Genomic DNA, 57,671 nt, shown 5'->3' on the forward strand with positions numbered 1-57,671 from the left:
CGAGAGACCCGCGCCGAAAATCGCATCGATGATGAGCCCGGCGCCGCGCACCGCATCGCCCGTCATGGGATGGATGGCGCCGTTCCAGCGGCGCGCCATTTCGGCGGCGTCCCCTGTCAGCTTTTCCCGCTCGCCCAGCAGGTAGAGAGTGACGGACCAGCCCGCCTCGCTCAAATGCCGGGCGGCGACAAACCCGTCCCCGCCATTATTGCCCGGCCCGCAAAGCACGGCGACGCTCGCGCGCTTGAAGCGCGCGGTAACCGCTTCGGCGACGGCGCGGCCGGCATTCTCCATCAGCGTGAGGCCCGGCGTTCCCTGCGCGATCGCCCAGCGGTCCGCCCGGCTCATTTCATCGACTGTCAAAAGCTCATGCATGGCTTCGTCTTTGCCTAGAAAAACGGCGGAAGGAAGGCGGCCCAGAAGGCTGCTTAGTTCACCTTCGTGTCCGCCTCCCGGCCCTGTTCGACAAGCGAGAGCGTGCCGCCCGCCGTCTCGAATACGGTAACGGAGCAATTGTCCGGTTTGAAGCAAATCACTCGCGGGTCTTCCACCGCATGGCCGAGCGCCACGTTGATGGCGATGAAATGGCTGAAGATGACGGTATCGCTTTCAAGCTCGAGCAGCGCATCGACCACGCTTTGCCGCCAGGCGAGCAATTTCGAATCATAAGCCGTGTGCTTGCCGTCACCGGCTGCCACCGCATCCGCCCAGGTGCCGGCCATGATCGAGCGCAGCCACTCGCCCCGCGCGCGCAGATCCTCCACCGGCGAGGGCACTTCGGCGACGCGCGGTTCGATTTGCGGCTGAAGACCCCAGCGCCCGGACAGCGGCTCGGCAGTTTCCCGGCAGCGGCGCAGCGGGCTGGAAAGCACGGGAAGCGGCGCATCGATGCGCTTTTCGATCTCATCGGCGGCAGCTTCCGCCTGCGTGCGGCCCAGATCGTCGAGCCCCGGATCGGCATCCGCGTCCCAGCCTGCTGCCGCTTTGCCGTGCCGGATCATGTAAATTCGTGGCATCCGCCTCTCCCTTGTCTTCCGCCGCCGCGCAGGCAGCCCTTTGCTTTTCTGTACCTATTTGTGCCAGCCCGATTTGTGCTAGTCGACACAATGACGTGAACTGGCTAGCCTTTTACCGGGTTTCACCATCAAGAGGCACGGCCATGTCCGATACTTCTCAAACGCCCGATCCTTCTTCCGGCCCCGCGGCGGGACCGGTGGAAGATGCTGACGGCGTCAAGCTGGTATATATCCTCAATTTCCTTGCTTTTGTGATCGGTATTTCGGCAATTGCCGGCGTCATCGTCGCTTACTTGAAACGCGGTGAGGCAGGCGCGGTTTCGGCGACTCACTACACGTTCCAGATTCGCACCTTCTGGATCGGCCTTCTCATTGCACTTGTCGGCGGGCTGACCTCCGTCATTCTGATCGGCTGGCTGGTGCTGCTCTTCCTCATTGTCTGGCTGCTGGTGCGCAACATCAAAGGCTTTATGGCCATAAGCGACAACCGGCCCATCGCCGAGCCGGAAACCTGGCTCTGGTAAAAGGGCCCGGCACCCACAAAGCAAAACGCCCCGCTTGAGCGGGGCGTTTTCGTTTCACGGCGGCTTGCTTACGCCAGCTTGAAATAATGAATGCCGTCATCGCCGGTGGAAACCGTGCCGGGGCGTCCGAGGCTTTCCTCGTTCATCAGGCTGAGCATCTCCGCCGGGTCCGTTACATGGGCAACGAAGCGGGCATCGTCCGCATCGAGACGGCCCATGATGATGGCGAATTGCGGGCCTTCATGACCGTGCATGACCGAGAAGGTTTCGATCTTGGCCGGGCCGGAGGGATTTTCCTCCATGCGCGGATGCGGGCCGTTATCGATATCCTTCTGATAATCGGCCGGGTTCTCACGCTGCCATTTGCCTTCCTTCGGCGCCGTCGAATAAAGGCCGATGGAATGTTTCGTCACGTACCAGCCATTCGCCGTGCACAGGCCCTTGGAGCCGGGTTTGGCGCGCAGCTTGTCCATCATCGTGGCGATGGAGTGGAGCACGTAATCGTTCCCCGCCCCGCCGAAATAAGGCAGGCCGCCCGTCACGGTGAGATCGCGTGGATCGTCCTCGGCAATGCCAAGCTCATCGCGGCCGATCTGCACGGCGGAGGGAAAGCAGGAATAAAGGTCCATGTAATCGATCTCATCGATCGACCAGCCGGACATGGCGAACGCCTTCCGGCCCATGGTGCGGATGGCGGGCGAGGAATAGAAATTCTCGCGCTCGGTCAGATACCAGATGTCATTGGCATCGCCGCAGCCATGCAAGTAGACCCATTTATCTTCCGGCACGCCGAGCTCGCGGGCTTTTTCCACCGACATCATGACGACGGCGGCAGCCTGATCGACCTGCATGATGGCATTCATATACTTCGTATAAGGATAGCCGACATAGCGGTTCTGCTCGCTGGGGGTTGCGATCTCTTCAGGCGTGCGCTCGATGGGGAACCAGGCCTGCGGGTGGCTGGCTGCAACCTTGGTGAAAGGCGCCATGAGCTTGCCGATTTCAAGCTGATGTTCTTTCACGCTCCGGCCCTTCTGGCCGCGAATGGCGTTTTCAAAGAGCGGATAGCAGTTCACCGGAAAATGCAGCTTGTGCTTCTTTTCCACTTCCGTGACGCCGATGCGCTCATTGCCGATATCGATGCGCTTGCCTTCCGGGTCATCGCCCCAGTCGAGCATCTTGCCCTGGCCGATGGCGCGCATCATGGTGCCGAAACATTCCGAGCCCGCGATCATGACGACGGACTGATCGCCCTCGGCGATCCGCTCGGCGGTGTAATTGACGAGATATTGCGGCGTGTTACCCCCGGTCGGCCCGTAGCAGGTATTGGCCGGCTGGACGCCGAGCCTGTTGGCCAGCGACTGGGCGACATTGCCATAGCGCCCGAAAGGCAGGCGCGCGGCATCGGGCGAATCCGTGATGAAGCGCACGCAGGTGATGGTGTCGAGCTTGCCGAAGAGCTGATCGCCGAGCCCCGTGTCCTGCGCGGCGCGCCTCACGGCATCTTCCATCAGACCGAGCGGCGATTTCGCCTTCTCGACATCTTTTTCCTTTTGCGTGATCTGGCCGCAGCCGACGAGAACGGGGGTACGCGGGTCCACCATGCTTGTGCTCTCCCTGGAGATTCTAAGGGTCCGCAATACGGACTCATCTGTTTTGCGCGACACCTTAACGGCTGGCGCGGGCCTGTCCAGATGGGGGCGAAGGACGCCGCGTCCGCCTTACTTTGCGAAAGACGGCGCCCGGCTCGCGCGCCATCAACCCGGCTCACATGCGCGTCAGCCCCCCTTTCCAAAGGTTGCGGCTGGTGTACATGGTTAACGCGTCATTAACCATATTTGCGAAAGCGACAGGAGCCCCCCTCGATGTCCTCTCCTACCCCCTCCGGGCCCGCTACCTCCCCCGAGCCCATCCGCATCACCGTTTACCGCTGGGCCGGCAAATGGGGTCCCTTCAAGATTAAGATCCCCTGCGGCGAATGCGCCGTCACCGTCGATATCGCCAAAGACACGATCGGGAAGGAACTGGCGGGCGTACCCGTCGAGCTCGATGTGCGCGAATGGCTGAGCGAATGGTGGAAGCCGCTGCGTCTCGGCGCCTGGCATGCGCCTATCACCGTGGTCGAAAAGGAAGTGGTGGCCGAAGGCGAAGCGCTGAACCGCGGCGTGCTCGCCGAGAAAGTCATGGCCGAGGCGACGAAACGCTTTGCCGTCACCGGCACGCGGCTTTTCGGCAAGGACAATTGCCCCCATTGCGAGCGGGCGAAAACCTATCTGAAGGATGCCGGCATCGCCTTCACCTATCACGATGTCGTCGCCAATCCCGGCGCCATGTATGAAATGTTCGCGCGGGTAAAGCCCATTGTCGGGCCGAAGACGCCGATCACCACGCCGCAGGTCTGGATCGACGGAGCCTATATTGGCGGCGCCGACCAAGTAGCCCGGCATCTGGGCATTGCGGAGGAGAAGAAACCCCGCAAGCGGCGCGGCTTTCTCGGCCTTCCCTTCTGGGCCGGACGGCGGGCGGCGGCTTAGGCCCCGCTCGGCCTCACAATCCTCATCCGGGGCCTCATCCTGGGCCCCATCCGGGGCAAGACCTGCGTCTTATTGTACAGTTTTCATTTTGCTCACGCCTGCGTTATCCTGCCCGCCAAGCCAGATGGCTCAGGAACCTCAAGCAAAGCGGGCCAAACCGATGAGCAAAGCGCTGCATGGTCTTGTCGATATACCGGTACGCAATGTCCGCCACGACCTGGCGGACAGCCTGAAGAGCTATTGGTATGGCGGCGATCCCGGCATCACCGCCTTTTACAATACGCTTTCCATCATCTTCCCCCATGCCGAGAAGATGGTGATCGACAGTGTCAAATATTACGAAAACGACATTGCCGATCCCGACATCAAGGCGGAAGTGAAAGGCCTTGTCGGCCAGGAAGCGGTGCATATGCGCGAGCACCATTCCTACAACAAGGAAATGGAAGCGCTGGGCGTCGATGTGGATGCCTGTGAAAAGCCTTTCGTGGCTTACATGGACAAGCTGCGCGAGAAGCGCTCGCCGCTGATGCGTCTCGCCATGACCTGCGCCATCGAGCATTACACCGCGATGATGGCCGGGCGGCTTCTGGAAGAGCCGGAATATCTCAAAGCCAACGCCCCGGACGAACAGTTCGACATGTGGATGTGGCACGCCGCCGAAGAGACCGAGCACAAGGGCGTCGCCTTCGACGTTTATCTTGCCGTCGCTTCCGGCCCCAGCGCCTATTTCCGCCGCATCCACGCGATGAACCTCGCCACCGTGCTCTTTTCCTGGTTCATGGTCCGCTGCATTTACATGCTCTTGAAAAAAGACGGCAAGCAGCGCTCGCTGAAAGCCTGGTGGAACGTCTTCGATCTCATGTGGATCAAGCCCGGCGTCTTGCGCAAATGCGCCGGCCGCTTCGCCGCCTTCTATCTGCCCGGCTTCCATCCCTGGAAGCACGACAACCGGGCGGACCTTGAACGCTGGCGCCAGAGCCAGACGCTGACGGCGGCTTAAAACTTCTATTCTTCGTCATCCCGCGACTTGATCGCGGGATCCATTGGCGTTTCAGCACATCATGAAAAGCGATACACGCTGCAGCAGCGCCTCTTGCTCTTTCATTGGCCTTTGCAAGCTGTCCGGCGAGTGGACCCCGCGGTCAAGCCGCGGGGCGACAAAGGGGCGGCATCGTTATTAAGCCACCTTCCGCTTCACCTCTTTCAGCCGGGCAATAGCCTCTTCCAGCGCGGCGGGCTGCTTGCAGAAGCAGAAGCGGATCAGCGTCTGCGGGACATTGGGCGAGCCCGGCGCATAAAAGGCGCTGATGGGGATGGCGGCGACTTTTGTCCGGGTCGTCAGTTCACGGCAGAAATCGAGATCCGAGCCGTCATAGCCGAGCGAACGGATATCCGTGGTCACGAAATAGGTGCCCTCCGCCGGTGTGACCGCAAAACCCGCCTCGGCAAGCCCCTTGCTCAGAAGATCGCGCTTGCGTTCCAAATCTTCAGCCAAATGCCGGTAATAGGCATCGTCCTGCCCAAGCCCCCAGGCCACCGCATACTGGAAAGCCGGCGGCACGGTGAAGGTGATGAACTGATGCGCCTTGGCGATGACGCCCATCAGGTTTTCCGGCGCGGTGATGTAGCCGATCTTCCAGCCGGTCAGCGAGAATGTCTTGCCCGCCGAGCCGATCTTCACGCAGCGCTCGCGCATGCCCGGCAGGCTCATCAGCGGAATATGCTCATGGCCGCTATAGATGAGATGCTCATAGACCTCATCACAGATGACATAGATGTCATGCTTGCGCGCCAGCGCGGCAATCGCCTCAAGCTCGGACTTCGAGAAGACATGGCCGGTCGGGTTCATCGGCGAGTTGAAGACGAGGAGCTTGGTCTTTGACGAGAACGCCCGCGCCAGCGCTTCTTCATCGAGTTTCCAGTCCGGCGCACGCAACTGCACATTGACGGGGGTTGCCCCTGCCGCCTCGATGATGGGCCGGTAGCTGTCATAGGCCGGTTCGATCAGTATCGCTTCATCACCCGGATTGAGAAGGCCCATCAGCGCGGCTGCCAGCGCCTCCGTCGCGCCCGCCGTCACCAGCACTTCGCGCTGCCAATCCACATTCAGATCGTAAAAGCGGTTGTCATGGGCGCCGACAGCCTCACGCAGTTCCGGCACACCCATCATTGGGGGATATTGGTTCGGGCCCTTCTCGATGGCCTCCATCGCCCGGCGGCGCAGATCCTCCGGCCCCTCATCGTCGGGCGCCCCCTGGCCCAGATTGATCGCCCCATGCTCCCCGGCCAATTGGGACATAACGGCAAAAATCGTTGTGCCTTGCGCCTCGAAAAGCCTGTTTACTGCGCGCATCGACGCTTGCTCCCTTTCATCGCTGCCGGTTTTGACGCCCCGGCCCGGGCGGGCGGAAAGTGGCTGAGAGAGTGGCAAAGCCTGCGGGCGCCAACAAGTCTGGCGATATGCCTATATATTGATCATTTTGCCCATTATTTGATCTTACCGCCTGGCGTAATTTTGGGCAGCACGCCGCATCCAAAAGCTATCCTTTTGATTTTGTTAATATTTTCGCTCGATTAAGGGTTGGCACGAGGTCTGCTATTCAATGAGCGCGGCGGGCACTCGCCCCCAACAGAAAGATGGATAGAGATGAAAAAAATTGAGGCGATCATCAAGCCCTTCAAGCTCGATGAAGTGAAAGAAGCGCTTCAGGAGGTTGGTCTGCAGGGCATTACCGTGACCGAGGCCAAAGGCTTCGGCCGGCAGAAGGGCCACACCGAGCTTTACCGGGGCGCAGAATATGTGGTGGATTTTCTGCCCAAAGTAAAAGTTGAGGTGGTGCTGAACGACGACATGGTGGATAAAGCCGTGGAAGCCATTCAGCAGGCAGCACGCACAGGCCGTATCGGCGACGGGAAAATCTTCATCTCCAATGTTGAAGAAGCCCTTCGTATCCGCACGGGCGAAACCGGGGCGGAAGCCATCTGAGGCGCTTCGGGCAAAATGCCCGTTTACCGGCTCCCCCCCAATAGGCAGGGTGGTACCCAACGGACATCCCCCACCCAAGTTTGAAGTCAATTAACCGAAGACAGCAGGGAAAGAGAACATGGCCGACGGCAAAGCTGTTCAGCAACTGATTAAAGAAAAAGACGTGAAGTATGTGGACCTGCGGTTCACGGACCCGCGCGGGAAAATGCAGCACGTGACCTTCGACATATCGCTGTGCGATGACGAGTTTTTTGCCGAAGGCACGATGTTCGACGGCTCCTCGATCGCCGGCTGGAAGGCGATCAACGAGTCGGACATGCTCCTGCTGCCGGACTGTTCGACGGCGACGATCGATCCGTTCTATGCGCAGACCACGCTGGCGATCTTCTGCGACATTCTCGACCCCTCGACGGGCACGCCTTATGACCGCGATCCGCGCGGCACGGCCCGGCGCGCCGAGGCTTATCTGAAAGAGACCGGTATCGGCGACACGATCGTGTTCGGCCCGGAAGCCGAATTCTTCATCTTCGACGATGTGCGCTTCTCGACCGATCCTTACAATACCGGCTTCATTCTCGACAGCGTCGAACTGCCGACCAACACGGGCACCGATTACGAGATCGGCAACCTGGGTCACCGTCCGCGCACGAAGGGCGGCTACTTCCCGGTCAACCCGATCGACAGCGGCCAGGACCTGCGGTCGGAAATGCTGTCCGTGATGGCCGAAATGGGCGTCGTCGTTGAAAAGCACCACCACGAAGTGGCCGCCGCTCAGCACGAGCTTGGCATGAAGTTCTCTACGCTGACGACCATTGCCGACCACCTGCAGATCTACAAATACGTGATCCACAACGTCGCGCACGCTTTCGGCAAGTCCGCCACGTTCATGCCCAAGCCCGTTTACGGCGACAACGGCACGGGCATGCACTGCCACCAGTCGATCTGGAAAGACGGCAAGCCGCTTTTCGCCGGCAACAAATATGCCGACCTGTCGGATACCTGCCTGCACTATATCGGCGGCATCCTGAAGCACGCCCGCGCGCTGAACGCTTTCACCAACCCCTCGACCAACTCCTACAAGCGTCTGGTCCCAGGTTATGAAGCGCCCGTGCTGCTGGCTTACTCGGCCCGCAACCGCTCGGCCTCCTGCCGTATTCCGTACGGCAATTCGCCGAAAGCCAAGCGTATCGAAATCCGCTTCCCCGATCCCACGGCCAACCCCTATCTCGCTTTCTCGGCGATGCTGATGGCCGGTCTCGACGGCATCGAGAACAAGATCGATCCGGGCGCACCGATGGACAAAGACCTTTATGCGCTTCCCCCGGAAGAGCTGAAGGACATTCCGACCGTTGCGCGCAGCCTGCGTGAGGCCATCGAGTCGCTGAATGCCGACCGCGCCTTCCTGACGAAGGGCGATGTGTTCACCGACGATCAGATCGATGCTTATGTCGATCTGAAGATGGAAGAGGTGGAACGTTACGAAATGACGCCGCACCCGGTTGAGTTCGACATGTACTATTCCTGCTAATACGTTTTCCGCAGGACGAAGATCGAGGCCGGAGCTTTGCTCCGGCCTTTTTCTTTTCCATATCATCCGTATAGAAACAATATGGCGAGAAGACTATATTCCGCGATAGGTCAGCATTGCTAACTCATTGATTTTGCACGATAATTATTGACAGAAGGCAGCGCCCTTCCTACATTCGAAGGGCGTCAACGAACCTAAGGAGGTTTATAAAGTTGGCTCCACCGACGTTCATTGGCGGTGACAATTGAATAGAGAAGTGGCTTTTGTAGACAGCTGGACCGGTGACGTTCCGCGGCAGCGAAGCAAAGGAGTTTAGGCCAGATAGCGCGAGAGAGACCTTAAGCTTCCCCCTGCCGGGAAATAGTTGGTTACAGCCTATCCTGCAAAGAAATAGCCCGGCTTATAAGTCAGGGCGGGTGCCAGATGGCACAACCAGACAGCAACCCCGTGCAGGGATGAAATCCTGCTTGACGGGGTTGCTTGATATGTCCCCTTCCCCTTTGGCCGACGCCCTCGGCAAAACGTTTCTTGCCCGCCTATCCGCGCGGCCCGGTTATTCAACCCGTCTGAAAAGCCCTGGATAGAGCGTCACAAGCCCTTGCTCATCCACCTCAATGTCCCGCGTGAAATCGCTGTCGAGAGAGGCATAGCGGTAAAGGGCATTTTTCTTCAGGCATGTATAACGCTGCGGGTCCGGCAGGACTTCCATCCCGGGAAAGGAGATATAGGCCGTCACGATATCTGCCGTCTCGCCCTCCTCCAGCCGCAGCCGGCGAATGGGCAGGGTATTGGTGAAAGGGGAAACGGCGAGATCTATGTCCACCGCATCGGAAAGGCCGTTCAACGTCTCGCCGGTTTCGTCCCGCCAATGGCCATGGCCGTCGCTTTCCAGCGTATGCTTGCAGCCCGTATCGACCACGGTGAGGTCCAGCCTTTGAAACCGCCAGGCTGCATCGCACCGGAGGGTATAATGCAGCCCGAATGCATCGCCGCCTGCGACGCCGATCACAACCGAGCGGGCAAGATAGCCATCCGCCAGTTCTTCCAGAACCAAGTGCTCGTGTCCTTGGCCCGACCAGCTTTCCCATCTGATACTGTCACGCCACATGACCGCGCTCCCATCTATCCGGCCTTGCGCAGTTTCGTTGCCGTCATTTCCTCGTTGCGCTGGTAATTGCGGAAGGCGGAGAAGACCCCCATGGCCGTGTCAGGATCAAGCCCGCGGCCCATGCGGATAAGCTGCAGGCAGAACCAGCCTTGCTGGCCCCAGCCATTCAGCGCCTTGATGAGGTTGATCGGGCTGTGCGGCCCCAAGAGCCAGGGGCCGATCTTCAAGGTTTTCTCGAAAGCCGGTGTTTCACTGATTTCCCCCGAAAGCAGTTTTGCCGGCACGTTGGGATCGACGCAGAGCGGGCGGCCGAGCCCCACCACATCCACCTCGCCGCTTTCCAGGGCCGCGTTCATGCCCGCCGCGCTGCGGAAGCCGCCCGTCACCATGAGCGGCATGGACGTGGCCTTACGAATGTCTTTTGCGTATTCCAGGAAATAGGCCTCGCGGGCGAGCGTGCTTTCGCGGCGTTTTTCCGCCTTCTCGGGCGAAAGCGTCATGTCGTCGGCGCCGACCATGCGCGGCTGCTCGTAAGTGCCGCCGGAAATCTCCAATAGGTCCACCGTCTCCTCGTTCAGCCAGCGGGCGACTTTAAGAGATTCTTCATGCGAAAAGCCGCCGCGCTGGAAATCGGCGGAATTGAGTTTGACGGAAATGGGGAAATATTCGCCCACCGCATTACGCACGGCACGCACGACTTCAAGAAGAAGCCGCGCCCGGTTCTCCAAACTGCCGCCCCATTCGTCGGTGCGGGTGTTCACGTCGGGCGACAGGAACTCGCTGAGCAAATAACCATGGGCGGCGTGAATTTGCACGCCGGTAAAGCCGGTATCCCTGGCAATGCGGGCCGCATGCGCGAAGCGGGACACCACATCCCAGATTTCCTCGCTGCTCAAAGCGCGCGGCTTGCCGAACTGGCCGCCCGGCATATTGAGCCCCTTGTCGGAGGGACCAGCCGGCGTGGTATTGACGAGCGCAGGGGTCTGGCGTCCGGCATGGGAGATTTGCATCCACAGATGATTGCCGCCTGCCGTGCCTGCCTGCGCATATTTTTTGAGCGCGGCGATCGCCTCGTTGGATTGGGGGCCGTCGATCGCCACATTGCCCGGCCGCTCCATATAGCGCCGATCCACCTGCACATTGCCGGTCAGCAGCATTCCCGCCCCGCCCAGCGCCCAGCGCCGGTAAAGGGTTGCCAATTCCGGCGTGGCGCGGTTCATCTCATCGGCCAGGCCCTCGGTCATTGCCGCCTTGACCAAGCGGTTTTTGAGCACCGCCCCGCATGGCAGCGTCAATGGCGTCTCGATCATGCCCATCCATCTCACCCCTTTTTATGCCGGCGCCGCCAGCATGAAATCCCCATTGCCGGCAACCTACCCTGGACACATGGCGGACGCCAGGGTACCGCTTCCAGAATCCTGCGAGAATCGACTAAGGTGGACGGGTATTCGCACATGGCACTTGGAGCCTTGTGCGGCTAAGGCGCCCCGCCGCTTCTTCTTTCAACCTTTCCTACAGGCTGCAGCAAGGTTCGCGTTTATGGCCCCTTCCAAACCTTCCACCCCGCGCAAAACGGATACGCCCGATCTGTTCACCGGCACCGCCAAGGCAGCCAGCGCAAAGGCGGCGGCGAAAAAGAAGACGGCCGCAAAAACCGCCGGCGCGAAACCTTCCGGCAAGGGCGATGCCTATTCCGCCAAGGACATCGAGGTTCTGGAAGGGCTGGAACCGGTGCGCCGGCGCCCGGGCATGTATATCGGCGGCACGGACGAGCGCGCGCTGCATCACCTTTTCGCCGAGGTGCTGGACAATGCCATGGACGAGGCCGTGGCCGGCCATGCCACCCGCATCGAGGTGGAGCTTTTGGAAGACGGCTCGCTGAAAGTCTCGGACAATGGCCGCGGCATTCCCATCGACCCGCACCCCAAGTTCAAGGACAAGTCGGCGCTCGAAGTCATCATGACGACGCTGCATGCCGGCGGCAAATTCGGCGGGGATGCCTATGAGACGAGCGGCGGCCTGCACGGGGTCGGCGTTTCGGTGGTAAACGCGCTGTCCGAATGGCTGGAAGTGGAAGTTGCCAAGGATCAGCAGCTTTATGCCCAGCGTTTCGAGCGCGGCCAGCCCAAGGGCAAATTACAAAAGAAGGGCGCGGTGAAAAACCGGCGCGGCACCACCGTCACCTTCCACCCGGACAAGGAAATTTTCAGCAAGGAGGCCGCCTTCCGCCCCGAGCGGCTTTACCGCATGGCGCGCTCGAAAGCCTATCTCTTCGGCGGGGTGGAAATCCGCTGGAAGTGCCCGGCGGAGATGCTGCCGCCCAAAAGCAGCGCGCCCGCCGAGGCGACGCTGCGCTTTCCCAACGGGCTCAGCGACTTTCTGGCCAGCCAGACGGAAGGCTATACGACCGTCACGAGCGAGGCTTTTACCGGCAAGGTCTCCAAGAAGGGCCAGAACGGCACGGTGGAATGGGCCGTGACCTGGTTCGGCGATGCGGACGGTTTCACGAATTCCTATTGCAACACGATCCCGACGCCCGAAGGCGGCACCCATGAGGCGGGCCTGCGCGCGGCGCTGACCAAGGGGCTGAAAGCCTATGCCGAACTTGCGGGCAACAAGAAGGCGGGCGGGCTGACCGCCGATGACGTGCTCACCTCCGCCGGGGCAATGCTCTCGGTTTTCATCCGCGAGCCGGAATTCGTCGGCCAAACCAAGGAAAAGCTGTCCACCGGCGAGGCGGCGCGCCTTGTTGAAAACGCCATCCGCGACCATTTCGACCATTGGCTGACCGCCCAGCCCCAGCAGGCCAACAAGCTGCTCGACTGGGTGCTCGACCGGATGGACGAGCGGCTGAAGCGCAAGCAGGAAAAAGACATCGGCCGCAAGACCGCGACCCGCAAGCTGCGCCTGCCGGGCAAGCTGGCTGACTGCGCGCAGTCCGGTGCGGCCGGCTCGGAGCTTTTCATCGTGGAAGGCGACAGCGCCGGCGGCTCGGCCAAACAGGCCCGCGACCGCAAGAGCCAAGCGGTACTGCCCCTGCGCGGCAAGATCCTCAATGTCGCCAATGCCACGGCTGGCAAGCTGGCGCAGAACCAACAGCTTGCCGATCTCATTCAGGCGCTCGGCGTGCGGCCCGGCAGCCATTACCGCGACGAAGACCTGCGCTATGAAAAGATCATCATCATGACGGACGCGGATGTGGACGGGGCGCATATCGCCTCGCTCCTCATCACCTTCTTTTACCAGCAAATGCCGCAGCTTATCCGCGAGGGGCATCTGTTCCTGGCCGTGCCCCCGCTTTACAAGCTCGCCCAGGGCGGCAAGACGCTTTATGCGCGGGACGATGCGCATAAGGACACGCTGGTCGCCAAGGAGTTCAATTCCCGCGCCAAGATCGAGGTGAGCCGGTTCAAAGGGCTCGGCGAAATGCTGCCCGCCCAGCTGAAAGAAACCACCATGCGCCGGGACACCCGCACCCTCCTCCAAGTCGTGTTGCCGGAGGACGAGCGCGAAGAAACGCAGCGCGCCGTGACCCATTTGATGGGCAACAAACCGGAGCTGCGCTTCCAGTTCATCCAGGAACACGCCGAATTCGCGACCAATCTGGACATTTGACGCCGCCCGCGCCGGGCGGCCGTCCAGCTTCCTTTAGAGCCCCGCACCAAGCCCCCATTCAGGGCACAGAGAATACGCAGTGGGCCTAATTGGCCACAGCCGCCAACTTAGGGAAACCGGCGCTGAGGGCGCTGTTGACAAGTTGTCGATATCTTCTATGGTCGCGGCAAATCCACGAGCCGTCCCCTTTTAGGCTGACGGCAGCTCACCCGGTAAAATCCGGATTTTCCGGCCGGTGAAGCGGAACCCAAAACCAAGCGTGCATGAAGTTTGATGAACTAGGGCTAGGCCCTAAAGTCCTACAGGCAGTTACCGAGGCGGGGTACGAAACCCCCACGCCCATTCAGGCCGAAGCCATTCCAAAGGCTTTGCAGGCCCGGGACATTCTGGGCATTGCCCAGACGGGAACGGGCAAGACCGCCTCTTTCACGCTTCCCATGATCGACATTCTGTCGCGCGGCCGGGCGCGGGCCCGTATGCCCCGCTCGCTCATTCTCGAGCCGACGCGCGAGCTTGCCGCACAGGTCTCCGAAAATTTCGAGACCTATGGCAAGTACCACAAACTTTCCATGGCGCTGCTCATCGGCGGTGTGTCCTTCGCGGACCAGGAAAAGAAACTGGACCGCGGCGTCGACGTTCTGATCGCCACGCCCGGCCGCCTGCTCGACCATTTCGAGCGCGGCAAGGTGCTGTTGAACGGTGTGCAGATTTTCGTGGTGGATGAAGCCGACCGCATGATGGATATGGGGTTCATTCCCGATCTGGAGCGGATCTGCAAACTCCTGCCCTTTACCCGCCAGACGCTTTTCTTCTCGGCCACCATGCCGCCGGAGATCCAACGCCTGACGGATACGTTCCTGCACAATCCCGTCAAGATCGAAGTGGCCCGCACCTCCTCGACGGCCGCAGCCATTACCCAGCGCGTGGTCTATACGTCGAAAGAAGACAAGCGCGATACGCTGCGCCGGATCATCAACGCGCAGGACCCGATCAAGAACGCGATCATTTTCTGCAACCGCAAGCGCGACGTTGCCGTGCTCGACCGGTCCATGAAAAAGCACGGCTTTGCCGCCGGGGCGCTGCATGGCGATCTCGATCAGCATGTGCGTATGCAAACGCTGGATAAATTCCGCAGCGGCGAGCTGACTTATCTCATCGCCAGCGACGTGGCGGCCCGCGGCCTCGACATCCCCGATGTCAGCCATGTTTTCAATTTCGACGTGCCGACCCATGCGGAAGACTATGTGCACCGGATCGGGCGCACGGGACGCGCGGGACGCAGCGGCCAGGCCTTCACGCTGGCGATGCCGGAAGAGCAGAAATATATCGCCGCGATCGAAAGCCTCATCCAGAGCGATATCGAGCGGGCGAGCGAGTTCGAGCCGGAAGATGTGGAAACGCTGCTGAAAGAAGGCGGCAAGCGCCGCGGCGGGCGCACCCGCGGAGGCAAGAAACCGGCTCCCGCCAAACCGGACGCTAAACCGGCTGCCAAAGCCGAAGCCAAACCGGTCGAAGAAAAAGCTGCCGCAGCACCGGAAGACGCGCCGCAAGCGGAAAAGAAAACCCGCACACGCAAGCCCAGGCAAGCTGCCAAGAAAGACGCGGCCCCCAAAGAGGAAGCCGCTCCTGAAGCTGCCAAAGACAGCCAGCCGGAAAAAGACGCCGCATCGCGCAAGAGCAAAGATGCGGAAAGCGGCCAGTCCCGGGGACGGCGCGGCGGCGGGCGCGGCTCCGACAAACAGGGAAACAAGGAAGTCGGTCTGGGCGATCACACGCCGGCCTTCCTGCTGCGCCCCGTGCGGAAAGCCGTCAACGCCTGACGGCGCCCCATTTCTCTTGAAATTCCAAAGAAGGCGCTCATCCGGGCGCCTTTTTGCATTTTGGGCTCTTCCCGCGGTTGCACGAGCCAGCCGCAGCGCGGAATGGAGTGGTCATTCTAGCCGTCTCATAGTAAAGTATCCTTACTATATAGGGAGGAGTTCAACGTGCGCTTATCAACACGGACAGGTTTGAAAAGCCTGCTCAGCGCCGGCACTTTATGCGCCGGTTTCATTTTCACCGGCTCTGCCGCGCTGGCCGAGGTGCCGGATGCCGTAGCTGCCCGGCTCGGCCAGGACCTGACGCCCATGGGCTCGGAAAAAGCGGGCAATGCGGAAGGCACCATTCCCGCCTGGACCGGGGGGCTGACCACGCCGCCGCCTAGCCTTGGCTATGAAGTGGGCATGCACCACGTCAATCCTTTCGCCAGCGAAAAGGAACTCTTCCGCATTACCCGCGAGAATATGGACCAATATGCCGGCAAGCTGACGGGTGCGCATAAGGCGCTGCTGAAGGATTACGGCGACACTTACTTCATGAAAGTGTTCCCGACGCACCGCACCTGCGCGCTGCCCGAACACGTTTATCAGGCGAACCGGCGCAATGCGAAAGTGGGTCTTCTGGCGGAGGGCGGCAACGGGGTGAGCCAGGCGATCATGGGCAAGCCCTTCCCCATTCCCAACAGCGCGCTCGAGATCATCTGGAACCATATGCTCGGGTTCATCAACCACAAGGCAACGCGGCAGTTCGCGGCGGCCATTCCGACCCAAGGCGGGGATTACACGATCTACACCGTGCAGGATGAAGCCATCGTCGCCTGGAACGATCCGACGAAAAAATCCGCCGAAGAGCTCGGCAATATCTGGGCGAAATATATCGCCCACACGGTGGCCCCTGCCCGGCGCGCGGGCAACGTCACGCTTGTGCATGAAACGATCAACATGGCCAAACAAGGCCGCCTTGCCTGGCAATACAGCCCCGGCACCCGCCGCGTGCGCCGCGCCCCCGACATCGCCTATGACAATCCGGGCACGAACTCGGACGGCATGACGACCGTGGACAGTTTCGGCGGCTATAACGGCTCGCCCGACCGCTATAACTGGACGGTGATCGGCAAGCAGGAAGCCTATGTGCCCTACAACAATTACGATCTGGGATCGGACAAGCTGAAATACGAAGACATTCTCAACCAGCGCCATATCAACCAGGAGCATTCGCGCTACGAATTACACCGGGTCTGGGTGATCGAGGCAAATTTGAAAGAAGGTATGCGCCACGTCTATCAGCGCCGCCGCTTCTACTTGCAGGAAGATACCTGGAACATCGTCGCCGCCGAACTATACGACACGCGCGGTGAGCTTTGGCGCGTGCAGGAGCATTTCCCCATCACCGCCTATGAGGTGCCGCTCTGCGCGGGCATTGCCGCCACCTATTACGACCTCACCAATGGGCGCTATCTGGCGGGCGGCCTGATCAACGAGGAACCGGCGATCAACTTCTTTGCCAACGAGCTGGATGAAAACCGCTATACGCCGTCGGCCATCCGCCGGATCGGCATTAGGTAGGCTTTCACTGCCGGGCACTCCTCCGACACTCCCGGCAAACAAAAAGGGCGGCCTCCGGGCCGCCCTTTTTTCTTTTTACCGAAAAGGCTTAGCGCTTGATCTGACTTGCCAGGAACTTGCGCGTTTTTTCCGTGTAAGGCGGGCGCATCATCTCGACGATGAACTTGGCTTTTGCCTGCGTGTAAACCGACTTGGCATGGCTGAAGGTGCGGAACCCGTCGATGCCGTGATAGGAGCCCATGCCTGCCGGGCCGACGCCGCCGAAAGGCAGGTCTTCCTGAGCCACATGCATGATCACATCGTTCAGCGTCACACCGCCCGCCGTGGTGCGGGTGAGCACTTCCTTGTGCTCGTTCTCGTCCGGGCTGAAATGATAAAGCCCGAGCGGACGGGGATGAGCGTTGATGTAATCGATCGCCTCGTCGACTTTCTTATATCCCTTCACCGGCAAGAGCGGGCCGAAGATCTCTTCCTGCATGATCTTCATATCGTCGGTCGGATTGATGACCAGCGTGGGCGGGATCTTGTTGTAAGGCTGCTGAGTAAAGTCTTCATTCGCCGGATTGATCTCGACGATGCGCGCGCCCTTCGTCTTCGCATCATCAAGGTAAGAGGTGATGCGGTCGTAATGGCGTTGGTTGATCACCGACGTGTAATCCGGGTTGTCCTTCAGCGTCGGATACATTTTCGAGACGGCGGATGTTGCCTGGGTGATGAACTGCTCAACCTTGTTCTCCGGCACCAGCACATAGTCGGGCGCAAGGCAGATCTGGCCCGCATTCATCATCTTGCCGGCCATGACCTTGGCGGCGGCGTCATCCATCGGCGCCTTGTCGGAAATAATGACCGGCGATTTGCCGCCGAGTTCCAGCGTCACCGGCACGAGATTTTCCGCCGCCGCGCGCATGACGTGATAGGCGATGGAGGTGGCGCCGGTGAAGATCAGATGATCGAAAGGCTGGCGCGAGAACGCCTCCCCGACCGCCGGGCCGCCGGTGACGACCGCGACTTCGGTTTCGTCATAAGCCTCGCGGAACATCCGGCTCATCAGCTCCGAGGTGGCCGGCGTGAATTCCGACGGCTTGATCACGGCGCGGTTGCCCGCTGCGAAAATACCGGCAAGCGGCGCCATCGTCAGGTTGACCGGGAAGTTCCAAGGCGAAATGACGCCGATCACGCCGAGCGGCTGATATTCCACCCGCGCTTTTGCCCCGAACAGGCCGAGCGGGAACTGCACCTTGCGCTTTTCCGGCTTCATCCATTGTTCCAGATGCGCCTTGGCGTGTTTCAGCGGCCCGATGGAGCCCATTACGTCCGTCAGCAAGGTCTGCTCATGGCTGCGATGGCCGAAATCGGCGGCAAGGGCCTCTACGATTTCCTTTTGATAATCGACCAGCAGCCCGATGGACCGGTCGAGCCAGTCTTTCCGGCGCTTGACGCTGGGGGGGCCTTCGGCCAAATGCGCCGCCTTTTGACGGTCCACGATCTGGCGGATCGAGGCGGCAATGGACGCGCTATCGCCATCCGGCAAGTTCGATTCGGCAACGCTCATGAATTTCCTCCGCTGCAGCTTTTCCCACCCCGCTTGCTGAGCCGATAAGTCCGGGCGCGGGTATGAAAGGTTTGTTTAAGGATTACGCAAATCCTACGCGCAAACTATAGCAATTAAAGCCTTTTTCGCCAGTTTTTCGGCTTGGCCGCCCCGGATGCGGGGAGGAACGCAGGGGCCGCGGCGGCTGGCCGGAGCTTTCTCAAACCGCCCGACTTAACGGAGACGTAACGCTCTTGGGCTAACTTTGACCATACGCGGGGTCCGGCGATCTGCAAATCCGGGCCATAAATCAAGTTTTGGTGGATGGGGTAGGACCGTGGAGAGGCAGAAAGACGAACGTCAGATGGTCGAGAAATTCGGCACGCAGGCCTTCGATTTTCTGCGCGGCCACAAGATCACGCCCACGCCCCGCCATTATGAAATAGCCTATGCGCATATGTCGGGCGCCAACCCGGCATTGAGCGAGGCGCTTACCCTGGCTCTGAAAGAGGGCGCGCAATGCGACGATGCACTGCTCGAGGAAATCGGCGCGCAGTTCCTGCACAATCCTGAGTCTCTGGCCGATACGACCAACGACACCAGCGCCCAGCTTCAAAACGAGATGGAGCGCGTCTCCAAATTGATCGAGACGGCGACCAACGACACGAGCCGCTTCGGCGACAGCATGCAAGGCGTCAGCCGGAACCTTTCGGCCAATACCAAGCCGGAAGATCTGGCCATCGTGATCGAGACGATCGTTTCCGCTTCCCGCCAGATGGAATCGCGCTCGCGCGAGCTGGAAGGCGAGTTGCAGGCATCCCAGGAAGAGATCAGCGAATTGCGCAAACGCCTTGAAAGCGCGCGCAACGAAGCCTTCACCGATCCGCTGACCGGCATCGCAAACCGCAAGGCATTCGACGAAGAGCTGCACAAAGCCTCGCGCGAGGCCATGGAAACCGGCACCAGCTTCTGCCTGCTGCTCGGCGATATCGATCATTTCAAACGCTTCAACGACACCTATGGCCACCAGACCGGCGACCAGGTGCTCAAGCTCGTTGCCGGCTGCATGATGGCCAATGTGAAAGGCCGCGATACGGCGGCCCGTTATGGCGGCGAGGAATTTGCCGTCATTCTGCCCAAGACCGCGCTGCGCGATGCGCAGACCCTGGCCAATTCCATCCGCGAGATGGTGCAGTCGCGCGAGCTCGTCAAACGCTCGACCGGCGAACAGCTTGGCCGCATCACCATGTCGATCGGGGCGGCGGAATTCCGTTTCGGTGAACCGTTGAACGAACTCGTCGAGCGCGCCGACACATGCCTTTATGCCGCCAAAGATAGCGGGCGCAATTGCGTCATCGCCGAAACCTCCCTGCCCGCGCAGAAAGCCGCCGCAAGCTAAGTTCCCGGCGCGCCTAAACAAGCGGCAATTGACGCTGCGTTTCCCGCGCTTTCTCACGCTCCGGTTTTGCGGGGCTTTACGCCCCCTTTCCCATGGATATGCTGACCGGCAACAAAGCCGGCCCGGCACTTTTGCGCGCGGCCTGGCGCTCATGGGAAAACGCGGAAGGTCTTATGGAAACGGTACTTTATGAAGTCGCAGGCGGCGTGGCGAAACTCACGCTGAACCGCCCCGATGTGCTCAATAGTCTCAACACATAGCTGATCAGCGATATCCGCGCGGCCATTGCCGCCGCAAATGAGGACAAGGATGCCGGCGCCATTTTGATGACCGGCGCCGGGCGCGGCTTTTGCGCCGGTGCGGATCTGGCCAGCGGCGGCCCGCGCAAGGAAGGCGCGAGCACGGGCGAGAATGTCGCTTACGGCATGGAGATCGCCTTCAACCCGATGGTGCGGGAAATCGCCGGCTCTGCGAAACCCGTCATTGCCGCCGTGAACGGTGTCGCGGCAGGCGGCGGCGTCGGCCTGGCGCTGTCCGCCGATATCGTGATCGCGGGCAAGTCCGCCTCCTTCGTGCAGGTTTTCGGGCCGCAGCTGGCGCTCATTCCGGATATGGGCTGCACCTGGTATCTGCCCAATCTCGTCGGCCGGGCGCGGGCCCGCGGGCTGGCGCTGCTTGGCGAAAAATTGCCGGCCGAACGCGCCGCCGAATGGGGCCTCATCTGGCAATGCGTGGAAGACGACGCGCTGATGGAAGAAGCGATGAAAATCGCCGCCAAACTGGCCGGCGGGCCTTCCAATGCCTTCGGGGAAATCAAGCGCGCGCTCGACAATGCGCTGACGAGCGATCTGAGCACGCAGCTCGATTACGAGCGCGACACGCAAGGCATGCTGGGCGACCACCCGAACTTTGCCGAAGGCGTCACATCCTTTTTGCAAAAGCGCAAACCGAATTTCCAGTGATAGGCTGCTCGACAACCCCATTCTTATAATCGCCACCAAAACAGGGAGAGAGAGATGGATTTCAACAGGGTAAGGCTCGATATCGAGGGCACGACGGGCATTCTCGTGCTCAACCATCCGGAAGTCATGAACGCGGTTTCCGATGAAATGCTCGAAGGGCTGATGGATGCCATGGACGCGGTGGAAGACCCGGCCAATGGCCTGCGCTGCCTGATCATGACGGGCGAAGGGCGCGGCTTTTGCTCCGGCGCCAACCTGCAAGGGCGCGGCGATAATAAAGGCGGCGCGCCGGATGCAGGCTCGCGCCTTGAAACCGCTTACCACCCCTTCCTGCGCCGCTTGCGCAATCTGGAAATGCCGTTCCTGACGGCGGTGAACGGGCCGGCTGCCGGTGTCGGCATGAGCTTCGCGCTGATGGGCGATCTCGTGCTCTGCGCCAAGTCCGCTTATTTCCTGCAGGCTTTCCGCCGCATCGGGCTGGTGCCGGATGGCGGCTCGACCTGGCTTCTGCCGCGCCTTGTCGGCAATGCCCGCGCGAAAGAGCTTTCGCTGCTGGCCGAAAAACTGCCCGCCGACAAAGCCCTCGACTGGGGCCTCGTCAACCGGGTCTATGAAGATGGCGACCTTCTCGGCGAAGCGAAGAAGCTGGCCGGCGAGCTTGCCGCCGGACCTACCGTCTCGCTTTCCATGATCCGCGAGCTTTACTGGGAGAGCACGGATAATACGTATGAAGAGCAGCTCAATCTCGAGCGCCAGAAACAGCGTATTGCCGGGCGCACGGACGATTTCAAGGAAGGCGTGAAGGCCTTTCTGGAAAAACGCCCGGCAAAATTCCAGGGCAAATAAAAAGAGGCGGGCTTGGGCCCGCCTTTTCTTTACCTCACATCATTGCCTCACGCGCGCGCTATTTCTTGGCGGCTGCTTTGCGCTTCTTCTTGGGCTTTGCCTTCTTGCCGCGCACCGCCGCCTCGATTGCATTTCGGGCCCAATGCGTCAGCTCTTCAGGCTCGTCATAAAGGCGCTCGGGCACTTCCCAATAGGACATGGTGATGGTTTTGCCCGATGGCGGGGCATAAACGAAGGCTTCCGTTCCTTCCGCCTCGAAATCCGGCCGGTTGATCTCATCCGCCTTGAAATAGAGAACTTCACCGGCGATCAGCCCGAACATGAGATCGCCGTAATAAACGCCCGCTCCGCCGAACATATTGCGGATGCGCACTTGTCCGAGCGGGGCAAGCTGTTCCAGCACGAAGGCTTTATACTCCGTGCTGACGGCCATGTTATTGAAGCGCGTCTTCGGGCACGGGCTGAATGGTGACGCTTTCACCGCAGCCGCAGGCATCGATGGCGTTCGGGTTGTTGAACTGGAACGTACTCGAAAGCTTGCCCACTTCGTAATCCATTTCCGTGCCGAGCAGGAAGAGAATGGCTTTAGGATCGATCAGCACACGCACGCCTTTATCTTCGACCACTTCGTCCATCGGGCCGATTTCCTCGGCATATTCCATCGTATAGGCCATACCGGCGCAGCCGCCTTTTTCCACGCCGATGCGCACCCCGACAATCTTCTTGTCGGAATTTTCAATGATCTCCTTGACGCGGGCAGCTGCCGCATCGGTCAAAGTAATCGCTTTCGGGCGCTCTCGCTTGGCCATGGATTTCTCCGTTATGCGAGGACTACATACTTAAATTGGTGGGTTTGCCCCGGAATGACAAGGCCCCATTATAACAAGGCAAACCTCAATACATGTTAAGGGCGACGCGTGCCTCATCCGACATGCGGCTCGGGTCCCAAGGCGGATCGAAGACGAGGTTGACCTGCACATCGCCCACCCCGTCGACGGAGCGCACGGCATCTTCCACCCAGCCCGGCATTTCACCGGCCACGGGACAGCCCGGCGCGGTCAGCGTCATATCCACCAGCACATCCCGGTCATCGGAAATGTCGATCTTGTAGATGAGCCCCAGCTCGTAAATATCCACCGGAATTTCAGGGTCATAAACGGTCTTGAGCGCGCCGATAAGATCGTCCGTCAGCCGCTCGATTTCCTCGGGCGGCAAGGCGGAGCCGGGCGCGGCGGGCGCATTTTCCACCGGCTCGGGCGCGGTTTCGGTTTTGCTTTCAAGGTCCATTTCGTCAGCCATCATCTTACCCGTTACCCGAAGAACCCGGCCGCATGATGGAGCGCATCCACCAGCCGGTCGATATCTTCTTTCGTATTATACATCGCAATCGAGGCGCGCGAGGTCGCCGGCACGTCAAATCTGTCCATCAGCGGCTGGGCGCAGTGATGACCCGCCCGCACGGCAACGCCGGAGCGGTCGATGATCATGCTGATGTCATGGGGATGCGTGCCCTCGATCACGAAGGAAAGAATGCTTCCCTTATTCGCGGACGTACCGATCAGCCGGAGCTTCTCCACTTCCTGTATCCGTTCCGTCGCATAAGCCAGAAGCGCGCTTTCATGAGCCAGAATATTTTCCCGGCCGAGCCCGTCCACATAATCGAGCGCCGCGCCGAGGCCGATGGCCTGCACGATAGGCGGCGTGCCCGCCTCGAAACGGTGCGGCGGGTCGGCATAGGTGACCCGGTCCATGGAGACCTCACGGATCATTTCACCGCCGCCCCGGTAGGGGCGCATCTTCTCCAGATGCTCGCGCTTGGCATAAAGCGCGCCGATGCCGCTCGGCCCGTAAATCTTGTGACCCGTCAGCGCAAAGAAATCGCAATCGAGGTCTTGCACATCGATGGGCAGATGCACCGCCGACTGCGAGCCGTCCACCATTACCGGAATGCCGCGCTCATGCGCCATTTTCACGATGCGCTTCATCGGTGTGATGGTGCCGAGCGCATTCGACATATGGGTGAGCGCCAGTAGTTTCACTTTCGGCCCGAGCAGCTTATCGAGCGCGTCGAGATCGAGATCGCCTTCATCCGTCACCGGCGCCCATTTCAAGACGGCGCCATGACGCTCGCGCATATAGTGCCAGGGCACGATGTTGGAATGGTGCTCCATGATGGAGAGAACGATTTCATCGCCCTCCCCGATCAAAGGCTCGAGATAAGAAGAAGCGACAAGGTTGATCGCATCGGTCGAGCCGGAAGTGAAGATGATCTCTTCCTGCTCCTTGGCGTTCAGGTAGCGGCGTACGCTTTCCCGCGCCGCCTCGAAGCGCTCGGTCGCAAGATTGGAAAGGAAATGCAGGCCCCGGTGGACATTTGCGTATTCCGCTTCATAGGCATGGCGCACCGCATCGATCACGGCGCGCGGCTTTTGCGCGGAGGCCGCATTGTCGAGATAAGTCAGCGGCTTGCCATAAACTTCCCGCGAGAGAATGGGAAAGTCGGCGCGCACGCGGTCCACGTTAAACGCGGACACCACATCCTTCACCAGGGGCATTTCGCTCATCTTGTTTCACTCCCTGCCAATGCGCTGGCGCGGAACCAGACATCGATCTGGCTTCCAATATCCTGCTTGACGCCGTCCAGCGGGATCGTTTCAAGCACCTCATCCAAAAAGGCGCGGATGAGAAGACTGCGGGCCGTGGCTTCGTCGATGCCGCGCGAGCGCAAATAAAAGAGCGCCGTCCCGTCGAGCTCGCCGATCGTCGAGCCGTGGGCGCATTGCACGTCATCGGCATAAATCTCAAGCTCGGGCTTGGCATTCATGCCCGCATCGCGCGACAGAAGCAGTGCGTTGGAAAGCTGGCGGCCATCCGTCTTCTGCGCGTCCTTGGCAACCAGGACGCGGCCTTGGAAAACACCCGTCGCTTCCTCGTCCAGCACGGACTTCACATGAGCATTCGAGCTGCAACCGGGCACTGCATGATCCACATAGGTGCTGATATCGCCGAGCTGTTTGCCGCGCAGCGCAAGCGCCCCGTGCATATCCGCATGGGCGCCCTCGCCTTTGAAAACAGCATCCGTTTCATGGCGCGACAGCCGCGCGCCGAGCGCCAGCACGAAACCGTAATATTTGGCGTTTGCCGCAAGGCGCAGATTGTTCGCTGCCACATGCAGCGCATCCTTTGCTTCATCCTGCAGCTTGATATGGGTCAGCGCCGCGCCTTCCCCCAAATGGGTTTCGGTGACGTGATTGGCAAGATAGCCTGCGCCGCCCTGGCCCAGATGGGTTTCCAAGAGGCAAAGTTTGGCGTCTTCTTCAAGCGCGATGACATGGCGCATATGCGCCGCCGAGGCCCCGGCAGAAGTCGTCACATGCACCATATGAAGCGGCTTGCCGGCATCTTTTCCCGCCTCGACGCGGATCACGAGCCCATCCTGCATCAGCGCGCTGTTGAGCGCATTGACGGGATGAAGATTGTCGTCCGTCGTCAAAAAATCTTCAAAGCCGGTTTCCTTCACCGCTTCGCTGAGCGGTTTGATGCTGACGCCATCGGGCAGATCCGCCGAGGAAAGATCGGGGCGGAAGAAGCCGTTGACGCAGACCAGCATATGCCGCTCGACATCGCCGAAGGCGGCCGCCCCCGGCCCGACCGTTTCAACGTCATAGGCAAGCGGGCCGTCATAACGCTGTGCCGGCACATAACCTTCTTTGGCAAGCGCGCGGCGCAGGTCCGTATAGCGCCAGGCTTCAACGCGCCGGTGCGGAAAACCCGCCGCAGCGAAAATGTCCCGCGCCATACGGCGGCGAGCCAAAAGCCAGGCCGGGTCGCCCTGCGGCGCGAGCGCGCTGAAAGCTTCCAGATATTGTTCTTCGATACTGGCCGTCATTTACTCTCAGGCCTCCACAATATCGGCGTAACCGGTTTCCTCGAGCTCATGCGCCAGCTCCTTGCCGCCCGTGCGCACGATACGGCCCGCGGAAAGCACATGCACTTTGTCGGGCACGATGTGATTGAGCAGGCGCTGATAGTGCGTGATCACGATCATCGAGCGGTCAGGACTGCGCAGGGCGTTCACCCCGTCGGAGACGACTTTCAGTGCGTCGATGTCGAGGCCGGAATCGGTCTCGTCCAGCACGGCAAGGCTCGGCTCCAACAGCGCCATTTGCAGAATTTCCGCGCGCTTCTTTTCCCCGCCCGAAAAGCCGACATTGAGCGGGCGCTTGAGCATATCTTCGGAGACATTGAGCGGACCGGCCTTCTCGCGCACAAGGCGCAGGAATTTCACGGCATCGAGCTCTTCTTCCCCGCGCGCCTTGCGCTGCGCGTTAAGCGCGGTCTTAAGGAAGGTCATGGTCGTCACGCCCGGTATCTCGATCGGATACTGGAAGGCGAGGAAGAGGCCGGCAGCGGCGCGCTCTTCGATCTCCATGGCGCGCAGGTCTTTGCCCTTGTAAAGGATCTCGCCCTTCGTGATCTCATAGCCCTCCCGGCCCGAAAGCACATAAGACAGCGTCGATTTGCCCGACCCGTTGGGTCCCATGATCGCATGGACCTCGCCGGTGCCAACGCTCAGCGTGATGCCTTTCAGAATTTCTTTGCCGTCCACATTGACGTGCAGGTCTTTGATCTCAAGCATTTGTCTTTCCTTATCAGCCCACGCTGCCTTCCAGGCTGATGCCCACAAGCTTCTGCGCTTCAACCGCAAATTCCATCGGCAATTGCTGCAGCACATCCCGGCAAAAGCCGTTGACGAGCAGCGCCACCGCTTCTTCTTCTCCAAGCCCGCGCTGCATGCAGTAGAAGAGCTGGTCTTCACTGATTTTCGAGGTCGTTGCCTCATGCTCCAGCACGGCGCTGGGGTTCTTCGACTCGATATAGGGCACGGTATGGGCGGAACACTTGTCGCCCACGAGCAAAGAGTCGCACTGCGTAAAGTTGCGCGCGTCCTCCGCCTTCTTATGCACGCTGACAAGACCCCGGTAGGTGTTGGAGCTCTTGCCCGCCGAAATGCCCTTGGAGATGATCCGGCTCGAGGTGTTCTTGCCCAGATGGATCATCTTCGTGCCGCTGTCCACCTGCTGGTAATTGTTCGAGATGGCGATGGAATAGAACTCGCCCACCGAATTGTCACCGCGCAGGATGCAGCTTGGATATTTCCAGGTGACGGCAGAACCGGTTTCGACCTGCGTCCAGGAAATCTTCGAATCCGCGCCGCGGCAATCGCCGCGCTTGGTCACGAAATTATAGATGCCGCCCTTGCCGTTCTCATCGCCCGGATACCAGTTCTGGACGGTGGAATATTTGATCTCCGCCCCTTCCAGCGCCACAAGCTCGACCACGGCAGCGTGCACCTGGTTCTCATCACGCATCGGCGCGGTGCAGCCTTCCAGATAGCTCACATAAGAGCCTTCATCGGCAACGATCAGCGTGCGCTCGAACTGACCCGTCTGCGCTTCATTGATGCGGAAATAGGTCGAAAGCTCCATCGGGCAGCGCACGCCCTTTGGGATATAGACGAAAGAGCCGTCCGAGAAGACCGCCGAGTTGAGCGTTGCATAAAAATTGTCGCTGACCGGCACGACCGAACCCAGATACTTGCGCACGAGATCGGGATAATCCCGGATCGCTTCGGACATCGGGCAGAAGATGACGCCGGCTTCCTTCAGCTTGCCTTTGAACGTGGTGGCAACGGAAACGCTGTCGAACACCGCGTCCACCGCGACACCGGCCAGCATCTTTTGCTCGGAAAGCGGAATACCGAGCTTCTCATATGTTTCCAGAAGCTTCGGGTCCACTTCATCGAGGCTCTTCGGCCGGTCTTCGTCCGATTTCGGCGCCGAATAATAATAGGCATCCTGAAAATCGATTTTGGGATAATTGACCTTGGCCCAGGAAGGCTCCTGCATGGTCAGCCAGCGCCGATAGGCATCGAGCCGCCATTCCAGCATCCATTCCGGCTCGTCCTTTTTGGCCGAGATGAAACGGATGGTGTCTTCGTTCAAGCCCTTGGGCGCTTTCTCGGATTCGATATCCGTGAAAAAGCCGTACTTGTACTTGCCGACTTCATCTACCGTTTCAACTGTCTCACGAACCGCCATGATCTGTTTCCCTTAAGATCGCTTAGCTTGCCATGACGGCGCCGGGGGCCGGCGCGTCATGTTTTACTGCGGCACCGGCCCATGTATCGGCCAGCGCCAGAACTTCTTCCAATGTGCTCTCCCGCCCAAGGCTCATGCGGATGGCCGAACGGGAAAGCCTGTCCTCCACCTGCATGGCGGAGAGCACATGCGAGGCGGCCACTTTGCCCGACGAACAGGCCGCGCCCGAGGAGACGGCAAAACCCGCCAAGTCGAGCTTCATGAGCAGCATTTCGGCGCTCACATCCGCATCCGCCAGCGCAAAGCAGCTTGTATTGGCAAGCCGCGGCGCGCTTTCGCCGAAGATGACGACACCGGGCGCATAGTCTTTCAGCTTCGCCTCGAAGGCATCGCGCAGCGCGCGCTGATCCTCGAGGCTTTCCATATCATTCAGCGCGGCCTTGGCTGCTGCGGCGAAACCGGCAATACCGATCACGTTTTCGGTACCCCCGCGCCGCCGCCGCTCCTGCCCGCCGCCATGAAGAAGCGGCGTGAGCGGCATATCTTCGGCCAGCACCAATGCGCCGACACCCTGCGGCCCGCCCATCTTATGGGCGGAGATGGCACCCATATGAATGCCGAGCGCCTTGATGTCGATCGCCGTCTTGCCCGCGCTCTGCACCAGATCGGAGGCAAGAATGCCGCCCGCCTCGCGCACGAGGCGTGCTGCCTCTTCAAGCGGCTGAACGACACCCGTCTCATTATTGGCGTGCTGCAACAGCACGAAGGGCTTTTCTCCGGCCTCTTTCAGCAATGCGCCGAGCGCGTCCAAATCTACCAGCCCATTGGCGAGGAGCGGAATGGGCCGGCTTTCAAGCGGGCTCGCCTCCGCCGCGCCGATGCCGCAGGCATGCTCGCTCGCCCCGTAAAGAACGGCGCTGCAGCCCAGCGCTTCGGCCTGCGCGGCGGCAAGGTTCACCGCTTCGGTGCCCGAACCCGTAAAGATCACCCCTTCGGCGGGCGCGCTTAAAAGCGCTGCCACATCGCGGCGCGCCTCTTCGACAAGCGCGCGGGCCTTGCGCCCTTCGCCGTGCACGGACGAGGGATTGCCCAGCCCCGTGCCCGAGGCTTTTTCCGCGGCCGCGATAGCACGGCGCATCGCTTCGCCAGCTTCGCTGCGCAGCGGCGCCGTTGCGTTATAATCGAGATATATGCGCGTGCCCGTCATCAGGTCCCGGTCTTCCCGTTCAGTGTCTTCCCGTTCAATTTTGCCCCCGGCTCACTCGGCCGCATGCACTTTAGGCTGCTGGGTAGCGGCGGCCGCTTCCGGCGTATCGCCGATAAAGTCCGGCACCTGGCTCGCGCGCTTTTCGCGCAGCCGGCCCGAAATCACATCGCCCAGGGAAACCGAAGCCAGGAAAAGATGGATCTGATCGCTCAGTGCGTCCCAAAGATCATGGGTCAGGCAGCGCGAGGAATCCGACATGCAGCCCTGCGGGGAGCCGGCATGGCAGCGCGTGGCTTTCAGCGGCTCGTCCACCGCCAAAATGATATCCGAAATCCGGGTGGCGTCCGGGTCGTGCGCCAATAAATACCCGCCGCCCGGCCCGCGCACACTTTTTACGAGGTCGTTCTTGCGCAGGCGGGAAAAGAGCTGCTCGAGATAAGACAGCGAAATTTCCTGACGCGAGGCGATATCGGCAAGCGAAACCGGGCTTCCCTGACTGTGGCGCGCCAGATCGGTCATCGCCATCACCGCATAGCGTCCCTTCGTCGTAAGTTTCATGGTCTCTATCTCCCATTCCGGCCAGCGCAATGTGCCCAGCCGGTAATCAGCTAAAGGGCTGAAAAATCTGCCTTATTCAGGACTTTTTGACCTCGGCGCGCGGTTAAACTTGCAAATCCAGCCGCAGAGTGTGCTAAGAAACGCGCCCAGGTCCGGTACCGGGTGGCCCTTTCGCTACCCAATTCCGAGCCCTGTAGTCAACTATTTAGTTATTTTCAGGCGGATTTCCAGCACAGAAAACCAACTAATTTAGTAAGGCTTTCCACCCAATAGCGCGGATGCCCCGTTTCGGGTTCCGCTGGAGAGATGTGTCCCCTATGCCCGACGTGATTTTCAATGGCCCGGCAGGCCGCATTGAAGGCCGGTATCACCACTCGAAAGTCGAAAACGCCCCAGTTGCCCTGGTTCTGCACCCGCACCCGCAATTCGGCGGCACGATGAACAATCCGGTGGCGTATCAGCTCTATCATATCTTCGTGGAGCGCGGCTTTTCGGTGCTGCGGTTCAACTTCCGCGGCGTGGGCCGCAGCCAGGGCTTTTACGACGGCGGCGTAGGCGAGCTTTCCGACGCGGCAACCGCGCTCGATTGGCTGCAATCCCAGAACGCCGAATCCGGCCGCTGCTGGATTGCCGGCTTTTCCTTCGGCGCCTGGATCGCCATGCAGGTGCTGATGCGCCGCCCGGAAATCGAGGGCTTCATCTCCGTCGCCCCGCCCGCCAATCTTTACGACTTCACGTTCCTCGCCCCCTGCCCCTCTTCCGGCCTTATTCTGACCGGCAGCGCGGACCAGGTCGCCCCGGAAGCGGACACGCAAAAGCTGGTCGAGCGGCTGAAGACGCAGAAGGGCATCGTCATTCAGCACCAGTCGATCCCCGGCGCGAACCATTTCTTCGAAAATCATCTCGATGTCATGAAAGACGCCGCAGGCAGCTATCTCGACAAGCGCCTGGCGGAGGTCGAGGCGAAGTAGCAGGCCTCACCCGTCATTTGCAAGCGCCCGGTCCACCGCTTCAGGCTCGCGCTCGATGACGCTCAAATAAGCCATTAAAGCAGGGTCGGGCCTTTTCCGGGTCCGGCCCTGTTCTATGTCCTTGAGCCGCGCAATATTGATGCGGAAACGGGCCGCGAAATCTGCCTGACTAAGCCCCAGTTTTTTGCGCACGCGTTTTACTTTCACGGACATCAGCTCGTTTTCGCTGAGAGGCGGATTATCCGCATCGGCAAGGGCACCCGCATTTATTTCGGCATCGCTCATCGCTCCGAGACGGCGCCGTTGCTCGTCCGTCAGTTCAGACGGCTTTCCCTCACTCAGTTTCACCCGTTTCGTCATCTGTAAGCCCGTGTCTCATTCATATTCGCGCGCCTTGCGGAAATGATCCGGCAAATGTCACCACGCATGGTGAATACGACCGTGAAGATCTTTCCTTCAATCTCTCCAATAATCTTTTGGCGCCGTTCACCATCCGCCTTCCGGCTGGCATCGAGCAGCACATGCCCTTCATCGAGAAAAACGCGGATCGCATATTCAAAAGGGACGCGATGTTTGGCTAGATTGCTCTTGGCCTTGGCTTCATCCCATTCGAACAATTCCGGCATATGTACTCCTCACGAGTGTACGGAATTTCCGTATATCCTCAAGCAATAAATACCTACCCCCTCGCCCGCTTGGCGCGGTGCAATATGCCACCGGTCAGGGGCTCCGGTACGCCCGTCGTGCCGGGCTCGCTGAGCGGCAGGCCCCGGAGAGAGCGGACGGCGAGGTAGGCGAAGGCTTCGGCCTCCACATCGTCCCCGCGCCAGCCCGCATCTTCCGCGCCGATCACCGCGCCGGGCAGGCGTGCCTTCAATTCATCCATCAGCGCCGGGTTGTGCCGCCCGCCGCCGCACACGACCCAGAGCCGGGGCTCCTCGGGCATATGTTCCATGGCCTTGGCGATGGAGGCGGCGGTAAAGGCGGTGAGCGTCGCCGCGCCGTCTTCCACGGAAAGCCCTTCGGCGTAATCGGCGGAAAAATCCAGCCGGTCGAGGGATTTGGGCGGCGTGCGCGCGAAATAGAGATTGGTAAGCAGCCGCTCCAGCACTTTTTCATCGACGCGGCCCGCCCGCGCCAGCGCCCCGTCCTTGTCGATCGGCGTTTCGGTATGGGTAAAGGCCCAATCGTCGATCAGCGCGTTGCCGGGGCCGGTGTCGAAGGCCAGCAGCTTCTTGTCACTGCCGATAAAGGTGACGTTCCCAACCCCGCCGATATTCACCACCGTGATCGGCCCGTCCGCATGAAGCCCGGCGGCAAGAGCGCGGTGATAAAGCGGGGCGAAGGGCGCACCCTGCCCGCCCGCCGCCACATCGGCGGCGCGGAAATCATTGACCACATCGATGCCCGCGAGATCCGCCAGCACCTCGCCCAGACCAAGCTGCACCGTGATGCCCTCTTCCGGGCGGTGCAGTACGGTCTGGCCGTGAAAGCCAATGATGTCGATCTCTTTGGCCTCCATGCCCGCCATCTCCAGCATCTTGCGCACGGCCATGGCATGGGCATAGGTGACGGCGCGCTCCGCCTCGGCAATTTCCTCCGGCATCAGCCCCTTGCCGCCCCAATCGGCGGCTACATCGAGGGCAAGGCGCAGAAAAGCCCGCTCCTCGGGCAGGTAAGGAAAGCTCGCGGTTTTGACGGGCTTCAGATAGGCCTCGCCGTCGGTTTCCAGGATCGCGGCATCGATCCCGTCGAGCGAGGTTCCGCTCATCAGCCCCAAGGCACGCACAAAGCCCATTTTCCGCTCCCCTTACCGCCGGTTTTCGCCCTTAAGCCCCTGCACGGGCCCGAAAAAGCTGATATACCACGCCCGCGCCGCATAGCGAGGGCGCGCCGCCTACGTACAGCCAACAGACCTAACCAGCAAACAACATACAGAAAGTCCGATGAGCCAGTTTAAATCCGAATTCCTGAAAGTCATGGACGAGCGCGGTTTCCTGAACCAGTGCTCGGATTATGCGCTGCTCGACGAGCGCGCCGGCAAGGGGATCGTCACCGGCTATATCGGCTTCGATGCGACGGCGGCCTCGCTCCATGTCGGCCATCTCATCCAGATCCTGATGCTGCGCCAGCTGCAGCGCACCGGCCACAAGCCCATCGTGCTGATGGGCGGGGGCACGACGCGGGTCGGCGACCCTTCCTTCAAGGATTCCGCCCGCCCGCTCCTGACCGACGAGCAAATCGACGCGAACCTTGCGGGCATCAAGGAAGTCTTCAAAAAATTCCTGACCTTCGGCGACGGGCCGACCGACGCCATTATGGTCAATAACCGGGACTGGCTGGATGAGCTCCATTACATCGACTTCCTGCGCGATTACGGCCGCCATTTCTCCGTCAACCGCATGCTCTCCTTCGACAGTGTGAAGCTGCGGCTGGAGCGGGAGCAGTCCTTTTCCTTCCTCGAATTCAATTACATGATCCTGCAGGCCTATGACTTCGTGGAGCTGAACCGGCGCTATGGCTGCGATCTGCAAATGGGCGGCTCGGACCAGTGGGGCAACATCATCAACGGCATCGAGCTCGGCCGGCGCACGCAAGATTCCGAGCTTGTGGGCCTGACGACGAACCTCCTCACCACCTCTTCGGGCCAGAAGATGGGCAAGACCGCGCAGGGCGCCGTCTGGCTGAACGAGGATATGCTTTCCGTCTATGACTACTGGCAGTTCTGGCGGAACACGGAAGATGCCGATGTCGGCCGCTTCCTGAAACTTTTCACCGACCTGCCCTTGGAAGAAGTCACCCGGCTCGAAGCGCTGGAAGGCGCGGAGCTGAACGATGCAAAGAAGATTCTCGCGACCGAAGCAACCGCCATGGTGCATGGACGGGAAGCGGCGGAAAAAGCCGCCGAGACCGCCCGCGTCGCCTTCGAGCAAGGGGCGATCAGCGCCGACTTGCCGACGGTGGAAGTGCCCGCCGCCGAGCTCGATGCCGGGATCGGCGTCCTTTCCGCCTTCGTCACCGCCGGGCTTTGTGCCTCCAACGGCGAAGCCCGCCGCCAGATCAAAGGCGGCGGCCTGCGCGTCAATGACGAGCAGGTAAAAGACGAAAAGCTCTCCCTCACCCGCGAACACGTGACCGGCGACGGCGTGGTGAAGCTGTCGCTCGGCAAGAAGAAGCATGTGCTGTTGAAGCCGGTGTGAGGGTTTAGTTTCCGCGTCTCCTCGAGTGCTCGCACTGAGACTGCGGCCGGCGGATAAGCTGCATGGACCCCGGCACGGGGGCCGGGGTGACAGCCTGCGTAAAGAGCGCAGCCCCGCCACATCCACTAAGTGTCACCCCGGGCTTGTCCCGGGGTCCATGGGCACCAGCACACACAAAAAGCCCGGGAGAACATCCCGGGCTTTTCGCATTCCATAAAAAGAAAATCACTCGGCGGCAGACGTCCCGCCCAACGCAAAGAGACTGCCGTCTCCGCCCGCGCCGTTGATTTCTTTCAGATATTTGATGCCTTCTTCGGCAATGGCATCGCCCACCATGCGGTCGCCTTCGGCATAAAGCTCTTCAAGGTCCACATAGGCGGCATATTTGGGCGCCGTGCGCTCGGTGATGATGCCGGCTTTCAGCAGCGTCTTGATCAGCGTACGGAAAATGCTGGTGCCGCTGCGCATTTCCTTGCGCATGCGGGTATCCGTCATCGCCTCCATCAAAGCGCCCTGCACCCAGCGCCAGTCGAGGCCGACTTTTTCATAAAGGTGCTTCTTCTGCTCGGGGCCGGAAGAATTGTTGAGAAGCCGCAGGAAGACCTCCAGCGCCCAGTCTTCGATCATGTCGCGCTCTTCCGGCGGCAAGTTCGGCACCGTGCGGTCCGCCCAGATCTTGCCGAACTTGTGATGGAAGGCTTCATCCGTCATCACAAGCTGCATGAGGCGCTTCAAAAGCGGGTCATGGGTGCGCGCATAGAAGGCGGCGAAGGTACCCATGGCGAGCCCTTCGAGCACCATTTGCATGCCGACGAGTTTCTTCCAGACGACGGGCGTGCCTACCAGCTCGACAAGCAGTTCCTCGAGCACCGCGCCGCAGGGCGCGGGCTTGCCCCAGCGGGCCTGAATGTAGCGGGAGAACCCCGTCACATGGCGCGCTTCCTCGCGTGTCTGGTTCGCCGCATATTCCTGCGCGCCCGGGTCTTTCATGATGTGGCAAAGGCTTGCGGAAAGATTGAGCGCGCCCTGCTCTCCGTGCAGGATGGACGACATGGTCCAGCGCACGGATTCATTTACGAGGTAGATTTTCTGCCCCTCGTCCAGCTTGTCGGAAACGGCGGTGCGCAATTCCAGATTCATATCCTCCGGAATGAGCATTTCCTTTTCCAAATCCCAAGGCTGAGAGAAGTCGATATATTTCGTGTCGAGCGGGTCCCAGAAATGATCATGGGTCGCTGAAATAATCTTGTCGAAAGCCGTGGACCTTTTGCCGTACCGGTCCACCTCCATCATCGCCGGGAAATCGTCCGGCGCCACCGCATCATAGGCGGGATCGATCGTGATCTGATTTTTCCCGGCCGATTCCGCTCCTACCGATTTCGACATGAGCTGTTCCTCCTCCAGACATTCGAAATGCATATATTTATGGACGGATGATGCCACCCATTAGCGCCCCTGACCAGCTTTGGCTGCATGAAGGCGCGCCGGTTCTAGGGTGCGGGGGCTCTGCCCTCATCGGGACCGGGCATCTCTTCCAGAGGTGCCTCAGCCGGTTCGCCCGCCTTTTCAGGGGCTTTTTCCGGTGCCGCCTCAGGGGCCTCGGCGTCCGTCTCCTCGGGTAGGGTGGAGCCGAATTCAAAGACCCGGCGCAGGAAGCCCGGCGCGAGCGCGGCCAGCGGGTTGACGATGATTTGCGGGTCTTCCGCCTTGCCCTTGATGGCATAGGTCGCGGCGAAAATTCCCTCGCCCTCGCGCCCGACAAAGAGATCGCCGAGGATCGGCACATTGCCGAGAATGGAATTGATCGTGTAAGCGGGAACGATGGTGCCCGCAAGTTCCATAACATCCGAGCGCTGATCGATTTCCCCGCGCAAGGTAAGCCCGATGGCCGGCCCGACCATATGCGCCTCGTCGATATAAAGCCGCGTCTCGGTGGAGCGGAACGGCACTTTCATCTGCTCAAAGCGGATACCTTCCCCGCCCATCGTGTCGGCAATGCCGGTGAAAGACCCCACCGTCAAAAGTTTCGCCAGAAGCGGCGCATCGATGACGCGCAGATCGGCGCCCGTCAGTGTGCCTTTGAGAACGGGGTTTGTTTCCTCGTTCTCGAAATGCCCATTGACCGAAACCTTGCCGCCTTCGATGGACTCGTAAAAGTCGATTGCCTTGAACGCGCGGCCAGCATTCTCCGTGCTGGCGGTCAGGCGGCGCACGCCAGCCTCATCGCGCGCGATCATGGCGAGGATGGGCGGACCGTCCTTCCAGGTCGCGGTGAGCTGCAATTCTTCGACGCGCTCTTCTTCCTGCCGCAAGAAGAAGACGACATTTTCCACCTCTTCGCCGTGATAGGCATGGGCTTTCTGAAAGGCCGCATCGATTTCGAGCGGCTCGGCGGGCTCATCCTCTTCCGGCTCATAGTCACTTTCCGGCATGCCTTTGACGCCGCCGCCGAAAAGCTCATCCAGAACGCCGCGCGCATCGAGGCTTGGCCCCCTTATCATCATGGAGGTCTTGCCGCTTTGCGCATCGCGCTTGGCGCTGAGTGTGCCGCGCGTGCGCTCGCCCAGGCGGAAGGTGGAAATATCCGCGCTCGCAACTTTGCCGTCCGCGGTAATATCGACCTTGCCTGCCGCCTCAAGTTCCGCGCCGCCAAGAGCGATGTCATTCAGCGCAAAGCCGCCGCCTTTTTTAAAGGCCAGATCGAAGGAGCCGTTTGCCGGGCTGCCCGCCGGTTTCCACCAGCCGATGGAGCCGATCTTGATGATCGTGTCCGTCAGGTCGAGTTTGACGGGCCCGCCCTGAATGTCCTGGCCATCGCCGGTAAAGACCGCGTCCACGCCGGTGGGTCCGATCACATACTCATCGAGCGAAATGCCGAGCGCCCGCCGGTCCGCCCCTTCCAGCGCCCCTTGCAGGCGGATGCGCGTGGCAGGCCCCGCCGCGCTTTTGGAAATCCGCTCGCGCCAAGCGGCGCGTACCCGCGCGCCGTTGAGCTTCACCGGCCCTTCGATGGTGAGCGCTTCCGGGTTCACCGCAATGTCGAGCATGCCCTCGCTGATGGAAATATTTTCGATAATCCCCGGCAGGCTCGCGTTTTGCGCCTTGGCGGTGCCTTTGTAGTTCACTTCTTCCAGCATGATGCCGTCGCGCAGCGGCAATTTGATTTCGCCCTTAAGGCTGCCCGTGCCGCCCGCGCTATCGGGGTCGAGACCGAAGCCGGAAATGAAGCCCAAAGGCTCATGATCGAAATAATTCAAAAGACCTTTGAGCGTGCCATCGACGGCAAAATAAATCTCCCCCGGCCCGCCTTTGACGTGGAGCGCGGGGGCGAAGAAGCGGCCCTCCGTCACGTTCAGCGTCTCGCCCGCCACCTCGATCGCGCCTTGCGGCACCAGCGCCTCGAACGTGTCGCCCGTCAAATGCCCCCGCGCCTCAGGCACCGCCATGCGCGGCATGGGGCCGAGATAGGACAGAGAAATATCTTCCAGCGTGAAGCGGAAATCGAGCGCATCCAGCGGCAGCTCGCCGTGATTGTCGGCAATGGCGATCATGCCGGGCTCAAGCGCGGCGGTGAAATCACCCGATGTTACCGTGCCCCCTTCGACATTTTCGAAGAACCATTTGCGCGCGCCTTTCGCAAGCCCGATGGGCCAGAGATGGCGCAGGTCCGCAACGGTAATATTCTCGACCTTCGCCGTGGCATGAACGGCGGGCGAATCCGGCGTCTCGGGCGCGTCTTCCACTTCCCCTTCGAAAGAAACGAAACCCGTTTCGGTACGCAAAGTAAGATCGGAGAATTTCGCCCGGCGCTCGGTGAAGAAGAGATCGCCCGCCACATGCACCGAGGCAAGGTTGAGCTCCCCGTCGATCACCTCCGGCACCGCGGCGGACAGATTGCGCGCCGTCAGGTCAACCTTGGCTGAGGTGACGGAAAAAGGCCCATCGCGTTTGAAGTCAGCGCGCCCTGTAACCTGTGCGCGGTTCGCGCCCGCTTTATAATCGAGCTCGTAAATGATCAGCGTTTCGGCAATGGGATCGAGCGCCACATCGAGCCGGGCCTGCTCGATGGCGATGGGCTCGGGCGACAGCTCGGGCACGTTCATTTCGCCGGGCTCGGAGGTCAGCTCCACCCGCGCGGAAAGCAGCGCGCCGTCTTTGAGAGAAATATCGACGAGCCCCGTTCCCTCGAAAACGAGATCGAAGGGCGCAAAGTCCGAAAACATCGGCGAGGACCGGCCAAGCACAGCCGGGTTGAAACCGGAAATAGCAAGATCGAGATTGGCATGATCGGCCTTCGGCTCCACCAACCCCGTCAGCGTCATATGCGCGCGCAGATCGCCGATCACGATGTCGGAATCGAAATTAGCCGACACCCCTTCCGCATCGCGCAGCGCCGCAAAGGTTGCCGAGGGCGCCTGCCAGGTTACGTTATTCACCTGATCGACGAAGGTCACTTCCGCCCGGCGGACCACCATGCGCTGGAGATAGCGGAAGGGAGAACCGGGCGCCGCTTCGTCTGCCAGCCCCGCCAGAAGCGGGCCGAGTTCCGGGCCGGTGCGCTCATCCCCGTCCTCGCCTTGCGAGACAAGCGCGATCTCGACGCCCGTATCCGGACGGCGCACCACTTTCGCCGAGACGCCGAAGAGCCCGATCTTTTGCGGCGCGAATTCCCCCAGCAGCAAGGAGCGCAGGCGCAAGTCGACAAAGGCGCGCGGCACGGATACAAGCTCCTCGCCGCTGCCGTCCTTCACCACCACATTGCGCAGATAGATCAACAGCTCGGTGCGGTCGTCCGACCAGTCCAAAATGGTCTCGCCAATATCGAGCTGGCCCGTCTCCAGGCGCTCATTGGCCAGGGTCTCCAGCGTCTCAGTCAGGAAGTTCAGGGAAATCGGGCCGGTGGAAAGCTGCCAGACCGTCACCCCGATGAGCAGCATTCCGGCGGCAAGAACGACGCCAAGCGCTTCAAGCGTATATTTCGTGGTACGGCGGATCACGTCTGGGCTGGCCTTTTCTGTCTCATTGCGCCCTTGCAGGCGGCGGTCATTTACCGCAGCTTGCTGTCCGGTTGCCGGACGCCCCTTCCCCCGTTAAACATTTGCCCACTAGACATTGGCAACGGAAATGTGACGTCAAGATGTTGATATTTTTGAAATATCTTCATCTTCCAAAAGGCCGCCGCGCGCAAGCCAAACCGCGCATTCCGGCCCCGTAAACGCCCCAGGAGGTTTCATGAGCGACATGCTGAGCGAAGGCGACAAGGCCCCGGCTTTCACCCTGCCGACGGACGAGGGAGGCAAGATCCGCCTCTCGGACCTTAAGGGCCAGAATGTCGTGCTCTATTTCTATCCGAAAGACATGACGCCCGGCTGCACCACCGAGGCCATCGACTTTTCCGCGCTGATGCCGAAATTCCAGAAGGCGAATACCGCCGTCATCGGTGTATCGAAGGACAGTATCGAGCGGCATGGCAAGTTCCGCGAAAAACACGATCTGAAAGTTACCCTCGCCTCCGACGAAGACGGCACAATGCTGGAAAAATACGGCGTCTGGGCCCTGAAGAAGCTCTATGGGCGTGAGTTCATGGGCATTGTGCGCGCCACCTACCTCATCGACGCCAAGGGCAAGATCGCCCGCGTCTGGCCGAAGGTGAAGGTGAAAGGCCACGCCGAGGAAGTGCTGGAAGCTGCCAAGGCGCTCGCCAAGGCCGGGGCATGATAGAGGGCATGACCCGAGCTATGACAGAGGCTTTGCCTGAAAGCCTCCATGAGGCCGTGCTCGGCGTGCTGCATACCGCCGATGCGGATGGGAAGGCGCGCGCCGCCGCTGCCGCCGCCAAGGCTTGGGCGGCGGGCCGCCTTGAGGCTGAATACCGGCCCGGCAGCATGCCCTCCCGCCCCGCCCGTCCGGCGCGCCCGGAACTGCTTTCCCCCGCCGCCATGCCCCGGCGCACCTTCAAAGGTGAGCGCGGGCGCTTTGCGCTGCTCCATTCCCTTGCCCATATCGAGCTCAACGCCATCGACCTTGCTTTCGATCTTGTTGGCCGCTTCGGCCATGACATGCCCCGCGCCTTTACCGATGACTGGCTGAAGGTCGGCGGCGAGGAAGCCAAGCATTTCCTTGCCTTGCAGGGGCGGCTGGCGGCGATGGGCGGCGCTTACGGCGACCTGCCCGCCCATGACGGGCTTTGGGAGGCGGCGGAAAAGACCGCCCATGACCTCACCGCCCGCCTCGCCGTCGTGCCCATGGTTCTGGAAGCGCGCGGCCTCGATGTGACGCCGAAAACCGTGGAGCGGCTGCGGGGGGCGGGCGACACCGAAAGCGCCCAGGTCCTTGAAATGATCTATGAGGAAGAAAAAGGCCATGTGCGGGCGGGCACCGTCTGGTTCACCCGGCTGGCAGCGACAAAAGGCGCGGAGCCGGCGGCGCTTTTTCACGATATGGTGCGCACCTATTTTAAAGGAGCGCTTAAACCGCCCTTTAACGCCGATGCGCGACATTATGCAGGGCTAGATGCAGCGTTTTACGAGCCGCTTGCCGGCGGGTGAGCCGTCATCAGGCGGTAAAAATTGGCGGCTAAAACGGCGCAAAACCGGGCCCGCGCGCGCGAAAAACGGAAACTGTCGTCAGTTTGTTAGGGTTAACACGATATGTTAACTCGTTCCTGTTGAAATTGACGACGGATTGAGATGAAATCAGACCTCTTAACAGGGGGTTAACGGGGGTTTCTGAGGGGTATGCTCCACAGCTCTGGCCATTGGCTTGATCGGCTTAGCAATTTCTGGGCGCGGTTTTATACCGAGCGTCAGATTTATCTGCGCAGCCACGGTCAAGTGCAGTTCATTTCGCTTTCGCCGCTCACCCAGCTCGGGTTGAGCGCCATCGCGCTGTGTTTCTTTTCCTGGGTCGCCTTCACATCCGTGAATGTGGTCTTCAAAGAGCAGATCATCGCGTCGAAGGACCGCAAATATGTGCGTATGCAAGCCGCTTATGAAGAGCGTGTCGCGCAGATGCAGTCCGCCTATGACGATCTGAACGGACAATTGGTGCTCGCGCAGGAACGCTTCCTGGCGACGACCAAAGAGCTTGAAAGCAAGCATCAGCAGATTTCCGAAATCCTGGCCCAGCGTGAAGCGGCCAGCAAACAGATCAAGACCATGCGCGAGCGTTTCGCGCAGACCAATGCCGAAGGTTCCGATAAGGGCCGCACCAATAAAGTGCTGATGGCGGCAACGGACCTGGCCGGCGCGCCGCGCCTTTCCCGCGTCGATCACGCCAGCCTCGACCAATCCGAGACGCGCCACCGCGACACGGACAACGCCTTCGGCCTTGCCTCGCTTTTTGCTTTTTCCTCCACACCCGCGCCTTCGGCTGCCGACATGGGCATCGAAAAGCGTCTTGAAGGGCTCGACCGGGCCCAGCAAGCCTTCGTCAATTCCATGGAAGAGACGACCGACCGGCAGATCCGCGAGATTGAATCCGTGATTTCCATGACCGAAGTCGTGGATGCCGAGGACATTCTCTCGCGCGTTGAAGGCGGTGAAGGCACAGCCTCGGGCGGCCCGCTTCTGACCCTGACCGAAGGGGACGAATTGGCCGGCGGTGCGGAAGAAGCAGGGTTCGGCCGTCAGGTCTACCGGATTTCGCGCAATCTCGACCGTCTTTCCGGCCTCAATGAAGCGCTGGCGAAAATGCCGCTTGGCTCCCCCCTCTACCACAACAGAATTACCAGTGACTTTGGCCGCCGCGTGGACCCGTTCACGCGCAAACTGGCCTATCACTCCGGTGTCGATATGGGGGCACCCAGCGGAACATCCGTCTATTCCACCGCCCCCGGCATCGTTACATACGCGTCTCACCATGGCGCATATGGCCGGCTGATCGAAATTGATCATGGAAATGGGCTGAAGACGCGTTACGCTCATCTTCGGTCCATTCATGTTAAGGTCGGTCAGAAAGTCGGCTTCCGGCACAAGGTTGGACGTGTCGGCTCGACGGGCCGCTCGACGGGTCCGCATGTTCATTATGAGGTCTGGTTCGACGGTAAAGTCCGCGACCCCTCCAAATTTATTGAGGCAGGGCGATATGTTTTCACGCAGCAAGGGTAACGAGAAGCAATCCGCAAGCGCGCCGGTTCCGGCGAAGCGGAGCGTCGCGCGCACCGCACCGTCGATCATTTCCGCTGACCTGGAAGTCCAGGGCAATCTGATTGCATCCGGCGATATTCAGATCGACGGCGTCGTGCATGGCGATGTGCGCTCGGGTTCGTTGACCGTCGGCGAAAAAGCCACCATCCACGGCGAAGTCATGGCGGACGATCTGGTCGTGCGCGGGCGCATCGTCGGCTCCATCCGCGGCCGCCGCGTGCAGCTTTGCTCCACCTGTCATGTGGAAGGCGACATTCTGCACGAAGCGCTGGCCGTCGAAACGGGCGCTTTCTTCGAAGGCAATTGCCGCCATTCCGACGACCCGCTGGCCCAGACCACGCCGGTCAGCAGCCAGAGCGCGGCCCGCCCGCAGCCGGCCCCTGCCCCGCAGCCCGCACCGGCTGCCGCGCAGAAGTCAGCCGCCAATGGCTCCGGTAAAGTCGGCGACAGCCCCGTTGTCGTGAAAGACGGCAATGTGGTGGTGAAGCGTCCGGCTGCTCAATAAGCATCCAGGAAGCAGCGCGCTTCCCGCGACAAAACAAAGGGGCCTCGAAGGCCCCTTTTTTTATTGTCTGCTTTTCTTCATCCTGCATCGCTGCCCTGATCGAGAGGCGGCATGAACCGGAGGGCTTAAGCGTGGCGCCAGCTTTTGCGCCTCTCCTCAGCTTTGTTGCCGGAGCCAGCCCAACAGATGCTCCAGACGGTCCTTATGAGGATGTGTAGGCAGGAACACCGCCCAATAAGTCAGACCTGGCAAAGCGATATCGGACAGTTGCACAAGCTCGCCCGCCTTCAGCAGATCCGCCACAAGATGCTGCGAGGCCAGCGCCGCCCCTTGACCGGACACCGCTGCGTCAATTGCGTGGATTTCTTCGGAAAAGCTTTGCGCCGCGGCTGGCAACGGCACTGTAGCGCCGGCATGGGCATGCCAGCGCCCCCAACTCGGCGCGTTGCTTGAGGCGGTTTTCCAGCGGTATTCCAGCAAGGGCAGCGACAGAACCTCATCCGGCGCGAGCGGCGGCGTCTCGACCAGATCCGGCGCGCAAACCGGTATGATTGCGTCGGCGAAAAGCCGGTGCCATTCCGCCTGGCCATCGGGCTCGGCGGCATAGCGGATTGCCATGTCGACATCCGATGCATGCAGGTCGGCGGGCAGATCGGCAGCTTCGACCGTGACGTTGAGTCCCGTTTCTGCGCGCAGACGCGGCAGGCGCGGCATCAGCCAGCGGCTGGCAAAGGCCATCGTGACCGATAGGCGCAGCGGCGCCCCAGGCGCGGTGACGGTCAGCTGATCGATCGTGCCTGCAATCTGGTCGAGCGCCGTGCATAGAACCGGGAACAGCTTTTCCCCCGCGGGAGAAAGCCGCACGGGGCGCGGAAAACGAGAAAACAACTCCACCCCGAGGATCGCTTCCAGCTGCCGCACCTGATGGCTGATCGCGGTTGGTGTCAGGCCGAGCTCGTCTGCCGCGCGGGCAAAATGCAAATGCCGCGCCGCAGCCTCAAAGGCGCGCAAGGCATGCAGAGGGGGAAGTTTGCGCATGGCAGCCTCGCATGATGAATCTCATTCACTATAGGCCTGAAATATTCGCTTTGGCCAAAATTTTTGACGGCTGCTAGCTCCTGGCGTGACGGGGACACACCGCCCCCACACACAGGAGGAAACCATGACCACCCTGCTCCGCATCGACGCCAGCGCCCAGCAGCAAGACCGTTCCCTGACGCGCATGCTGACAAATCTCTTTACGACCGAATTATTGCAGGCCAATCCGGACGTAAAAGTGATCACCCGCGATATCGGGCAAGACCCAGTGCCGGCTATTGATCACCGCTTTATCCACGCGGCCTTTACCCCGCCTGACGCACGCGAAGACTGGATGACCGACCGGCTGGCCCTTTCCGATGCGCTGATCGACGAGGTCGCAGCTGCGGATATCATCGTAATGGGGGCGCCGATGTACAATTATGGAATGCCTGCCGCTTTAAAAGGCTGGATCGATCACATTGCGCGGATCGGCCGGACCTTCTCGTTTGACCTGGCGCGCGGCGATTTCCCGATCGAACCGATCCTGAAGGGCAAGCAGCTGGTCGTGCTGTCGTCGCGCGGCGAGTTCGGATTTGAACCCGGCGGGCCGCGGGCGCATATGAACGCACTTGACCCCGCCATTGCCGCCTGCGCTCACTATTTCGGCGTCGACGCGGCGAACATCCATACGGTCGCCATCGAATATCAGGAGTTCAAGGATGAGCGGCATGAGCGGTCGGTCATCGCCGCAAAAGATGCGACGCGCGCCTTGGCGCGGCGGTTTGGACAAGCCCGCGGAACGAACGATGCCTGCGTGCCTGCGGGATAAGAGTAGCTCCATCCGCCACCGCCGCCCGGACCGGGGTCCACATGGCAGCAGTAACAGCCCAGGAGCCTTGAGGGCGGCGCCGTTAAAGGCGAACAGCCGCCCTACTCGATATCTTCCACCTCGGAGCTTGCGCCATGTACCCGCGCGGCAAGTGCGGCGGCCATGAACTCATCAAGCAGCGCGCCGTCCAGCATGCCTTGCGTGTTCGACGTTTCCACCCCGGTGCGCAAATCCTTCACCATCTGATAGGGATGCAGCACATAAGAGCGGATCTGGTGGCCCCAGCCGATATCGGTTTTCGAGGCCGCTTCCGCATTTGCCGCATCTTCGCGCTTTTGCAGCTCCAGTTCATAAAGGCGCGCGCGCAGCATGTCCCAGGCGGCCGCCCGGTTCTTGTGCTGGGAGCGCTCGTTCTGACACTGCACCACGATGCCCGTCGGCACATGGGTGATGCGCACGGCGCTGTCCGTCGTGTTGACGTGCTGGCCGCCCGCCCCGCTCGCCCGGTAGGTGTCGATACGGCAATCGCTTTCGGCAATATCGATGTCGATGGACTCGTCGATCACCGGGAAGACCCAAACGCTGGCAAAACTGGTGTGCCGGCGCGCACTGGAATCATAGGGCGAAATCCGCACCAGCCGGTGCACACCCGATTCCGTCTTCGCCCAGCCATAGGCGTCCTGGCCCTTGATCAGCAGCGTCGCCGATTTGATGCCCGCTTCATCCCCGTCATGGCGCTCCAGAAGCTCGACCTTGAAGCCGCGCGCCTCCGCCCAGCGGGTATACATGCGCAAAAGCATGCTCGCCCAATCCTGGCTTTCGGTGCCGCCGGCCCCGGCATGGACTTCCAGATAGGTGTCGTTGCCGTCGGCCTCGCCGGAGAGCAGCGTTTCCACCTCGCGCTTGGCGGCAAGTTCGCGCGCCGCCATAAGGGCGGCCTCGGCGTCCTTGACGACCTGCTCGTCCCCCTCGGCCTCTCCCATCTCGATAAGCTCGATATTGTCGTTGAGGTCCTGTTCGATCGCCAGATAGGCGTTCATGGATTCCTCAAGGCGCGTGCGCTCGCGCATCAGCGCCTGGGCTTCGGTGGGATTGTTCCAGAGGTCGGGGTCTTCGGCCTTGGCGTTCAGTTCGTCGAGGCGGCGCTGGGCACGGTCCCAGTCAAAGATGCCTCCTCAGCAGCGCCAACGAGCTCTTGATCTCGTCGACGACCACTTGGATTTCCGCACGCATGCGTGTCTCCTCAAGCTTTCCGAACGGTGGGTACGTTTCGGGATGAAGCCGGGGATGTCCCGGCGCGGGCGGACCATAGGCATAAGGCCCGGACCTGTAAAGACGGGAGCCCCGTTTCTAGTAGAGGCCGCCCGTCCCTGCGCCGAGCGACACATCCGGTTGCCCTTCGCTGTAAACGCCCTCGCCGCCGATCGCGCTATAAGGCTCGGCTTCGGGCGCCGACGGCTCGGTGCCGTCGCGGAAGGCTTCGAGAATGACATTGTCATCGCCCGGCTGGGCGATCTGCCCCGTCTTGGCATTGACCCGAACGAGATTGACACCGGGGGGAATGCGGAAAGGCACACCTGGCTCGTCGCCGATGGCTGCCTGCATGAAATCCCGGAAAATGGGCGCGGCGACACCGCCGCCCGTCTCCCCCTTGCCCATGGGTTTGGGTTCATCGAAACCGACAAAGACGCCGACGGCAAGGTTCGGCGAGAAGCCGACAAACCAGGCATCGCGCTCGTCATTGGTGGTGCCTGTCTTGCCCGCCAGCGGCACGCCGACGGAGGCGACCGTGCGGCCCGTGCCCCGCTGCACCACACCTTCCAGCATGGAGACGATCTGATAGGCAGTTTGCGGGGAGATCACTTGTTCGCGCAGGTCGGGCAATTGCGGAGGCTCCTGGCCAGTCCATTCCTGGGCATCGCATTTCTCGCAGACCCGCTTTTCATGGCGGTAGATGGTGCGCCCCCAGCGGTCCTGAATGCGGTCGATCAGCGTCGGTTCGATCTGCTTTCCGCCATTCACCAGCATGGCATAGGCGGTGGTCATGTCGAGCAGCGTCGTCTCGCCCGCACCGAGCGCCATGGAAAGAACCGGGGGCATATTATCCGTCACGCCGAAACGCTCCGCATAATCCACCACCTTGTCCATGCCGATATTCTGCGCCAGGCGCACGGTCATGACATTTCTCGACTTCTCGATACCGAGACGCAGTGTCGAGGGGCCATAGAACCGGTTGCCATAGTTTTCCGGTTTCCAGAGCGCCAGACCCGGCCCCTGGTCCATGACGAAAGGCGCGTCCAAGATAAGGCTCGACGGGGTGAAGCCGGAATCGAGCGCGGCAGCATAAACGAAGGGCTTGAAGGAAGAGCCCGGCTGGCGCTCAGCCTGCACGGCACGGTTGAATTCGGACAGATCGAAGCTGAAACCGCCCTCCATCGCCAGGATGCGGCCCGTATGCGGGTCGAGCGCGACGACGGCGCCGTTCACCTGCGGGATCTGGCGCAGCGCATATTTGCCCTCTTCGCCTTCCAGCGGCTCGACATAAACGATGTCCCCCACGGCAAGCACGTCTGCGGGCTTGCGCACTTCCGGACCCAGCGCATTCTCGCTTTTATACTCACGCGCCCATTTCATGTCGCTGAGCGCAATGGTGCCGGTCACGACCTTTTCGGAGAAGGAACCTGAAATAAGTTTTTCCGGGCGCAGGCCGATCTTGGCGCTTTTCTCGGTCAGCCCCACCACGGCGGCCAGGGTCCAAGGCTCGATATCGCCGGCAAGTTCCATTTCGGACAGCGCCTTGTGCCAGTTCTGCCCCGGCTCCAATTTGTCCACGGGACCGCGCCAGCCATGGCGCTGGTCATAGGCAACCAAGCCGCGGCGCAGCGCCATGCGGGCGGCGGCTTGCAGTTCCGGATCGAGCGTGGTGCGGACCGAGAGCCCGCCCTCGTAAAGGCGTCCCTCGCCATAGCGGTCGTAAAGTTCGCGGCGCACTTCCTCGACGAAGAAATTGGCATTCACGAGCTGCGCGCCGAAGGGCCGCGGGGTGACGACCAAATCCTCGCCGCGCGCTTCGGACGCGTCGAATGAGGTCACGAAGCCGTTTTCTTCCATCCGGCCGATCACCCAATTGCGCCGGGCGATGGCCCGCTCGCGCTGGCGGAAGGGATGATAATTGTTCGGCGCCTTGGGTAAGGCAGCCAGATAAGCTGCTTCTGCAACAGTGAGTTGGTCGAGAGACTTGCCAAAATAGTTCAAGGCGGCAGCCGCCACCCCGTAAGAGCCGAGACCGAGATAAATCTCGTTGAGATAAAGCTCGAGGATCTGCTGCTTGGAGAAAGCTTCCTCGATCCGCAGGGCCAGCAGTGCTTCCTTCAGTTTGCGCTCGACGGTGACATCGGAGCTGAGGAGGAAGTTCTTGGCCACCTGCTGCGTGATGGTCGAGGCGCCCTGCAAGCGGCGGTCATTGATGATATTGCCGATATTGGTCAGCACCGCGCGCATCACGCCCTGGGCGTCGATGCCGTCATGCTGATAGAAATTCTTATCCTCGGCGGCGAGGAAGGCATTGATCACATGGGGCGGAATGGCCTCGATCGGCACATAAAGACGGCGCTCGCGGGCATATTCGGCAATCAGGCCGCCATCGCCCGCATGTACGCGGGTCATCACCGGCGGCTCGTAGCGGGCCAGATGATCGTAATCGGGCAGGTCGTTCGACAACCGCCAGATCATATAGACCCCCGCCAGGGCGCCGCCGACAAGCAGCACCAGCGCTGTGGCACTCAAAACCGCGAAAACTCTTAGCATGCGTGTACGCCTAGCCCCCTTCCGCGCGAGCTCATCCTTGCGGGCCGCGCGGCGCCGTTGCCGATCACTATAGTGCTTTACCATGCTCTCGCCCACGCGGGAGAGAGATTGGCGCAATTTTACGAACAATTTGATGCCTCATGGTTAACAAAGGCGCCGAATTGTCCTGCTTTTAGCGGCGAAATGTGGCTGACAAATGACCAGCTTTAAGACAGCCGGGGGCGCTGCTGGGCCAGAAGCTGTTCCAGATGCTATTGGGCCGGCCCCGCATAAACCCCTTCGGCATAGCGGTCACCGAAATAGCTATCCACCGCGCGCACAAGGCTGCCTGCCACTTTGGTGCGCCAGGCAGCCGACATAAGGTTCTTCTCATCGGAGCGGTTGGTCAGGAAGCCGAGCTCCACCAGCACGGAGGGCACATCCGGCGCCTTGAGCACGCGGAAGCCGGCGAAGCGATGCGTGCGTTGAAGCAGCTTGGTGGATTTCCCAGCATAATCAACGACTTTGCGGGCGAAGTTCGCAGAAAAGTTCTTCGTCTCCCGCTGCGCCAAATCAATCAGAATATCCGTCACCTCGCCCGGCTCGCCGTAAAGATCGACCCCGGCAATGACGTCGGAGAGGTTTTCCTTGCGGGCCAGTTCCGCCGCTTCCTTGTCCGAGGAGGTTTCGGAGAGCGTGTAAACGGACATGCCGCGCACATTGCCTTTGCCCACCGCATCGGCATGGATCGAGATGAACAGGTCCGCCTTGTGCTGGCGGGCGATCGCCACACGCTGGCGCAGCGGAATGAAACGGTCCGTATCGCGGGTCAGGCGTACATGATAGCGCCCGGTTGCAGCAAGCTGGCGGTGCAGCTCTTTGGCGAAGGCCAGCACCACGTCTTTTTCCTGCACCCCGGTCGAGCCATGAGTGCCCGGATCGACGCCGCCATGACCCGGATCGATGACGACCACGCGTTTCGTGTCATGGGCGGGCTGCACCGGGACCGGCGTCTGTACGGGCGGTTTGACCGTGGGCTGGGCCGGCCACTCGCGGCCCTGCAGGAAGGCGCTGCGGGTCGTCTCGGTCAGATCGAGCACGATGCGGTAGCCGAAGCCGCTTTGCGGATCGAGGGCAAAATCCTTGGAAATGGCCACCGGCACCGTGGTGTCGATCACGATGCGCGACTGACCGGCCTGGAAAAGACCGTAGCGGTAGCCCTTGATGAAGCCGCGCCCGTCTTGCCCGGCCGATTGGGGCAGGTTGAACTCCACCTCGGGCAGATCGATCACCACCCGGTACGGGTCGGCAAGGGTAAAGGTTTTGTGTTTGACGGGCTGGGCGAGTTCGATGACGAAACGGGTACTTTTGCCGTGATCGCCAAGGCGCACGCTGTTGACGGCGGGCGAGGTGCCGAGCGCGGCGGGCACGGGCGCCTCCGCCCTCACGGCCGCCTGCCCCGCTGCAAGCGCGAAAAACGCAGCGGAGAGGAAAAGAATCACTTTCCCCCATGATGCGGCAGCCCTGGCCGAAACTTCCATCATGCCTGCTCAGAATCCCCGTAACCGAGACCACACCTAACTGCCGGTCCCCAAACGATATTCTCAATTCGCCTGGATATCCGGCTACTTTGCGGGAATTTAACCAAATATCAATGGAGAAATGGTTAATACGGAACGGCCTGCGCCAGGCGCTGCCTGCCAATGCAGCTTGCCAAGTCGAAGCAGGTAACGGTAAAACGAGTACCGGTAGAAGACCCCGGCAGGAGAGACAGTGATTCCTCTCCCCAGAAAGCCGGTTCCGATCCGTCTCCAATAGGAAAACGGTCCCTTCGGAACAGTTTGTCTCAGCCATGTGAAATCCAGGCCATTCCGGCCGGGGTTCACGTAAGCAAGAATTCGCCACGCGCCCGGCGATTAAGGGGCGCGGGAGCCAAGAGAATGCACGAGGCGCATATAATAACGACAACAGCGACCCCGGAGATGCGGTGCCTGGCAGTAGCAATGCCCCGCCCGTCCCGCAGGATCGCTTTGCCGTCGGCCCTCGGTACTTCACCCTTTATCACCAATCCGGATCGCCGCGCGCCCGCTGGACGGACGCGAAACCCGGCCTTCATCCGGAACCATACAATCAACGCCGCCACCTCCCGCCGCGGGTTAAAGACCACGCGCGAAGAGTTCCCGGGCCGGCGTTGCGGAGAAGAATTTAATGGGAAGCAAAATGTTGATCGACGCGGCCCACCCGGAAGAAACCCGGGTGGTGGTCGTGAACGGCAATCGAGTCGACGAATTTGATTTTGAATCGGAAACCAAAAAACAGCTACGCGGGAACATCTATCTCGCACGTGTAACCAGGGTCGAACCCTCGCTGCAGGCCGCCTTTGTCGAATATGGCGGCAACCGCCACGGTTTTCTTGCCTTTAGCGAAATCCATCCGGACTACTACCAAATTCCGGTGGCCGACCGCGAAGCGCTGCTCAAGCAATATTACGAAGAAGAGCGCCGCGACGAGGAAGAAGACGAACGGCAGGAGAAAACCGGCGACGCCAATGGCGAGAGCACCGGCGAAGGCCGGGACGGCGATCAGGACGGCGACCAGTACGGCGATCCGGGCGATGAGACGGAAAATGACGGCGAAGCTGTCGCCTCCGACGACACTGTCGAGGATGTCGGGGCGGGTGATGCGCTGGAAGAGATTTCCGCCAAGAAAGAGCGCCGCACCCAGCGCTCCTACAAGATCCAGGAAGTCATCAAGCGCCGCCAGATTCTGCTCGTCCAGGTCGTCAAGGAAGAGCGCGGCAACAAGGGCGCGGCGCTGACCACATATCTCTCGCTTGCCGGGCGTTATTGCGTGCTGATGCCGAACACCGCGCGCGGCGGCGGCATCTCCCGCAAGATCACCAATGCAGCCGACCGCAAGCGCCTGAAAAGCGTGACCAGCACGCTGGACGTGCCCGAAGGCATGGGCCTGATCGTGCGCACCGCGGGCGCCCAGCGCACCAAGGCGGAGATCAAGCGCGATTTCGAATATCTGTTGCGGCTTTGGGAGACGGTGCGCGAGCGCACGCTGGAATCCATCGCCCCCTGCCTTGTTTATGAAGAAGGCAGCCTGATCAAGCGCTCGATCCGCGATCTTTACAATAAGGATATCGACACCGTTCAGGTGGAAGGCGAGGAAGGCTACCGGGAGGCGAAAGACTTCATGCGCATGCTCATGCCGAGCCATGCCAAGAAGGTGCAGCCTTATAAAGAGAACCATCCTCTTTTCCAGCGCCATCAGGTGGAACAGCAGCTCGATGCCATGTTCAGCCCGATCGTGACGCTGAAATCTGGCGGTTATCTGGTGATCAACCAGACCGAAGCGCTGGTCTCTATCGACATCAACTCGGGCCGCTCCACCAAGGAGCGGAACATCGAGGCGACGGCGGTCAAAACCAATCTGGAAGCGGCGGAAGAAATCGCCCGCCAGCTGCGCTTGCGCGACCTTGCCGGGCTCATCGTGATCGACTTCATCGACATGGAAGAGAACCGGAACAACCGGGCCGTCGAGCGCAAGATGAAAGACTGCCTGAAAATGGACCGTGCCCGCATTCAGGTGGGCCGCATCAGCCATTTCGGCCTTCTGGAAATGTCGCGCCAGCGCATGCGCACCGGCGTGCTCGAAGGCTCGACCATGCAGTGCCCGACCTGTCAGGGGGCGGGCATCATCCGCTCGGTCGAATCGAAGGCGCTGCATGTCCTGCGCGAGATCGAGGCGGAAGCCATCAAAGGCCGTGCCCCGGCGCTCACCGCGCGGGTGCCCGATCAAGTCGCGCTTTACATTCTCAATCAGAAACGCGGCCATCTGCTTGAAATCGAAGAGCGTTACGGCCTTTCCATCTATGTGGAAGCCGATCCGGAGCTGGGCTCCGACGCGCACCGCATCGAAGCGGCGGGCGCGCGCGAGCTGACCCGCAAGTCCGCCGAAGCCAAGGCCGCCGATTCCAAAGCCATCAGCTACGACATGGCCTATACGAACGATGCGGATGGCGATGCGGACGGCGACGTGCAGGATGAAGAAGACGACGGCGACGAGGAAACCGGCGAAGACCGGGAGACCTCCGGTGATGGCGACGACCAGCCGAAGAAGAAGCGCCGCCGGCGCCGCCGCAAGCCCGCCCGCAAAGATGGCGATGAAGAAGGCGCGCAAGACGACGACGCCTCTGAAAACAACGATAAGGACAACGGCGACGCGGACGACAAGAACGAAGGTGATGACGGCGACACGGACGAAGACGGCAAGCCGAAACGCCGCCGCCGCCGGGGCCGCCGGGGTGGACGCCGCAACCGCCAGAAACGCGAGGGCTCGGATGAGAACTCGGGCGAGAGCGATGGCGAGAATGACGGCGATGAGCGGGAAAAATCCGGCGACACCGCCGCAGAAGAAGGCCGTCAACCGGAGGAAAGCGGGCCGGAAGACGGCGGGCTGGAGGATAATGGCGGCGGCGAGACGCCGCTTGCCGCCTCAAGCAGCGAAAGCGAACCGCCCGTGCTCGTTTCCTACACAAGCAGTGTGGAAGCGGTAGAGGAAGCCGCGCAAACGCCCGCCGCCGACGTGGTGGTCGAGACGCCGGCCCCAAAGGCTGAGGTTGAAGCTGAGGTTGAGGCGGAAGCCGAACCGGAAGCCACGACCGAACCTGCCGAAGTGCCCGAGGCGGAACGTGAACCTGAAATGGCCGAAGCGGCGCCTGCCGGTGAAGCTGATCAGGCTGAGGAAGAACCCGCGCAGAGCAAGCCGCGCAGCCGCAAGCGCGGCTGGTGGCAGCGCAAAACGGGCGGCTAAGTCAGAGCCAGGCTTTCAGGCGGCGGACGGCTTCGGCCATATCCGCCTCCGCCCCTGCGTATGAAAAGCGGACGAATTTGTGGCCGCGCACCGGATCGAAATCGAGCCCCGGTGTGGCGGCCACTTTCGCTTCATGCAGCATACGCTTGCAGAAGCCGATCGCATCGTCCGTCAGGTTCGAGACATCCGCATAAAGATAAAAAGCCCCGTCCGCAGGCGCGATATGGGTAATGCCCACCTCCGGCAGCCCTTCGAGCAGGATATTGCGGTTGCGCGCATAACCCGCCACGCGCCGGTCAAGCTCGGGCTGCGCATCGAAAGCGGCCATCGCCGCGATCTGCGAGAGGCTGGGCGCGGAGATGAAAAGGTTCTGCGCCAGCCGTTCGATGGTGCGCGTCACACGCGGCGGCACGGCAAGCCAGCCCAGCCGCCAGCCCGTCATGCAGTAATATTTCGAGAAGCTGTTGACCACGATGACATGATCGCCCTTTCCTGCCGCGCTGACCGCGCGCTGGTTGAAGGTGATGCCGTGATAAATCTCATCGGAAATGAACCAGCGCTCATGGGCCTCGCAATCGGCGATCAAGGCGCCCAGCGTTTCGGGCGATTGCATGGTGCCTGTGGGATTGGCGGGGCTTGCCACCATGATCCCGGCAAGGGGCCCATGCTTCTTTTCCGCTTCCTGCACGAGATCGACGGTGAGCTGCCAGCCCGTCTCGGGACCGACGGGAATGCCCACCGCCTCCACGCCAAGCGCCTTTAGAATGTTCCGGTAGGCCGGATAGCCGGGCTCGGCGAGCCCGACTTTATCCCCCGTCTCAAAACACGCGGTGAAAGAGAGAATGAAACCGCCGGAAGAGCCCGGCGTGACGATCACATCCGCCGCATCGGGCCCGTGGCCATAAGTTTCCTGATAGTGCCGGGCGATGCGGGCTTTGAGCGCAGGCATGCCCAGCGCATCGGTATAGGCAAGCCTGTCGGCCTCCAGCGCATGGGCGGCGGCTTTGCGGATTTCATCCGGGGCGGCCAGCGCGGGCTGGCCCACTTCCAGGCGCATGATGTCTTCACCCGCCGCGCTTAAGGCATTGGCATCGCGCATGATGTCCATGGCAAGAAACGCCGCCACATCGCTTCGTTGAGAAAGCTGCGACACCTGTCCGCTCCGGATTGGTCAGTTCCCTGCCGAAATCGCCTCTAGGCCGAGCCCGGCGCCTTTCGGATCGACGCCGAAGCTGCATTCATTCGCCCCGCGCGGCAAGCCTTGCGGACAAACCAGCGCCTGGACGCGCGGATCGGGCCCGGGATGGGCATTTTCAAGCGCGTTCGACAACGGCACATCCCCATCGATCAAGGTTTCCTTCAGCACTTTTTGCACCGAAGCGGTGGCGACCGGCCCGCCTGCCGAGGCACCAGCAAAGAACAGGTTGTTCGTGAAACGGTTCGTCACCAGAACGGGTGAGAGGAAGGCGCCAGCCAGCCCCGCCACCGGCGCGGCGGGCGATTTGGCCAGCACGATGCCCGTGCCGCGCGCCACCTTGCCGGTGCCGAACGGTCCGTTATTGGTCACCCCGCAGGCCACCGCATCGCCGTTCCCCGTGGCAACCACAAAGGAAGTCGAGCCCATATCATCGGGGATCGCACCCGGGGCGCCGAGGGCCGCGGCCGTCTGGCGGGCGGCGGCAAGGGCGTCCACATTGCCTGCCGCGACTTTTTGCCAAAGCTGGGCGGAAAAAGCGCCCGCGCCGAGCGCCGCGCTCGGCAGGTGCAGATATTCATTATCCATTTCAACGCGCTGGGAAATGGCGACGGTCGGGCGGTAGTTCTGCAAATCTTCCGCCGAAAGCCCGGCCCCCACCGCTTGCGCGGCATCGGCAAAGGTGCGCGCTTCTTTCGAGGCGTAAAGCCCGGCGGGCCCGCGCGCGCGCACCAGCGCCAGCGAAGCGGCAAGCTGGGGCAGCGTCACCATTTCATGTTCGGCAAGCGGCTGCCCGGCCCGGTTCAAATAAGAAGCGGCAAGCTCAGGATCGCCGCGCAGGAGCCCCGCATTTTCCACCAGGCGCTGGGCGCTGGCCCGCGTCAGTTTGAAACCGGTGGCGGCCATGGTTTCCGCAGGTGAGACGAGTTCCGCCCAGGCAAGGCGCCCGAAGCGGGCATGCATGAGCGAGAAGCCGCGCACATTGCCTGGAATGGCCGCTTCCCCGCCACTCAGAGTTTGCCGGGGCAGGAAATCGACGCTTTCCGTCGTGCCCTTTTCAGAATCATGCACGAGGCAGATGCCGCCGCCGCCCAGCGAGGCGGAGGCGGGATAAGTCACCGAAAGCGTGAAATAGAGCGCCGTTGCCGCATCCACCGCATTGCCGCCCTTTTCCAATATGTCGCGGGCGACAAGAGACGCATGCGGTTCCTCCGAAAGGACCACGCCGCCCAGAACGCCGCCATCCGCCCCCGAAAGACGGCCGGAAAAAGCCCGGTCCGACCGGCCGGGGCTGACACCGGAGGCGCTGGCGCCAAGGGGCGTGTCGATTGACGGATCGCTTTCACCGAAGACGCCGCAGGCGGAAAGGCCAAGGCTCAAGGAGCCTGCCAGCATAGCCGAACAGATGGATTTCACAGTCTTTTGCATTCTCATGGACACCGGTTTTCTCTTCACTCGCTGGGCTTTCTTCTTAACGGTCATTGGCGGAGCGGTCCAGTTATCTGCTTGAAACCGTTGGAGAAGGCATGAGAGGGAAGAAAAGGGAACAAAGTTTGGCCAGATTTGCTTGGTGTATTTATGGCTATACGGCCTGCCCGGCATTAAATTAGCCAGTGACCGGATATTGGCAGGGGCTGGCAAGCGGGCAGTCCGGCGCGCCAGCCCGGTGCGGCAGGATGGACGGTACCCGATGAGCGGTGAAAGAGTTGGTAGGATCATGATGACATCACGCTTGCGCGGCGGCTTTTCCCTTCTGGCGATCGCTCTGCTCACCCTTGTGACCTTTGCAGGGCCTGCCCAGGCCATCGGCCTCATCCGCGATGCGGAAACCGAGCATATCATCCGCAAATATTCCGAGCCGATTTTCCGCGCCGCCGGGCTCAACCCCAATGCGATTTCCATTCATATCGTCAACGATAACAGCCTCAACGCTTTCGTGGCGGGCGGCCAGCGCATGTTCGTCAATACCGGCATGATCCGCCGGGCCGACTCGCCCAATATGCTGATCGGCGTGATCGCGCACGAAACCGGCCATATCGCCGGCGGCCACCTCGTCACGCGGCGCAACGCCATCGAGGGCAATACGGCTGCCGCCATCCTCTCCTTCGTGCTCGGCATCGGCGCGGTTGCGGCTGGCGCGGGCGATGTGGGCGGGGCGATCCTTGCGGGCGGCACCTCCGTCGCCCAGCGCAATATCCTCGAATATACCCGCGTGCAGGAAGCCGCCGCCGACCAGGCCGCGATGACCTATCTCAATCAGGTCGGCTGGTCGGGCCGGGGCCTCGTTAAAACCTTCGAGCTTTTCCGCGGCTATGAAGTGCTCTCCTCGCGCCAGCAGGACCCTTATCTGCGTAGCCACCCGCTGTCGAGCGAACGCTTGAGCTCGCTTGAAGACCGGGTCGAGAATTCCCCTTACAAAGACCGTAAGGACCCCAACGACTGGCAATTCGAACATGACATGGTGCGCGCGAAGCTCGCCGGGTTTCTGGACCGGCCCGCCGTCACCTTCCGCCGCTATCCCAAAAGCGATGAAAGCGCCCCTGCCCGCTATGCGCGCGCTGTCGCCCATCACCATGCCAGCGACCTTGGCAAAGCGCTGGTGGAAATCAGCTCGCTGGTCGAGGAATTTCCGGACAATCCCTTCCTGTGGGAGCTGAAAGGCCAGATCCTCTTTGAAAGCGGCAAGGCCCGCGAGGCGATCGCCCCTTATGAAAAATCCGTCGATCTTCTGGGCGACTCGCCGCTGCTGCGCGTCGGCCTTGCCCAGGCGATGCTGGCGACGGACGACCCTTCGCTCACCAAACCCGCCGTCGAACATCTGGAAAAATCCCTGCGCTACGACCGGGAAAACTCCTTCGCCTTCCATCAATTGGCAATGGGTTATTCACGCCTTGGTGATAAGCCTTTGGCAGACTTGGCAACCGCCGAACGGTATTATTTGACGGGTGACATCAGGCAGGCCAAACAGCATGCCTACCGCGCGCAGGAAGGATTGCCCGAAGGCACGCCCAACTGGCTGCGCGCGCAGGACATTTTGAATTCAAAAGGGTAACCGGGTAATGACACACTCCGCCGCTTCTTCCACCAAACGCCTGCCGCTTTATCTGGCAGCCTTTGTCGGCGCGCTTTGCGTGGGCGGCGTCTTGTTCATCGCCGAATCCATGGCGGCGGACAGCAGCAAGCCAGCGCCCGCGCCCGCCGCTTCGAAAGATAAAGCGGAGATCGAACAGATCGTGCGCGACTACATTCTGCGCGAACCGGAAATCCTGCTCGAAGCGCTGACCATTCTGGAAGAAAAACAGGCCGCCTCCGCCAACCTGGAGCAACAGCGCCTGATCGCGGAAAATGCCGGCGCGCTGCAACGCGACCCCAATTCCTTCGTGGCCGGGAACCCGGACGGCGATGTGACGATCGTCGAATTCTTCGATTATCAGTGCGGCTATTGCAAACGCTCCGTCGAGCGCGTCATGAACGTGCTTGAGGAAGACGGCAATGTGCGCCTGGTGCTGAAGGAATTCCCGATCCTCGGCGAAACCTCGGTCTTTGCCTCGCGCGCCGCCATCGCCGCCATTCCGCAGGGCAAATATATGGACCTGCATGTGGCGCTGCTGACATCCAAAGGCGAGCTGACGGAAGACCGCGTTCTGCGCATGGCCGAAGACGTGGGCATCGATATCGCCCGGCTCAAGCAGGACATGAAAGACGCGCGGGTGAGCGAAACCATCGAGGCCAATTACGATATGGCCCGCCTCATCGGCGTTGAAGGCACGCCCGCCTTCATCATCGGCACCGCCTTCGCGCCTGGTGCCATCGACGAAGAAGAAATGACGCGCCTCATCGAAGAAGCCCGCGCCAGCGCGTCTTAAGGCTCAAGAAAATTCCCAAGCAAAAAGCCGGAG

At 61.1% G+C, this 57,671-nt stretch carries 49 protein-coding genes (1 of these 49 only partly in view); 22 read left to right on the forward strand and 27 right to left on the reverse strand.

Features of this window, described 5'->3' with window-relative positions; genetic code table 11:
- Positions 1-375: the start of a bifunctional ADP-dependent NAD(P)H-hydrate dehydratase/NAD(P)H-hydrate epimerase gene (locus M2A_RS05445; protein WP_045444086.1), read on the reverse strand. Its footprint begins 1,092 nt before the window's first position; the window shows 375 of its 1,467 coding nt (coding positions 1-375); its start codon is at positions 373-375; the stop codon falls past the left edge of the window.
- Positions 376-428: 53 nt separating this feature from the next.
- Positions 429-1,016, reverse strand: coding sequence for a histidine phosphatase family protein (locus M2A_RS05450; protein ID WP_045444088.1), 588 nt, complete (start codon positions 1,014-1,016; stop codon positions 429-431).
- A 143-nt stretch (positions 1,017-1,159) separates the two neighbouring features.
- Between M2A_RS05450 and M2A_RS05455 the strand changes: the two genes are divergently transcribed.
- Entirely contained in the window at positions 1,160-1,540 is a 381-nt protein-coding gene (locus M2A_RS05455; RefSeq protein ID WP_045444091.1) for a DUF4870 family protein, read from the forward strand.
- A 68-nt stretch (positions 1,541-1,608) separates the two neighbouring features.
- On the opposite strand, the gene M2A_RS05460 is transcribed toward M2A_RS05455, so the two are convergent.
- Positions 1,609-3,144, reverse strand: coding sequence for an acetyl-CoA acetyltransferase (locus M2A_RS05460; protein ID WP_045444094.1), 1,536 nt, complete (start codon positions 3,142-3,144; stop codon positions 1,609-1,611).
- A gap of 261 nt (positions 3,145-3,405) precedes the next feature.
- On the opposite strand from M2A_RS05460, the gene M2A_RS05465 reads away from it, so the two are divergent.
- A complete protein-coding gene (locus M2A_RS05465; RefSeq protein WP_045444099.1) occupies positions 3,406-4,074 on the forward strand; it encodes a glutaredoxin family protein in 669 nt (222 codons plus the stop codon).
- Positions 4,075-4,234: 160 nt separating this feature from the next.
- On the forward strand, positions 4,235-5,074 hold the full coding sequence (locus tag M2A_RS05470; RefSeq protein WP_045444102.1) for a metal-dependent hydrolase: 840 nt from the start codon (positions 4,235-4,237) through the stop codon (positions 5,072-5,074).
- 177 nt (positions 5,075-5,251) lie between these two features.
- Here the strand turns inward: M2A_RS05470 and M2A_RS05475 are convergent, their stop codons facing one another.
- A complete protein-coding gene (locus M2A_RS05475; RefSeq protein ID WP_045444105.1) occupies positions 5,252-6,427 on the reverse strand; it encodes an aminotransferase in 1,176 nt (391 codons plus the stop codon).
- Between the two features lie 294 nt (positions 6,428-6,721).
- On the opposite strand from M2A_RS05475, the gene M2A_RS05480 reads away from it, so the two are divergent.
- Both M2A_RS05480 and glnA read left to right on the forward strand, forming a co-directional pair.
- Positions 6,722-7,060, forward strand: a complete 339-nt coding sequence (locus M2A_RS05480) for a P-II family nitrogen regulator (protein WP_045444108.1) — start codon at positions 6,722-6,724, stop codon at positions 7,058-7,060.
- Positions 7,061-7,178: 118 nt separating this feature from the next.
- Positions 7,179-8,588 carry a type I glutamate--ammonia ligase gene (gene glnA / locus M2A_RS05485; RefSeq protein WP_045444111.1) on the forward strand — a complete coding sequence of 470 codons (1,410 nt, stop codon included), beginning with the start codon at positions 7,179-7,181 and terminating at the stop codon, positions 8,586-8,588.
- A gap of 553 nt (positions 8,589-9,141) precedes the next feature.
- On the opposite strand, the gene M2A_RS05490 is transcribed toward glnA, so the two are convergent.
- Together M2A_RS05490 and M2A_RS05495 are read right to left on the reverse strand one after the other, a co-directional pair.
- A complete protein-coding gene (locus M2A_RS05490) occupies positions 9,142-9,696 on the reverse strand; it encodes a putative glycolipid-binding domain-containing protein (protein ID WP_045444114.1) in 555 nt (184 codons plus the stop codon).
- A 14-nt stretch (positions 9,697-9,710) separates the two neighbouring features.
- Positions 9,711-11,006, reverse strand: coding sequence for an NADH:flavin oxidoreductase/NADH oxidase family protein (locus M2A_RS05495; protein ID WP_081875423.1), 1,296 nt, complete (start codon positions 11,004-11,006; stop codon positions 9,711-9,713).
- A gap of 229 nt (positions 11,007-11,235) precedes the next feature.
- Here M2A_RS05495 and parE point away from each other — a divergent pair, with 229 nt between their 5' ends.
- From parE to M2A_RS05510, 3 genes are all read left to right on the forward strand, one after another.
- Positions 11,236-13,311 (forward strand): DNA topoisomerase IV subunit B, encoded by a 2,076-nt coding sequence (parE, locus tag M2A_RS05500; RefSeq protein WP_045444120.1) that lies wholly within the window; start codon positions 11,236-11,238, stop codon positions 13,309-13,311.
- A 263-nt stretch (positions 13,312-13,574) separates the two neighbouring features.
- Positions 13,575-15,131, forward strand: a complete 1,557-nt coding sequence (locus M2A_RS05505) for a DEAD/DEAH box helicase (RefSeq protein WP_045444123.1) — start codon at positions 13,575-13,577, stop codon at positions 15,129-15,131.
- A 165-nt stretch (positions 15,132-15,296) separates the two neighbouring features.
- Positions 15,297-16,694, forward strand: coding sequence for a DUF1329 domain-containing protein (locus M2A_RS05510; protein WP_156101678.1), 1,398 nt, complete (start codon positions 15,297-15,299; stop codon positions 16,692-16,694).
- Positions 16,695-16,782: 88 nt separating this feature from the next.
- Here M2A_RS05510 and M2A_RS05515 read toward each other — a convergent pair whose 3' ends face one another.
- Entirely contained in the window at positions 16,783-18,246 is a 1,464-nt protein-coding gene (locus M2A_RS05515) for a coniferyl aldehyde dehydrogenase (protein WP_045444129.1), read from the reverse strand.
- 316 nt (positions 18,247-18,562) lie between these two features.
- Here M2A_RS05515 and M2A_RS05520 point away from each other — a divergent pair, with 316 nt between their 5' ends.
- From M2A_RS05520 to M2A_RS05530, 4 genes are all read left to right on the forward strand, one after another.
- On the forward strand, positions 18,563-19,624 hold the full coding sequence (locus M2A_RS05520) for a GGDEF domain-containing protein (RefSeq protein WP_147446267.1): 1,062 nt from the start codon (positions 18,563-18,565) through the stop codon (positions 19,622-19,624).
- A gap of 92 nt (positions 19,625-19,716) precedes the next feature.
- On the forward strand, positions 19,717-19,884 hold the full coding sequence (locus tag M2A_RS18515) for a hypothetical protein (protein WP_369384760.1): 168 nt from the start codon (positions 19,717-19,719) through the stop codon (positions 19,882-19,884).
- 12 nt (positions 19,885-19,896) lie between these two features.
- Positions 19,897-20,586 carry an enoyl-CoA hydratase-related protein gene (locus M2A_RS05525; protein ID WP_369384766.1) on the forward strand — a complete coding sequence of 230 codons (690 nt, stop codon included), beginning with the start codon at positions 19,897-19,899 and terminating at the stop codon, positions 20,584-20,586.
- 54 nt (positions 20,587-20,640) lie between these two features.
- Positions 20,641-21,432, forward strand: a complete 792-nt coding sequence (locus tag M2A_RS05530; protein ID WP_045444134.1) for an enoyl-CoA hydratase/isomerase — start codon at positions 20,641-20,643, stop codon at positions 21,430-21,432.
- Between the two features lie 58 nt (positions 21,433-21,490).
- Here the strand turns inward: M2A_RS05530 and M2A_RS05535 are convergent, their stop codons facing one another.
- The 9 genes from M2A_RS05535 to M2A_RS05575 form a co-directional block, all read right to left on the reverse strand.
- Positions 21,491-21,865, reverse strand: a complete 375-nt coding sequence (locus tag M2A_RS05535) for a TfoX/Sxy family protein (protein WP_045444137.1) — start codon at positions 21,863-21,865, stop codon at positions 21,491-21,493.
- Between the two features lies 1 nt (position 21,866).
- Complete coding sequence (locus M2A_RS05540) at positions 21,867-22,241, reverse strand: HesB/IscA family protein (protein WP_045444140.1); 375 nt, start codon at positions 22,239-22,241, stop codon at positions 21,867-21,869.
- An 85-nt stretch (positions 22,242-22,326) separates the two neighbouring features.
- Positions 22,327-22,734, reverse strand: a complete 408-nt coding sequence (locus M2A_RS05545) for an SUF system Fe-S cluster assembly protein (protein WP_081875410.1) — start codon at positions 22,732-22,734, stop codon at positions 22,327-22,329.
- 8 nt (positions 22,735-22,742) lie between these two features.
- Positions 22,743-23,996: a cysteine desulfurase gene (locus M2A_RS05550; protein WP_439645656.1), complete on the reverse strand. Its 1,254-nt coding sequence runs from the start codon at positions 23,994-23,996 to the stop codon at positions 22,743-22,745.
- Positions 23,993-25,321, reverse strand: coding sequence for a Fe-S cluster assembly protein SufD (gene sufD / locus M2A_RS05555; protein ID WP_052379233.1), 1,329 nt, complete (start codon positions 25,319-25,321; stop codon positions 23,993-23,995). The genes M2A_RS05550 and sufD overlap by 4 nt, the downstream gene beginning before the upstream one ends.
- Before the next feature lie 6 nt (positions 25,322-25,327).
- Positions 25,328-26,071 (reverse strand): Fe-S cluster assembly ATPase SufC, encoded by a 744-nt coding sequence (sufC, locus tag M2A_RS05560; RefSeq protein WP_045444149.1) that lies wholly within the window; start codon positions 26,069-26,071, stop codon positions 25,328-25,330.
- 13 nt (positions 26,072-26,084) lie between these two features.
- Positions 26,085-27,536 carry a Fe-S cluster assembly protein SufB gene (gene sufB / locus M2A_RS05565; protein WP_244444391.1) on the reverse strand — a complete coding sequence of 484 codons (1,452 nt, stop codon included), beginning with the start codon at positions 27,534-27,536 and terminating at the stop codon, positions 26,085-26,087.
- Positions 27,537-27,555: 19 nt separating this feature from the next.
- Positions 27,556-28,740 (reverse strand): cysteine desulfurase family protein, encoded by a 1,185-nt coding sequence (locus M2A_RS05570; RefSeq protein WP_045444156.1) that lies wholly within the window; start codon positions 28,738-28,740, stop codon positions 27,556-27,558.
- A gap of 51 nt (positions 28,741-28,791) precedes the next feature.
- Positions 28,792-29,298: an Rrf2 family transcriptional regulator gene (locus M2A_RS05575; RefSeq protein ID WP_081875411.1), complete on the reverse strand. Its 507-nt coding sequence runs from the start codon at positions 29,296-29,298 to the stop codon at positions 28,792-28,794.
- A 317-nt stretch (positions 29,299-29,615) separates the two neighbouring features.
- Between M2A_RS05575 and M2A_RS05580 the strand changes: the two genes are divergently transcribed.
- Entirely contained in the window at positions 29,616-30,269 is a 654-nt protein-coding gene (locus tag M2A_RS05580; RefSeq protein WP_045444159.1) for an alpha/beta hydrolase, read from the forward strand.
- 6 nt (positions 30,270-30,275) lie between these two features.
- On the opposite strand, the gene M2A_RS05585 is transcribed toward M2A_RS05580, so the two are convergent.
- Genes M2A_RS05585 through M2A_RS05595 form a run of 3 tightly spaced genes read right to left on the reverse strand, consistent with a single transcriptional unit; the run spans position 30,276 to position 32,067 of the window.
- Positions 30,276-30,629: a helix-turn-helix domain-containing protein gene (locus M2A_RS05585; RefSeq protein WP_052379234.1), complete on the reverse strand. Its 354-nt coding sequence runs from the start codon at positions 30,627-30,629 to the stop codon at positions 30,276-30,278.
- Positions 30,626-30,895, reverse strand: a complete 270-nt coding sequence (locus M2A_RS05590; protein WP_045444167.1) for a BrnT family toxin — start codon at positions 30,893-30,895, stop codon at positions 30,626-30,628. Before M2A_RS05590 ends, M2A_RS05585 begins: the two co-directional genes overlap by 4 nt.
- 53 nt (positions 30,896-30,948) lie before the next feature.
- A complete protein-coding gene (locus tag M2A_RS05595) occupies positions 30,949-32,067 on the reverse strand; it encodes an anhydro-N-acetylmuramic acid kinase (protein WP_045444170.1) in 1,119 nt (372 codons plus the stop codon).
- Between the two features lie 148 nt (positions 32,068-32,215).
- Between M2A_RS05595 and tyrS the strand changes: the two genes are divergently transcribed.
- Positions 32,216-33,469 (forward strand): tyrosine--tRNA ligase, encoded by a 1,254-nt coding sequence (tyrS, locus tag M2A_RS05600; RefSeq protein ID WP_045444173.1) that lies wholly within the window; start codon positions 32,216-32,218, stop codon positions 33,467-33,469.
- Between the two features lie 225 nt (positions 33,470-33,694).
- Here tyrS and M2A_RS05605 read toward each other — a convergent pair whose 3' ends face one another.
- Together M2A_RS05605 and M2A_RS05610 are read right to left on the reverse strand one after the other, a co-directional pair.
- Positions 33,695-34,855 (reverse strand): ferritin-like domain-containing protein, encoded by a 1,161-nt coding sequence (locus M2A_RS05605; protein WP_045444176.1) that lies wholly within the window; start codon positions 34,853-34,855, stop codon positions 33,695-33,697.
- A 104-nt stretch (positions 34,856-34,959) separates the two neighbouring features.
- Positions 34,960-38,466, reverse strand: coding sequence for a YhdP family protein (locus M2A_RS05610; protein ID WP_045444178.1), 3,507 nt, complete (start codon positions 38,464-38,466; stop codon positions 34,960-34,962).
- A gap of 235 nt (positions 38,467-38,701) precedes the next feature.
- Here M2A_RS05610 and bcp point away from each other — a divergent pair, with 235 nt between their 5' ends.
- From bcp to M2A_RS05630, 4 genes are all read left to right on the forward strand, one after another.
- Positions 38,702-39,187: a thioredoxin-dependent thiol peroxidase gene (bcp, locus tag M2A_RS05615; RefSeq protein WP_045444185.1), complete on the forward strand. Its 486-nt coding sequence runs from the start codon at positions 38,702-38,704 to the stop codon at positions 39,185-39,187.
- 20 nt (positions 39,188-39,207) lie between these two features.
- A complete protein-coding gene (locus tag M2A_RS05620; RefSeq protein WP_156101679.1) occupies positions 39,208-40,017 on the forward strand; it encodes a ferritin-like domain-containing protein in 810 nt (269 codons plus the stop codon).
- Positions 40,018-40,206: 189 nt separating this feature from the next.
- Positions 40,207-41,577, forward strand: a complete 1,371-nt coding sequence (locus M2A_RS17170; protein WP_052379235.1) for a peptidoglycan DD-metalloendopeptidase family protein — start codon at positions 40,207-40,209, stop codon at positions 41,575-41,577.
- Positions 41,555-42,121, forward strand: coding sequence for a bactofilin family protein (locus M2A_RS05630; RefSeq protein ID WP_045444187.1), 567 nt, complete (start codon positions 41,555-41,557; stop codon positions 42,119-42,121). The genes M2A_RS17170 and M2A_RS05630 overlap by 23 nt, the downstream gene beginning before the upstream one ends.
- A gap of 156 nt (positions 42,122-42,277) precedes the next feature.
- Here M2A_RS05630 and M2A_RS05635 read toward each other — a convergent pair whose 3' ends face one another.
- Entirely contained in the window at positions 42,278-43,159 is an 882-nt protein-coding gene (locus tag M2A_RS05635; RefSeq protein WP_045444190.1) for a LysR substrate-binding domain-containing protein, read from the reverse strand.
- Positions 43,160-43,283: 124 nt separating this feature from the next.
- Between M2A_RS05635 and M2A_RS05640 the strand changes: the two genes are divergently transcribed.
- Complete coding sequence (locus M2A_RS05640) at positions 43,284-43,970, forward strand: FMN-dependent NADH-azoreductase (RefSeq protein WP_045444194.1); 687 nt, start codon at positions 43,284-43,286, stop codon at positions 43,968-43,970.
- 101 nt (positions 43,971-44,071) lie between these two features.
- On the opposite strand, the gene prfB is transcribed toward M2A_RS05640, so the two are convergent.
- From prfB to M2A_RS05655, 3 genes are all read right to left on the reverse strand, one after another.
- Positions 44,072-45,203 (reverse strand): peptide chain release factor 2 gene (gene prfB / locus M2A_RS05645; protein WP_121878797.1). Its coding sequence is split into 2 segments (ribosomal slippage): positions 44,072-45,133 and positions 45,135-45,203, totalling 1,131 coding nucleotides; the frame shifts between segments, so codons are not numbered across the junction.
- 117 nt (positions 45,204-45,320) lie between these two features.
- Positions 45,321-47,777: a penicillin-binding protein 1A gene (locus tag M2A_RS05650; RefSeq protein ID WP_045444199.1), complete on the reverse strand. Its 2,457-nt coding sequence runs from the start codon at positions 47,775-47,777 to the stop codon at positions 45,321-45,323.
- Positions 47,778-48,028: 251 nt separating this feature from the next.
- Complete coding sequence (locus tag M2A_RS05655) at positions 48,029-49,300, reverse strand: N-acetylmuramoyl-L-alanine amidase (RefSeq protein ID WP_081875413.1); 1,272 nt, start codon at positions 49,298-49,300, stop codon at positions 48,029-48,031.
- A 676-nt stretch (positions 49,301-49,976) separates the two neighbouring features.
- Between M2A_RS05655 and M2A_RS05660 the strand changes: the two genes are divergently transcribed.
- The gene (locus M2A_RS05660; RefSeq protein ID WP_369384763.1) at positions 49,977-52,577 is read left to right on the forward strand and encodes an Rne/Rng family ribonuclease; all 2,601 of its coding nucleotides are present in this window, start codon (positions 49,977-49,979) and stop codon (positions 52,575-52,577) included.
- A gap of 1 nt (position 52,578) precedes the next feature.
- Here the strand turns inward: M2A_RS05660 and M2A_RS05665 are convergent, their stop codons facing one another.
- Both M2A_RS05665 and M2A_RS05670 read right to left on the reverse strand, forming a co-directional pair.
- Positions 52,579-53,685: a pyridoxal phosphate-dependent aminotransferase gene (locus M2A_RS05665; RefSeq protein ID WP_045444204.1), complete on the reverse strand. Its 1,107-nt coding sequence runs from the start codon at positions 53,683-53,685 to the stop codon at positions 52,579-52,581.
- 63 nt (positions 53,686-53,748) lie between these two features.
- Positions 53,749-55,206 carry a gamma-glutamyltransferase gene (locus M2A_RS05670; RefSeq protein ID WP_244444392.1) on the reverse strand — a complete coding sequence of 486 codons (1,458 nt, stop codon included), beginning with the start codon at positions 55,204-55,206 and terminating at the stop codon, positions 53,749-53,751.
- Between the two features lie 283 nt (positions 55,207-55,489).
- On the opposite strand from M2A_RS05670, the gene M2A_RS05675 reads away from it, so the two are divergent.
- Together M2A_RS05675 and M2A_RS05680 are read left to right on the forward strand one after the other, a co-directional pair.
- Complete coding sequence (locus tag M2A_RS05675) at positions 55,490-56,824, forward strand: M48 family metalloprotease (protein WP_158597135.1); 1,335 nt, start codon at positions 55,490-55,492, stop codon at positions 56,822-56,824.
- Between the two features lie 7 nt (positions 56,825-56,831).
- Entirely contained in the window at positions 56,832-57,638 is an 807-nt protein-coding gene (locus M2A_RS05680) for a DsbA family protein (protein ID WP_197052849.1), read from the forward strand.
- Positions 57,639-57,671 lie beyond the last annotated feature (33 nt).

Origin of the sequence: Tepidicaulis marinus, assembly GCF_000739695.1 — a bacterium.
Taxonomy (GTDB): domain Bacteria; phylum Pseudomonadota; class Alphaproteobacteria; order Parvibaculales; family Parvibaculaceae; genus Tepidicaulis; species Tepidicaulis marinus.

Bases quoted from the DNA above. Each gene is read 5' to 3' on its own strand.
- M2A_RS05660 (WP_369384763.1), top strand. From the start codon at position 49,977: ATGTTGATCGACGCGGCCCACCCGGAAGAAACCCGGGTGGTGGTCGTG.
- M2A_RS05470 (WP_045444102.1), top strand. From the start codon at position 4,235: ATGAGCAAAGCGCTGCATGGTCTTGTCGATATACCGGTACGCAATGTC.
- M2A_RS05675 (WP_158597135.1), top strand. From the start codon at position 55,490: ATGATGACATCACGCTTGCGCGGCGGCTTTTCCCTTCTGGCGATCGCT.
- M2A_RS05620 (WP_156101679.1), top strand. From the start codon at position 39,208: ATGACAGAGGCTTTGCCTGAAAGCCTCCATGAGGCCGTGCTCGGCGTG.
- M2A_RS05655 (WP_081875413.1), bottom strand. From the start codon at position 49,300: ATGATGGAAGTTTCGGCCAGGGCTGCCGCATCATGGGGGAAAGTGATT.
- M2A_RS18515 (WP_369384760.1), top strand. From the start codon at position 19,717: ATGGATATGCTGACCGGCAACAAAGCCGGCCCGGCACTTTTGCGCGCG.
- M2A_RS05670 (WP_244444392.1), bottom strand. From the start codon at position 55,206: ATGAGAATGCAAAAGACTGTGAAATCCATCTGTTCGGCTATGCTGGCA.
- M2A_RS05585 (WP_052379234.1), bottom strand. From the start codon at position 30,629: ATGACGAAACGGGTGAAACTGAGTGAGGGAAAGCCGTCTGAACTGACG.
- M2A_RS05550 (WP_439645656.1), bottom strand. From the start codon at position 23,996: ATGAGCGAAATGCCCCTGGTGAAGGATGTGGTGTCCGCGTTTAACGTG.
- M2A_RS05590 (WP_045444167.1), bottom strand. From the start codon at position 30,895: ATGCCGGAATTGTTCGAATGGGATGAAGCCAAGGCCAAGAGCAATCTA.
- M2A_RS05460 (WP_045444094.1), bottom strand. From the start codon at position 3,144: ATGGTGGACCCGCGTACCCCCGTTCTCGTCGGCTGCGGCCAGATCACG.
- M2A_RS05630 (WP_045444187.1), top strand. From the start codon at position 41,555: ATGTTTTCACGCAGCAAGGGTAACGAGAAGCAATCCGCAAGCGCGCCG.
- M2A_RS05480 (WP_045444108.1), top strand. From the start codon at position 6,722: ATGAAAAAAATTGAGGCGATCATCAAGCCCTTCAAGCTCGATGAAGTG.
- M2A_RS05495 (WP_081875423.1), bottom strand. From the start codon at position 11,006: ATGATCGAGACGCCATTGACGCTGCCATGCGGGGCGGTGCTCAAAAAC.
- sufC (WP_045444149.1), bottom strand. From the start codon at position 26,071: ATGCTTGAGATCAAAGACCTGCACGTCAATGTGGACGGCAAAGAAATT.
- bcp (WP_045444185.1), top strand. From the start codon at position 38,702: ATGAGCGACATGCTGAGCGAAGGCGACAAGGCCCCGGCTTTCACCCTG.
- M2A_RS05530 (WP_045444134.1), top strand. From the start codon at position 20,641: ATGGATTTCAACAGGGTAAGGCTCGATATCGAGGGCACGACGGGCATT.
- M2A_RS05635 (WP_045444190.1), bottom strand. From the start codon at position 43,159: ATGCGCAAACTTCCCCCTCTGCATGCCTTGCGCGCCTTTGAGGCTGCG.
- M2A_RS05515 (WP_045444129.1), bottom strand. From the start codon at position 18,246: ATGAGCGTTGCCGAATCGAACTTGCCGGATGGCGATAGCGCGTCCATT.
- M2A_RS05475 (WP_045444105.1), bottom strand. From the start codon at position 6,427: ATGCGCGCAGTAAACAGGCTTTTCGAGGCGCAAGGCACAACGATTTTT.
- M2A_RS05650 (WP_045444199.1), bottom strand. From the start codon at position 47,777: ATGCTAAGAGTTTTCGCGGTTTTGAGTGCCACAGCGCTGGTGCTGCTT.
- M2A_RS05640 (WP_045444194.1), top strand. From the start codon at position 43,284: ATGACCACCCTGCTCCGCATCGACGCCAGCGCCCAGCAGCAAGACCGT.
- M2A_RS05605 (WP_045444176.1), bottom strand. From the start codon at position 34,855: ATGTCGAAATCGGTAGGAGCGGAATCGGCCGGGAAAAATCAGATCACG.
- parE (WP_045444120.1), top strand. From the start codon at position 11,236: ATGGCCCCTTCCAAACCTTCCACCCCGCGCAAAACGGATACGCCCGAT.
- sufD (WP_052379233.1), bottom strand. From the start codon at position 25,321: ATGACGGCCAGTATCGAAGAACAATATCTGGAAGCTTTCAGCGCGCTC.
- M2A_RS17170 (WP_052379235.1), top strand. From the start codon at position 40,207: ATGCTCCACAGCTCTGGCCATTGGCTTGATCGGCTTAGCAATTTCTGG.
- M2A_RS05545 (WP_081875410.1), bottom strand. From the start codon at position 22,734: ATGATGGCTGACGAAATGGACCTTGAAAGCAAAACCGAAACCGCGCCC.
- M2A_RS05595 (WP_045444170.1), bottom strand. From the start codon at position 32,067: ATGGGCTTTGTGCGTGCCTTGGGGCTGATGAGCGGAACCTCGCTCGAC.
- M2A_RS05505 (WP_045444123.1), top strand. From the start codon at position 13,575: ATGAAGTTTGATGAACTAGGGCTAGGCCCTAAAGTCCTACAGGCAGTT.
- M2A_RS05575 (WP_081875411.1), bottom strand. From the start codon at position 29,298: ATGAAACTTACGACGAAGGGACGCTATGCGGTGATGGCGATGACCGAT.
- M2A_RS05570 (WP_045444156.1), bottom strand. From the start codon at position 28,740: ATGACGGGCACGCGCATATATCTCGATTATAACGCAACGGCGCCGCTG.
- M2A_RS05450 (WP_045444088.1), bottom strand. From the start codon at position 1,016: ATGCCACGAATTTACATGATCCGGCACGGCAAAGCGGCAGCAGGCTGG.
- M2A_RS05680 (WP_197052849.1), top strand. From the start codon at position 56,832: ATGACACACTCCGCCGCTTCTTCCACCAAACGCCTGCCGCTTTATCTG.
- M2A_RS05455 (WP_045444091.1), top strand. From the start codon at position 1,160: ATGTCCGATACTTCTCAAACGCCCGATCCTTCTTCCGGCCCCGCGGCG.
- M2A_RS05540 (WP_045444140.1), bottom strand. From the start codon at position 22,241: ATGGCCAAGCGAGAGCGCCCGAAAGCGATTACTTTGACCGATGCGGCA.
- M2A_RS05535 (WP_045444137.1), bottom strand. From the start codon at position 21,865: ATGGCCGTCAGCACGGAGTATAAAGCCTTCGTGCTGGAACAGCTTGCC.
- M2A_RS05580 (WP_045444159.1), top strand. From the start codon at position 29,616: ATGCCCGACGTGATTTTCAATGGCCCGGCAGGCCGCATTGAAGGCCGG.
- tyrS (WP_045444173.1), top strand. From the start codon at position 32,216: ATGAGCCAGTTTAAATCCGAATTCCTGAAAGTCATGGACGAGCGCGGT.
- M2A_RS05665 (WP_045444204.1), bottom strand. From the start codon at position 53,685: ATGGACATCATGCGCGATGCCAATGCCTTAAGCGCGGCGGGTGAAGAC.
- glnA (WP_045444111.1), top strand. From the start codon at position 7,179: ATGGCCGACGGCAAAGCTGTTCAGCAACTGATTAAAGAAAAAGACGTG.
- M2A_RS05465 (WP_045444099.1), top strand. From the start codon at position 3,406: ATGTCCTCTCCTACCCCCTCCGGGCCCGCTACCTCCCCCGAGCCCATC.
- M2A_RS05490 (WP_045444114.1), bottom strand. From the start codon at position 9,696: ATGTGGCGTGACAGTATCAGATGGGAAAGCTGGTCGGGCCAAGGACAC.